We start from the raw sequence: 55527 nt of genomic DNA, 5'->3' as shown, positions 1-55527 counted from the left end.
ACCGTCCGGCCAATCAGCGTAGCACGGGGTCCAGGTTCGCGGGCGGCGACGAACGAACCCCGGCGACGCTGTCCACCGGCGCGCGCGTCCCCGGCCTCGCCTGTCAGGGGACCAAATCCGAAGCCGCGGACGTCCACGAAGCGGTCCACTCAAAGTAGCCATGAGATATGGGGAACCGGTTGAGGACCTTGGACCCTGTTCCGTGGGCTAGGGAGGCGATAGCCTCCAACCACAGGCTGGTCAGCACATAGGCACGGTACGGGACGGAGTCAGGATGTATGGATGGGACGGGAACGGCTGGGGTGTAGGTGCCTGGGTGGCGATGGTACTGATGATGTTGGTGTTCTGGGGAGGGGTGGTCACCGTCGTCGTTCTCCTGCTTCGGCGCACCCCTCCGCATGAAGGACCCGGCCCCGTGCGGCCCCCGCACTACGACGCGGAGCGTATTCTGCACGAACGATTCGCCCGCGGCGAGATCGACGAAACGGAATACACCGCCCGCCGCTCCGCACTCCGGCATCCTGAATGAAACCCGTCCCGCATCGCGGGCAGGTCATTTTCGGGGTCTCTATCACCCTCATCATGACGGCCCTGTCGGTCGGCGTCGTCGGCCTTGGTCGGGGCGACTGCCGGCGGCACCGGATTCCGGTCCCGTCAGACCTCTGCGGCACCTGATCTTCCAGGGCGGGTCGTGAACGTCTCCTGACGAAAATGGGGCACCAGTCCACCCGGGGTGGCCCGAAGCTGGCCTTCCGGCCAGGTAAGAATACCGCGCAGGCCGAGAAGCCGGCTGGAGTACCCGCCGACGGGGGTATCCGGCGCCGCTACGGGCCCCCGCCGAGGACGCGGAGACGTTCCTGGTACTCCTGTGCGCTCAGTTCGCCGCGCGAGTACCGCTCAGCGAGGATCCCGCGGGCACCCCCGGGGGTTTCGGCGGCCCCGATGTCCGTGTCTCGGGGTTCCTGAGCGTTGTTCTGGCCGCTGTTCTCTCCGGCGGCACGGACACTGCGGATGATGACCCAGAGGAGGGCGCTGGCCATCAGCAGGCCGATGGCCCACCACCAGCCCATGCCGAGCCCGCCACCCATCATGATTCGTACGTCCTTTCACGGGCCGGCCCGAACATCTCTGGCGTACCGGCTCTTGCGCAAGATATCATCCGCCGGGGCCCCGGTACAGAGCCGCTCTTGACTGACCACGGGGCCCGTGCAGCCGCATGTGAGGAATTGTCGGAGAACTACCCTTGCGTTATGGCGTCCCGGCTGTGCCGCCGGCCCGATCGGGCAAGGCGCACGCACAGGCTCTGGGCCGGGTCTCAGGCGCCGGTGCACGGTCACCGGCAAGCTGACCCAGGGGTTGCCCGCCGCGGTACTGCTGAAGGCCACCTCCGGGGCCGATCTTCTGGTCGTGGGTACCCGCCGGACGCGGGGCCGCGCCAGGTCAGGAAGCTCCGCGTCCCGGGCCCATGGCTGCTGCGGGACCACCAGTGTCTCTGAGCGCGCTCTGGCAGATGTGTGGATGCCCTGATTATTGCTCTCGTCCCTGGCCTGAACATACCGCCGGGAGTCGTCCTCGGGTCCGGCGGCACGGCCGGGCGCAGCAGTCATATTTCCACGCGGATCCGAACAGGGCGCCGCCCGGGGCCAGAGTTCGTGATACACCCCCTGGGGTATGTTGGCGTAGTCTGGAACCAGACGGCTGCGGAGTAGGGCCGGTTGAAGGAGGCACCCCATGATGGGTGGGTACGGGTCCGGTATAGACGTGTCCTGGCTATTCTGGTTACTCCCGGTCGCGGTCGCTGTTCTAGTGGCGGCTCTCGCGGCCCGGGCATTGTCCGGTGGCACCCGCCGAAGAGGAACGGGATCAGCACCGGGGCAGAACCGTAACGCCGCGGACAGGAGCAACGCACGTCGGATCCTCGATCAGCGCTACGCCGGCGGCGAGCTGGACACGCAGCAATACCGCGACCGGTTGGTGCTGCTTACCGGCCCGGGGATACAGCCGGAAAAACCGGGGATAAATCCACGCGACGGCGGCCCGGGCGATCAGCCAGCGGCGCCGAGCCTTCCGGAGCTGAAACAACGGGCCGTGTCGCTGCTGATAGCAGCCGACGACGCCGTGCGCTCCGGCCAGCAGGAAGCAGGATTCGCGCAGGCCCAGTTCGGGGATGTTTCCGTTGCGCCCTATGCGAAGGCCCTCGCCAATGCCAAGTCAGACCTGAGCGAGTCCTTCAAACTCCAGCAGCAGCTGGACGACGCGATCCCGGCCACCGAGGAGCAACAGTGGGCATCGTATACCGAGATCATCAGCCGCTGCGAGTCGGCCAACCATGCCCTGGCCGAACAGAAAGTCTCCTTCGACTCCCTGCGTGAGCTCGAAAAGAACGCACCACAGGCACTCGAACTGCTCCGGGCCGGACGGGCCGAGGCAGCGGCCAAGGTAGCGGACGCTGAGCATGCCATGACCGGGCTGCGCGCACGGTACTCCGACGCGGCGGTGGCCCCGGTCTCGGACAACATAGCCCAGGCCCGGGAACGGTTGAAATTTCTGGACACCGCCGCGCAGACCGCACAGCAGAAGCTCACGGAGGCTGACCCGGGCGCCGCGGCTATCGCTGTCCGTGCTGCCGAAGAAGGCCTGCACCAGACCAACGTGCTGGTTAACGCCATCGGCAAGGTCTCGCACGACCTGGACTCCGCCCGGACCAATCTCGACCCCGCGGTGCAGGACGCCGCCCAGGACCTCGCCCAGGCCAAGGCCACCATGGCGGCCGGCCAGCACACCGACCTCGCCGGCCCCGTCGCAGGCGCCGAGGCGGTCCTGAACCAGGTGCAACAGCAGCTACAGTCAGGAAGGATCGACCCGATCGCCGCGCTGCAGCGCATGGAAGCGGCGCGCCAAGGCCTGGATCAGGCCCTCTCCGGGGTCCGGAACCAGCAGGATCAGGCGCGGCGCGCCGGGCAGGCTCTCCAGCAGGCCATCATGAATGCACAGGCCCGGATCTCGGTTGCCTCGGACTACATTGCCGCCCGCCGCGGCGGTGTGGGACCCGGGGCCAGGACACGCCTGGCCGAAGCGCAACGCAATCTGGACACCGCGCTCTCCATCCAGCAGAGGAATCCTGGATCTTCCCTGACCTACGCGCAGCAGGCCGGGGTTCTGGCATCCCGGGCGGCAGAGCTCGCGCGGTCCGATGTGCAGGGCTTCGGCGGCCTGGACAACCGCGGCTATGGCGGCGGCATGTTCGGGAGCCGTGGGTGCGGCGGGGGCCTCGGGGGAGCCGTGCTGGGCGGAATTCTGATCGATTCGATCCTGCGCGGCGGACACGGCGGCGATTCCGGTAACGGCGCCGGCTGGGATGGAGACTCCGGGAGCGGCGACAGTCTCTGATCCGTCATGTCCTGGTTCATTTCGGTGCGTCGATGTCACCGGTTCCGCCGGTCGCCCGTGGTGCCCCGGGGCAGGGGTGCCCCACGGGGCCTTCTCTTTCCTGGTAACTGACAGGGCAGCCCGTGGGCGCAGTCGATTGCCCGGCTTGGTGCCGCGCAACAAGCCCTCGCCGGCTCGACGCCGACGCGGACGTCCGGTTGCGTGGGGCATTGAAGGATCTGGATTCCTCCGGGAGGAGGTGGTTGGACCGGGATCCGCTGAAGGGCTCTATTCCAGAGGAGGTCCGGGGTTTCTTTTGAATACCAGCACTAATGCGCGCAGGGCCAGTACAAACGCCGCAAACAGCATGGCGAATCCCAAAAAGCCATAGAACGGGACCGTGGGCGTCAGCATGGGTCCTGTGCTGCTGGTGATCAGCAGGATGGCTCCGAGGGTCGCGGCGCCGGCCAGGAGTGTCGTATTCAGCTGCTTTACAATTTCAGTGAAGAAGCCCCGGTCAGTCTTGTTCGCAACGGTGCGGATGTTCACGGAAAATCGGCCCTGTTCCAGATCCTCGGTGATCCTGTCGATTCGCCGTGGGAGTCGTTGCAGCACAGGCAAGACCATGAGCAGCTGTTTCTCCAGGTTCTCCCTTAGCGAATCTTTCGTGAATTCGGCCGCCAGAATTTCCCGGCTGTCCGCCCGCGCGCTGGCGACCATGTCGAAGTCGGGGCTGATTAGCGACAGGGTGCCCTCCAGGGTCGCCATGGCACGGAAGGTGGCGGCGATCGGTGCTGGGACCGCCACACCGTGACCGGTGATAAGGGTGATCAGGGCTGTGAACATGCTGGTGCTTCCGGCCCCTCCAAAGCCCGTGCGGTACCGCATGATCACGAGCCCGACGTCACGCTCGAATCGGCGTTCGTTGAACGCCTCCGGGCGCTCGATCAGGTCAAGGAGGGCATCGGCGGCAGCGACCGCGTTTTTGGTGTCGACGGCATGCAACAGCATCATCAAGGACCGTTGAGTCGTCTGGTCCAGCCGGCCGATCGAACCGAAGTCCAGCATCCCCAGGCCGCCATGTTCATCGACAACGATGTTTCCCGGGTGCAGATCGGCGTGAAACACTCCGGCCACCATGATCTGATGGAGCACGGCCTTGAATAGTTTCTCAGCAGCGTTCCTGCGCACGTCGCTGCCCAACGAGTTCAGCATCTCTGCTGCTTCCCCGACAGGCGTGCCGGCCAGCCTGCTCATGACCAGCAGCTGGGGTGTCGAATAGTCCGTGCAAGCGGACGGGACGGCAATCTTCCCGCCGTCGTAGGAGGCCATAATCGCGCCAACGATGCGCATATTGTCCAGTTCCACCCGGTAGTCGAGTTCCTCCCCCAACGCGACGGTAAACGCCTCCGCTAAACGATAGACACCCAGTGAATGGCCCCACGGCGTCGCTTTGTTCAGCCAGCGGGCCAGCCGGAGAATGATTTCGATGTCCGATTCGACCTGCGCCCTCGCCCCCGGGCGCTGGATCTTCACCACGACGTCGCCACCGTCGAGCAATCTTGCCAGATGCACCTGGGCGATGGACGCGGAAGCCAGAGGGACTGGGTCAATATGCTCGAAAACCTCGGAAACGGGCCGGGCCAGGCCCGCGGCGATGGCCGGCTCAATATCGTGCCACGGCTCGGGTTCGGCCCGTGTCTGCAACGCGGACAATTCGACGACGAATTCCTCCGGTATCAAATCGGTGCGTGCGGACAGCATCTGCCCGAGTTTGATAAACGTCACGCCGGCCTCGGTGAGCGCCAGAGTGAGGGACCGGGCAACGCGGGTGTGCCCTGCGTGCGGATCGGATCCGCGATGGCCCCGGATGTATGCCCCCAAACCGTGCCTGGCCGCGATGCCAATCACCTGCGTGTACCGTTTGGCCCGGTGGCGCCTGGCCTTCCAGCCCCGCAGCCACACGGATATCCGGGGAAGCGTGCCGGTCGGAACAGCGAGCTCCAGAACGACAAGGGCCGCAACTCCCAGCGCGAATATCCATGCTGCCGCCAAGCCCATGAACAACAGGGCCATTGGCGAGGGAAAGGCCAATACCTGATTCTGCGGAAGTCCGGCATAGTCCAGAACGAAACTGATGTTGGCGCGCAGGCCCAGAATCACCAACAGGCCAATCAGCGCAGAACGGGGCCATCCGATTGGCACACCGAGTACCCTCCGGGCAGCGATAGCGACCAGGAATGCCTCAAGGATGATGAAGATGAAGATGACGGTGTTAATCATGGAAAGTCCCCTTGTCCACCGGCCGAGTCAAATGCGCGGAATGCTCCACAAGGCCGCCCGGTGCCATCGTTGCGACCGCCGTTACACGGGCTGCCGGTCTCCCGTCAAGCACCGGCACGGCAGCGGCGACACCGGCCACAGACGCGAGTAAGGTTCAGGCTCTGACCCCGGTAGCGCCCCGTGCGCGGTGTCGCCATTGACCTCGGTGCTGTGACAGGCACAGGCGGTCACGTGACCCGTTCCGTGGGCATGGCCAGGGTGACCCAGTCGTGCAATCCGCCTCGGTAATACGCCAGAGCGGAGGCCGGATACCCGGTTTCCACCAGCGCCCGGACAGCCGCCGGGGACTGCGGGCACTGCGGGCCGTTGCAGAAGAACACGCTCAGCCTCGAAAGGTCGAGTTGATCCCTGAAATCCAGGATCCGGTCGTGGGGGATGTTGACTGCGCCTGGAATCGTGACCCCGCCCCGGGAATCAGGCACGCGGCCGTCAATCAGGACCGCGCCGCCGCTGATCTGCTCCAGGAGTTCGAGCTCGCCGAGGGTGACCACCCCGGGCGCGCACTGCAGCGGCTGCAGCTCTCCCCAACTCGTGTCCACCACCACCAGATCCGGTTCGCCCCCCACCTCCCGGGGCACGCTGGCCGGATCCTGAGGACGCATTCTCGACATTCGCTTTATTACGGCTGGTTCGACTCCCATGCTCCCACCCTAACGCCGCCGGGCGCGCCGCCGCGGTAGCATTCCACCCCGGCGTCGGCGGTGGAAACCTTTCGAGGCATAAACGATCGTTCGCAAGACACTCCAGGGCATGTCTGAAAAGGCGCGGAAACACAGAGCTCATTTTGTAATATTTGCCGTGTACTCGCCTATGTAACGTTCTACCCGGTTAGAAGCGGTTGGAACATCCACGGGATCATCCAGGAAGGCACCCAGATGACGTTACGGGTCACAAGCTGGAGTCCGAACCCGAGCCGGTTGTGGTCGCCTCGCCGCTTCGCCACCATCTCGCGGTCCAAGTCATCGAGGAAGAAAAACCGCTCCAGCACCGACTGTTCCGGAGCGTCATGCGCATACCGCCCGTACGCCGCCTCTTCGGCAGCCGTTAAATATTCACCAGCCATGCTCTCTCAACGATCGACGCTAGCAATCGTTGCGGTCGGATTGATCCTTAGCGCTACTTTTCCGCGGGGTGGTCCTCGACCCCCTGTCCTGGGAGGACGCTGTCCAGCGCACCCGTGAGGCGCTCGGGGAACAGGACTTCGGCATACTCACGGAAATCGACGTCCGGGCCACCTTTGAGTCAAAGCTTGGAACCGACGCCGCCGACGCCGTCGGTGACTATGTAATCCTTGGCGCCTGCAACCCCGCCTTGGCCAGCCGCGCCCTCCCGGCCGAACCGGAACTCGGTGCGCTGCTTCCCTGCAACGTCGTTGTCCGACGAAGCAAGAACGCACGCGTAACCACCATCGAAGCCATCGACCCCCAGACAATGGTCGAGCTCAGCGTCAGCCCCGCCGTTCGGGAGGTCGCGGACGACGCTGATGCGCGACTTCGCAAAGCCCTGGCCCGGATCGGTGACGCGAAGGAAATCTCCGCCTGATCAGAGCGTAGGCACTTGCAAAGTGCAGAGAAGTCTTGGCATCAAGCTCCGGGAAATCCTTCGACCCTGCGAAGTCGCGGTCGTCGAACGCCACACCCGCCGCGGTCTTATACGGCTCGGCGTCCTTGGAAACGTAGGTCTTGCGGGCGCCCTCTTCGTAGCCGATCACGTCCGCGGTGTGGTTGGTGATGATGTCGAAGTACACCTTAATGCCACGCGAGTGGGCTTCGTCGATGAGGGCCTTCAACTCGTCGTTGGTTCCCAGATGGGGGTCGATCTGGGTGAAGTCGGTGATCCAGTAGCCGTGATAGCCGGCCGAATTGTCCTCGGGCTGCACCGCCTTGTTCTTGAAGCTGGGCGTGAGCCAGATGGACGTGGTGCCGAGGCCCTGGATGTAGTCGATCTTGTCGAGCAGCCCGGCCAGGTCGCCGCCGTTGTAGAAGCCCTTTTTCGTCGGGTTGAAGCCGGACACTATGGGGTCGCTGCCCAGGCCGCCGTAGTCATTGCTTGTGTCACCGTTGCTGAAGCGGTCGGCCATCACAAAGTAGAAATTCTCGTCCGTCACCGGGGCTCGGAGGGAGTGATGGGCCGACGACGACCCCGGGTCTTTCGGGCCCGGCGCCGCGTGCGCCGGGAGGACGGAAATGGAAGCGACCAGGGCTGCGGCGAGCAGTCCCAGCCATGTTGTCAGCGGGTTGTTGAGGCGTTGTCTGCGGGTGCGTGTGTTCACGTCAGGAGACCTTCCTGGTAGCGGCGTTGCTGTACAGGCTGCTGTGGAGTTGCGAGTGGGGCGGCATCAGTTGGCGGTCAGATACGCGGTCGCGAGGGCAGTCGAGGAACGATCGCCAGGTGAACCACGGCACACTGTAAGCGCTTGCACTGAATAAATCCAGTCTTTTTAGATAGGCGGCCAGGGCTACCTTCGCGTACATTCAGAGGCGGGCGACGGCGCTCGGCGCCCATCGGATTGCGGAAGGTGTACCCATGTCAGCCACTGAATTGGATGTTGAGTCCCTTGCTGGGATCGCTGAGCGGCTTCGCTCGGCCGGGTGCGTCTTTGCGGAGGAGGAAGCCCGGCTTCTCCTCGCCGCGGTGTCCGGCCCGGCCGAAATCGCTGCGGCGGTGGACCGGCGCGTTGCCGGGTACCCGCTGGAGCACATCCTGGGCCGGGCCGCGTTCTGCGGACTCCGGATTGAGCTCGATGCTGGGGTTTTTGTTCCGCGCCGCCGCACCGGGCTCTTGGTGAGTGAGGCCGCAGCCCTGCTCTCGGCGGACCCGAAGCGGAAGCACCGGGAGAGTTCGGAGCCCGCCGTTGTTGTGGACCTGTGTTGCGGGTCCGGTGCGGTGGGGGCCGCCATCGCCTTCTGGATTCGGGGGCTGGAACTCCATGCGGCGGACATTGACCATGCCGCGGTGGCCTGCGCCCGCCGGAACATTGGCCGCGTCGGTGGCGAGGTCCACCAGGGCGACCTGTTCGATGCGCTACCGCGCGCCATCAAGGGACGGATCCGTGTTCTGGCTGTCAACGCACCCTATGTCCCCACCGGTGCAATAGATTCCATGCCCCACGAAGCACGTGAGCATGAACCGTTTTGGTCGCTCGACGGCGGCGCTGACGGACTCGAATTCCACCGCCGCATCGCTGCCGAGGCCAACGAATGGCTGCGGCCCGGCGGGAATCTCATCATCGAAACCAGCGAGCGGCAGGCCGCAGGGACGGCGTCGATCCTGGCGAGTGCGGGCTTCGCGGTCCGGACCGTCCGCTCGGAAGAACTGGACGGCACCGTTGTAGTCGGCCGGGCCCGACTTTAGTAGTGGGTGGATGACTGCCGTTAAGTCCGGCGAGAACCGAATCTGCTCGTAGCAGTAGTCCAGGATCATTTTTAAGATGAAAGGGAGCAGTTCAAAAAGCAAGCTCCCTTTTCAATCTCGGGACCCTAGGACTTTGATTTTCCCCTGCGGATCTCGAAGAACTTACCTGAGTCCAGAGCGCCCGGCTTGGCCTTGTTGGCTTTGGACCACCGTGGGACTAGCAGATGTAGGTTGAGACGTACCCCAAGACCGCAGCGTACGATCCGGCAATACCCGCCAGGATGCCTACCTGAGCGCCTGTAAGTAGGAATCCAGCAATCACCACGCTTCCGCCGCCAGTTACCGCGGCCAGCACAAATAGGGCACCCGCGCCCAGGATGCGAGTCCTCCCGATCGATTCAAGATGTGGGGATGTTGAAAATGATCAAGAAAACTTCAAAAATTGCTATGGGATCAGCACTGTGCCTTGGACTCCCTGTGGGAGGTGCAGGCGTAGCCAACGCTGCTCCGGCTTCTGCTGCATCCCCGTGCACCAAGCCTTCAGTCTTGCACGACCTGTGACGCTGGAGTCAAATGACTTTATTCAACTAGTCACGCCTGAAGGGTGGCGAAACCGGCCCTGCTGGTGCCCCCTTCAGGCACGGGTCGCATGCGATCACGCCCTTAGTCAGACGATGGTCCCCGCTCTGCTTGTTGGCATAGAACAGGGACTTTCCGGAAACACCTAGTGGGATCCTGAACGATTCGGATGTGGTCAGGCAGTGCGAGAAGTAGCGTCTTTGTCTGGCTCGCGCGGTGATCCATGGCCGGGTGGTTGCGGCGCCGGCAGCGTTCACCGAGGCCATCGCCGCAGCCAGAACAGCGGCGGTATTGCCGCCGTCGCCCCAAAGACTTCAAACCCGGTTACGGCTGGTCCGTTGCATCGGTCAGCGGCCTGATCAAGGGAAATCAGGGCAATCAGGTTTACCAGATTCCCGCCGACGTTGACCTGTCGAAGTACCCGTCAGTTGACCTGTGGTGCGTTCAGTTCAGCGTGTCATTCGGTGCTGCCGAGCTGGTCACCTGAGACGGCATCTGGCAATAACCTGAGGCGTGGCTGGCCGCCGCGTCCCCCAAGGAGCGCGGCGGCCAGCAACGACCATTTTTAGCACAATTTCAACGTGGCTTCCGTGTCACACGGCGAATCCTGCGTAACGTCCCGGCAACGATCCCCGATCATTCCCGTCGGGGGTCAACGTTCGTGGCTGCGCCGGCAGCAGTGGCGCCGCCTTCACCGGACCAGTCCTGGCCCTGGTTGTCATTGAACGCGGGGTCTGACTCAACGTCCGATGTCCCCAGGTTCACCGTTTCCGGGTGCGTGCTGTGGGCGGGGACGTGATCGCCCACAGCGGCACTGCCAACCGCAGCGGTGCCGGGGGCACCCACCGAGGCGCCGGCGTCGGACGTTTTGGACTTGCTGGTGCCGGACGCGGCGTCGGGGTGGATGGCCGAGCCGATGACTGTGCCCGCCCGGCGCGCGGCCTCACCGAGCTGGTCCGCCACCTCGGGAGCCTTCTCCTTGATGGCCGAAGTGGCGGCACTGACCTTGTCCTGGACCGGCTTACTGTCCCAGATGCTCGCCGCCCTGGCCTTGAGCTTGTCGTACGCTGCCCGGCCGGACCGCGATCCCAGGACGTAACCTGCCGCGATTCCAATACCTAAAAGAAGTTTTGATTTCATAGTGAACTCCTGCTCGTTGAGAAGGTGTCAGTCCCCGATCAGCTTGGCCGGGGGAATGAAAACCGGCCCCAGGATGTTGTCCCAGGGCCGGTTTTCATGCCGGTGACGAAGCTAGCTGCGGACGCTCCGCTTCGTGACCATGCTGTAAACCAGCAGCACGATGATCGAGCCTGCGATCGCGAGCAGCCAGGTCTGCAGCGAGAAGAACTCCTGCAGGCCGGTACCGAAAATCATTCCGCCGAGCCAGCCGCCGAGGAACGCACCGACAACGCCCAGAATGAGGGTGATGATCCAGCCGCCACCCTGCTTGCCCGGAAGGATCGCCTTAGCGATCGCGCCGGCAATAAGGCCAAGAATCAAAAATGCAAAGAAACCCATTTTGTCGTTCCTTCTTCCTACATCAGGGAGGTCCCCGGATCCCGGGTACGCTTCAATCCCTCTGCCCCAATACTAATCATGCTTAGTTTATTTTCGCCACTCCGAATCTCCATGGAAAGCCTGTTCGGGCCCGCTCAGTGGCCTGTCGCGTCCGAATCGTTTCCGGCGCCGGGCCCCTCGTCCAGGATGGCAAGTTCCGCGAGATCCTGCCGATCCAGGGAGAAATCGAAGATGTCCAGGTTTTCCCGCATCCGCTCGGGATCGCCTGATTTTGGAATGACTACAAGTCCTTGCTGAATATGCCAGCGCAGCACCAGTTGGGCGGGCGTTTTATCGTACTTTTCTCCGAGTTGGGCCAGAAGTGGAGCACCCAGGAGTCTGGCTCCGGAGCCGCCCAGCGGACTGTACGATTCGGTGACGATTCCGTGCCGGGCATTGAACTCGCGGTCGGCCACGCGGGTGATCGCCGGGCTCAGCTGGATCTGGTTCACGGCCGGCACCACGCCGGTTTCGGCCAGCAGCCGTTCCAGGTGGGCCGGTTTGAAGTTGGAGACGCCGATGGACCGGACTTTGCCCTCCGCCTGCAGCCGCTCAAACGTCCTCCACGTCGAGACGAAATCATCACGCGCAGGGAGCGGCCAGTGGATCAGCAGCAGGTCCACGTAGTCCAGCCCCATGCGTATCAGCGACCCCTCCAGCCCCGCCACCGCGCGGTCCTGGCCTTGAAACTGGCCGTCCAGCTTGGTGGTGACGAAGATTTTGCCCCGGTCCACCCCGCTGGCGCGGATGCCGTTCCCAACACCTTCCTCATTGCCGTACTTCACTGCCGTATCGATGTGCCGGTATCCGGCTTCCAGGGCATGTACGACGGCGGCAGTCACCTGTTCGTCGTCCAGCGGCCAGGTGCCGAGCCCCAGCTGCGGGATGCCGTGGCCGTTATTGAGCGTGATGAGCGGTGAGAGAGTCATTTCAACAGTCTGCCGTGCTTTCGCCTTCCTAGCCTTCGAACGCCCGTAGAATATTTCCGGCCTGGTGGTCGAGTACTGTTCGCGCTACGTCGGATACCTGATCCGGCTTCTTTTGCTGGTCCAGGAACTTCACAAAGCGCTGGATGGCCTGTGCCGCCTGGGAGGCATCGCCGTCGTCCACTGCCTTCGCCGCCTGCTGAACACTCGCTGCCAGCTGCTTCGCGACCGGGCCCGCTAGATCGCCGGCCTCAACCAGGTCCTCCAATGCCTGCTGTATGGCCTTCACGCTGCCCGGGAGCCAAGCCGCTCGCAGCGGCACATCACCGAAGTGCATGTCCGAGGCCAGATAGAAGTCCGTGTACGAGGGCTGGTTGTACGTGGTGTTCTGCCGGGCCACCTCGGCGAGGTACTGCGGATCGTGCATAAGCGTGTAGAGCTTGTGGTTGGTCACTTCGGTGCTCAGGTACATCCGGAGCGCCGAGCTGTCCGCCGTCCGGACCAGCATTTCCTCCCGACAGTCACCCACCACGTCTGCAACGAGGCTCGGCGTGCCCTTGGTGCCGTTGTTGGTGCGCGTGTCCGTGGCGGTGAGCGGCCGGCCGCGCTTCCAGTCATCGATGGTGGGGGTCTGGTCCCCGGAGCCGTTGATGATCTGGGTTGTCATGTCGGCAGCCCATCTGATGCTCATGTTGGTGCCCGGCGAGGTCGCGGAGAGCTTGTCTCCGTCGGCCGACTGCATGCCAATGGCCCAGTTTTCGATGCCGGGGCGGGCCGGATCAATGTCCGTGACGTGCATGGCATCGCCGTGGCCCAGCCGGGCCTCCTCTCCCGGGGTGGCGCTGCCGGCCGGCATGGTGTCGGACGAGCTGTACAGCAGCGAACCGTCGTCGTCGATGGTGGCCGAGCCGTACACAATTTCCTGCTTGCCGTCACCGTCCACGTCGGAGGCGCTGAGGGAGTGGAAGCCCTGCGTGGTGAGGGTGCCGAACTCGGGGTCCGTGCCGTCCCGGCCGTGCGGGCTGTCCTTGAAGGGGTTGGTCATGGGCGCCCAGCCCGAGTCCACGTTCCACACCGGGGAGAGGTTGGCGCCGTCCCAGGTTGTAGGCGGCAAGTGTGCTGCGCGTGTAATAGCCGCGGGCAAACACGGCGGCGGGCTTCTTGCCATCCAAATATGCGACGCCGGCCAGGAACCTGTCTACGCGGTTGCCGGGTTCGATTCGGGGCCGGAACCGATGAAGCCCTCAAAGGCCCGCAACACGTTCCGGGCACTCCGGGCGGGCGCGTAGACATCCATGAAGTAGCCCGTCACCGCTTCGGCATCTGGCCGGGACAGCGGGTACTGGTACTGCGGGGCGATGCCGAAGGCTTCTTCCAGGGTGGCGGGCCAGTTGCCGGCCCTGACCTCGGGGTGGTCGCGCCAGCCCAGGAACGTGTCCACCATGTGCTGGTAGTAGTCGGCGGCGCTCATCCGTAATCGTCGGAGTTGGAATGGCCGGCGTCGAGGTCCTTCTGCAGCAGCGAGATGAAGGACTCTGCGCCCACGGAGCCGTCCGGATTGTAGGAGATGGTCTTGGTGCCCGGGGCTGTCTTGAACATCATTGGCGAACGTCCGTCGCCGTCGAAAATCGTTCACCAGCATCTGCGTGTAGTGGGCGCCGGACCGGATGTTGACGCCCAGGTCGATCCGGTGGAGCAGCGTGCCGTCGGCCTTGTAGGTGTCCACGTAGGTGTTGCCCGTGTAGTCGACCTGGGAGACGTCCTTGGAGTTGCCGCCCCACGAGGTGGCAGTGGCGCTCCGGTCCAGTTCAACGCCGCGACGACGGCACGCACGTCATATGCCGACGACGCGGTTCCGGCGGCGTCAAGGTAGTTCGTGCTGTCTGTGACTGTTGCGAGCTTCTGGCCGTCGCGGTACAAATTGAAGTCGGTGCCGGTGAGGCCTGTGGCGGACGAGCCGGTTGCTTCGTGGCCGAAGAGGCGCCAGCTCAGGAAGACGCCCTCGGATGTGCCGGCAGCACCCCCCCCGAGGTCCAAGTAATCCAGCTGTATGCCCGCATTGGCGGGCTTCGCGGAAGGCCCGACGGCGGCTGCCGGGGTGGTGAGGCAACCCACGGTCAGGGCAAGGCCCGCAGCTGTGGCCACCGAAAACGGCGCACGGATATCCTGCTCGGATTCATCAGTGAATCCTTTCAATTTTGGATTGGGAAAACGCTTCCCCAGTAACCTAGTGGGGATATGCGCCACAAATCAACCCTTGCGCCCGGCGAAAATCCCGAGTATTTAGAACGTTGTAAATGGCATGGCCGGGGCCGCGCCGTCAGTCCGCGGCCCTTCGCGCCCACTTGATCAGCCGATCACTCAGATCCATAAACGACTGGTCCACCACCTGAAGTTCCGGGTGGCTGTCATGCCAGTCAACGATCTCCCGGGTCCCGTCCGCGAACGGGATGGTAGCGGCAAAGCCAGGCACCAGGGCTTTGATCTTGGCGTTGTCGAACACCACCGAGTGGGCGCGGTCGCCCAGGAGGCTTGGACCCAGATGGGGGCTATGTCCGGCGCCGTGCGCGGCGATGGTTTCCGAAGATATGTGGACCAACTCGGGTTCGGCAACCCCGGCCGCCCGCGCAAACAGGCCGTAGATCTGGTTCCAGGGCAGGTACTCATCCGACGTGATGGTGTAGCTCTCGCCCACCGCCTGCGGCCTGCCGAGCAGTCCCACGAAGGCTTTCGCGAAGTCCCTGGCGTGCGTCACGGTCCAGAGCGAGGTGCCATCGCCGTGCACCATGATGGGCTGACCGGTGCGCATCCGGTGGATGTCTGTCCAGCCGCCCACCAGGCCCACCCTCGTGCGGTCGTACGTATGTGAGGGACGCACCACGGTGACCGGAAAATCATCTGCCCGGTACGCCTCGAACAAGAGGTCCTCGCACGCGATCTTGTCTCGTGAATACTGCCAGAACGGATTTTTCAGCGGAGTGGATTCCAGGATCGGCAGCCGGGTGGGCGGCTTCTGGTAGGCCGACGCGGTGCTGATGAACACGTACTGGCCGGTCCGGCCCCGGAACAGTTCCATGCCGGAGCGCGCCTGATCTGGAGTGAAGGCAATAAAGTCCGCAACGGCGTCGAACTCCCTGCCCTGCAGCACCGCCCGCACAGCGTCCTGGTCGCGGATGTCCGCGTGCAGGACCTCCGCGCCGTCCGGTACCGGCTTGCCTGATTGGCCGCGGTTGAGGATGGTCACCCGGTGTCCCAGTACGACGGCGCGTTCCGCCGCTGCGGCGCTGATTACCCCGGTGCCGCCCAGGAAGAGGATGCTCCGTGGTGCCACGGTGTCGGCCGCGGAATCCAATGGCTTCACCATGCGTAGTCTTCCGGTGCCGGCCGGTGGCCCGGGAAGATGTCGTCGAGCCGCTTGAGCGCGTCGGCGTCGAGCGTGACCTCCAACGCCCGGATGCCGGCGTCAAGCTGTTCCTGCGTGCGCGGCCCCACGATCGGTGCGGTGACAGCAGGCTGGTGAAGCAGCCACGCGAGCGCGATGTCGCCGGGTTCGTGCCCCAGCCCGTCCGCGAGATCCTCGAACTGCTGGATCTGGTCCCGGTGCTGCTTGAGCGTTTCTGCGGCGCGCCCTTCGGTGCGCCGGACGCCCGCGCGTTCCTTCTTCAGGACGCCGCCCAGCAGCCCGCCCTGGAGCGGCGACCACGGGATCAGGCCCAGGCCGTACTGCTGTGCGGCGGGGATGACCTCCAGCTCCACCTCGCGGCGGAACAGGTTGTAGATGGACTGCTCGCTGACCAGCCCGGTGTAGTTCCGGCGGCGGGCGGCTTCCTGTGCCTGGGCGATGTGCCAGCCCGCGAAGTTGCTGCTGCCCGAGTAGAGGATCTTGCCCTGCTGGACGGCCACTTCGATGGCCTGCCAGATCTCGTCCCAGGGCGTGTCCCTGTCAATGTGATGGAACTGGTACACGTCGATGTAGTCCGTCTGGAGGCGCTTCAGGCTGGCGTCCAGGGCGCGCCGGATGTTCAGCGCGGACAGCTTGGACTCGTTGGGGCGGTCAGTCATGGTGCCGTACAGCTTTGTAGCCAGGACGGTCCGTTCGCGCCGCTCGCCGCCCTTCGCGAACCAGCGGCCAATGATTTCCTCGGTCCAGCCCCGGTGCCCGCTGCCGCCATAGACGTTGGCTGTGTCGAAGAAGTTAATGCCGGCGTCCAGGGCGGAATCCATGATGCGGTGCGCGTCAGCCTCGTCGGTGTGCGGGCCGAAGTTCATGGTGCCCAGGCAAAGCCGGGAAACTTTCAGGCCCGAACGGCCCAGGTGCGTGTACTGCATACGGAGGGATCCTTCGCTGGTGGTTGGACGTGGCGGAACGCGGTGACCGAGCCTTCCGGAATCGGTGCCGGCAGGCTCGGTCAGCGTTGGCTACAGCTGTGTGAAAGCGGCGACGGCGGGATCGGAACCGATGCGCGCGCCCCGCTCAAGGGCGGTGATGGAGGCGAGCTCGTCGTTGGTCAAGGTCAGGGAAGCGGCCGCGAAGTTTTCGCGGATACGGGACGGGTTAACCGACTTGGGGATGACGATGGTGCCGGCGGCCAGGTGCCAGGCCAGGACCACCTGCGCCGTGGTGGCGTCGTGTGCCTTCGCAACGGCGGTGACGGCGTTTCCGTTGAGGTCCCCACCCTGGCCCAGCGGGCTGTAGGCCTCCACCGCAATCCCGAGGGCACGGCTTTTGGCGGCTAGTTTGACCTGCTGGTAGCTGGGGTGCAGTTCAATCTGGTTCACGGCGGGTACGACGTCCGCGGACTCGAGCAGGGTGTCCAGGTGGTCGGAGAGGAAGTTCGAGACGCCGATGGCACGGATCGCCTTGGCGGCATACAGGGCCTCCAGTTCCTTCCAAGCCTGGACGTAGAGGCCCTGTGACGGGACCGGCCAGTGGATGAGGTAGAGGTCCACGAAGTCAAGACCCAGCGCCTCGCGGGTGTCCTGGAATGCGTCCCAGGCCCGGCCCTGATCGCCGTTGCGGAGCTTGGTGGTCACGAAGATTTCCTCGCGCGGAATACCCGAGGCTGCGATGGCAGCGCCCACACCTGCTTCGTTGCGGTATCCGGCCGCGGTGTCGATGTGGCGGTAGCCGGCTGCCAGGGCATCCTCAACGATCCGCTGGGTGTCTTCCGGCGGAACCTGGAAAACGCCGAAGCCGAGCTGGGGGATAGTGACGCCGTTGTTCAGCGAGATTTCTGACATGGGTACTCCTCGTACTGCTGAAGGATGGTTCCTGGCTCGGGATGTCCGGCAGGAAACCGCTTCCGGGAACTGCTCCGGTACGAGCCTATGCACTTTCGCGCCGATAGTCAGTCCTTGACCGTGTCCCTGTTTTTCCTAGGACCGGCAGTCCTACCTTCGTTGTAGGAAGTGCCTGGCAGGGCCGTGCCGAATGGCTGAACAGTGATGGCCGCGCCCAAAGGACGCGGCCATCACTGTTCATACCTTGGAAGGGTCAGCCTTCGTGCCGGAAACCGAGCTTGATCCGCACCTGCCAGTCGGCAACCTTGCCGTCTTCGAGGTGGCCCCGGATTTCCTTGACCTCGAACCAGTCAAGGTTGCGCAGGGTCTTTGCGGCCTCGGTGATCCCGTTCCGGACGGCCGCGTCCACGCCTTCTTCGGAGGTGCCGACAATTTCAGTAATGCTGTACGTGTGGTTGGACAACTTCGCTCCTCGTGATCGCCTTCGATTCCCGGTTGCGGGCCGTCCTTGAACACTAGTGGCACTTCTCAGGCGTGGCCAGACCCAATACTACGGAGTGGACGCTGGTCAGGGAGCTTCGAGGACCAGGGTCTTGAGGTCATCCAGGGTCTGCTGCATGTGCAGGTCCATGGCTTCCCGCGACCGGCTCGGATCGCGCGATTCCAGCGCCTCGGCAATGTTCTGGTGGTGCCCGATGGCGTGCTCCTGGATGGTAGGCACGGCCGATGTTTCGGCCCGACGCTTTTCCAGAACCCGGTGCAGCGGCGCGAAAAGGACCGCCACAAAAACGTTCTCCGAGGCGCGCAGGATCAGGTCGTGGAATGCCAGATCAGCCTCCACGAAGGCGGCAATGTCGTTGACCTCATGGGCGGCCCGCATCGCCGCCACATGGCCGAACAGCGTCTGGATGTCGGCGTCGCTGATCCGTGCCGCCGCGAGTTCGCACGCCCCGGTTTCGAGCATTCGGCGCAGTTCAATGAGCTGCACGGAGGCGGCGGCTTCGTTCTGTCCCTCTGACGCGGCGCGCAGGACAGCTTCCAGCGAAGCCCAACGGTTCAACGGGTTAACGAACGTGCCGCGGCCGCGTTCCACGCTGAGGATCCGCTGCGCTTCCAGGGTTTTCATGGCCTCGCGCACCGTCATCCGGCTCACCTCGTGCCTGGCGCTGAGTTCCAGCTCGCCGGGCACGCTGGATCCGGGTGGAAAGTCCCCGGCAATGATCCGGTCCAGGAGTTCGTCGGCAACAACGCCCACCAGTGATTTCCGTGCCATATGTCCCCCTTGCGGCGTCGCCAGATATGTCTGACAAGTCTACTTGCGCGTTTCTATGTCCTGTGCCACACTATTTGAAATGTTAGATGTCAGACATCTTACAGTTACCTCGATACTTAGATTTCCACACAACGGAGTGCACTGTGACGCTTGAAGCAGACATCCTGGCCGCCTTCCCGGCCGAAGTCCGGATTCCCGCCCGCCTGGTTGCCGACGCCGTCGCCGCGTCCAGCGCGGAGACCCCCCGGATGCTCGTAGTGCTCGACGACGACCCCACCGGAACGCAGTCCGTTGCGGATCTGCCCGTGCTTACCCGCTGGGAAGTGGAGGACTTCATCTGGGCCTTTGGCCAGGCGAAGCCCGCCGTGTACGTGCTGACCAACACCCGCAGCCTGGACCCCGCAGAAGCCGCAGCCCGCAACGAGGAAGTGGTCCGCAACGCACTGGCCGCCGCCGGTTCCGCAGATGCCAGTGCCGGTTCCAGCCTGCGGCTGGGGTTCGTGAGCCGCAGCGACTCCACCCTCCGTGGCCACTACCCGCTGGAGCCCGACGTCATTGCGGCCACTGTTGCTGACGTCAGCGGAGAAGCCACCGACGGCGTTGTGCTGGTTCCGGCATTCCCCGATGCCGGCCGCGTGACCATCGGCGGCGTGCACTACATGCGCGGCACCGGGGACGACGCCGGCAAGCTCACCCCCGTGGCCGAGACCGAATTCGCCAAGGACGCCAGCTTCGGCTTCGCCAACTCGGACATGACCAAATACGTGGAAGAGAAGTCACAGGGCCGCTTCGCCGCCGAATCCGTGATTGTCCTGGACCTGAACATCATCCGCGCCTCTGCCGATCCGCAGATCACCGCCGAGGCCATCGCCGACGCCATCGAGCCTGCCACCAACTCCACGCCGATCGTCGCTGACATTGTCACCGAAAACGATCTCCGCGCCCTGTCCCTGGGCCTGGAAGAAGCCGAACGCCGCGGCAAGAAGCTCCTCTACCGCGTGGGACCGCCGTTTGTCCGTGCCCGGATCGGCCAGGAAATCCGCACCGCGCTCACCGGCGCTGAAGCCTACGCCGGCAACAACCCGTCCGAGGCCGGCGGCCTGATCGTGGTGGGCTCCCACGTGGGCGTCACCACCCGCCAGCTCAAGGCCCTCACCGAACAGCACGGCGCAGCGCGCATTGTGGAGATTGACGTCGAGAAGCTGCTCAACGACGCCGGGGCGGCACACCTCGACCAGACCGTTGACACCGTCGTGGAGGCGCTCCACGGGGGAGACGTCATCGTCCACACCAGCCGCCTGTTGATCAAGACCGACGACGCCGCAGCGAGCCTGCGGATCGCGCGCACGGTGTCCGCCGCCGTCGTCGCCGTGGTGAACCGGACCCTCAAAACCTTCCCGCCGCGGTTCGTCATCGCCAAGGGCGGCATCACGTCCTCCGACGTCGCCGCCCACGGCCTGGAAATCCGCCACGCCATTGTCCGCGGTCCCATGCTGCCGGGCATCGTCTCGCTCTGGGAGCCGGTGGACGGCCCCGCCAAGGGCATCCCGTACATCGTGTTCGCCGGCAACGTGGGCGACGACCAGTCCCTCGCCGACGTCACCCGCAAGCTCAGCAGCACCTTCTAATCCCGCCAGTATTCAAGGAAGAACACCATGACCAGCAACTACACCATCACCGTCCTGGGCCTCGGCGCCATGGGCCTGCCCATGGCCACCCGGCTGGCCAGCGAGCTCACCGTTCACGGCTTCGACATCGCCGAGCCGCGCCTGAAGCTCGCCGAAGAAGCCGGCATCCGCACCTTCGCCTCCGCCAGGGAAGCCTCCAAGGGCGCCGATGCACTGCTCCTCGCGGTCCGCAACGGCGAGCAGCTCAACGACGTCCTCTTCGGCGAGAACGGCGTGGCCTCCGTACTCGAGCCGGGTGCCGTCGTCATCCTCGGCAGCACGGTGGGCACCGAAGCCATCCCCGCCACCGTGGCACGCCTCGCCGAATACGGCGTTGAGCTCGTGGACGCGCCGCTGTCCGGCGGCCCCAAGCGCGCCGGTGAAGGCGACCTGCTGATCGTCGTCGGCGCTTCCCCCGAGGCCCAGGAGAAGGCCCGCCCTGCCCTCGAACTGCTAGCTTCCACGCTCACCGTGGTGGGCGACAAGCCCGGCGACGGCCAGGCCCTCAAGACCGTCAACCAGCTCCTCTGCGGCATCCATATCGCGGCCGCCGCCGAGGCCATGGCCCTCGCCGACGCGCTCGGCCTGGACCAGGCCAAGACCCTCGCAGCCCTCGAAGCCGGCGCGGCAGGTTCGTTTATGCTTTCCAACCGCGGCCCGCGCATCCTCGAGGCCTACACCGAGGAAGGCGCAGAGGTCCTGTCCCGCCTGGACATCTTCGTCAAGGACATGGGCATCGTGGGCAAGGCCACCCGCGCCGCCGGCCTGGCAGCCCCCGTTGCCGCCGCCGCCGAGCAGCTGTACCTCCTGGGCCAGGCCCAGGGCCTCGCCGCCGCCGACGATTCCGCAGTCATCAAGGTTGTCGCGCCCACCAAGCGCACCGCCTAGGCACCACCACTTCACCTCCGCTAAAGCGCCCCCAAAAAACGTACGACGACGGCGGTCACCCCTCCGCCGTCGTCGTATCTTCCAGCGTTCACAAAGCACAAGAAACAGCGCCCGCCAGCCCGTCTTCTGGAAGACTGGCTTGTCGAAGGAGACACCGCAATGAACCCCCTGACTAACTCGCTGATGGTGCGGGCGGCCGACGCCCCCGCCATCAAACCCGCGGTGGAGCTGGGTACTCCGCTGCTCCTCACCATCGCGGCGATCGGCATCGCCGTCCTGCTGGTGATGATCATCCGATTGAAGATCCAGGCCTTTGTGGCCCTGCTGACCGTAAGCATCGCAGTGGCCGTGGCCTCGCAGATCCCGCTGAAGGACGTCTTCACCGTCGTCGCCACCGGTGTGGGCGGAACCATGGGCAAGGTGGCCCTGCTGATCGCGCTCGGCGCCGTCCTGGGCCGGATGATCGAGGTTTCCGGCGGCGTCCAGTCGCTGGCCGCGCACTTCACCGGGAAGCTTGGCGCCAAGCGCGTAGCGGTGGCGCTCACCGCCGTCGGCTTCCTGGTGGCCATCCCCGTGTTCTTCGAGGTGGGCATCATTGTGCTCGTCCCGATCGTCTACGCCTTTGCGAAGATCGCCAACGTGCACCCGGTCAAGTTCGGCCTGCCGATGGCCGGCATTATGCTCTCCATCCACGTCGCCGTGCCGCCGCACCCGGGCATCGTGGCAGGCGCCGGAGTGTTCGGCGCCGACATCGGGCTCATCACGCTGATCTCGCTGCTCATCTGCGTCCCGCTCGGATTCCTGTCCTATTGGGTTGCCAGCATCATGAACCGCAAGGAGTACGAGCTCCTCCCCGGCGTCAAGGCCCAGGTGGACGAATTCGGTTCCGACTCCCTGGTCAAGGTCGGCCACCAAGGCCCGGGCGCCGTAGGCATCGCCCCGCCGCGTCCGGCCCTGATCATCTTCCTCATCGCCGCGCCGATCGTGCAGATCCTCATCGGCACCCTGGGCACACTCACCATCCCCAAGGACAACTCCTGGTACGGCCTGGCTGCCTTCATCGGCAACCCATTCTTCGCCCTCCTGGTGGCCGTTGCCCTGTCCTTCTTCCTGCTGGCGGTCCGCCGCAACTGGTCCCTGAAGGAAACCGGCGAGATCTTCGAAGGCGCCCTGCCTCCCATCGCGTCCATCCTGATGGTTGTCGCGGCCGGCGGCGTGTTCGGTGAGGTCCTGCGGACCTCCGGCATCGGTGCTGCACTGTCCCAGACGCTGGACCACCTGGGCCTGCCGGTCATTGTGCTCGGCTTCGTGATCTCCCTGGCCCTGCGTGCAGCCCAGGGTTCGGCAACCGTCGCCATCGTCACCACCACCGGCCTGCTGACCTCCGCCGTGATGGAAGGCGGCTACTCGCCGGCCCAGATCGCCGTCATCGTCATCGCCATCGGCTTCGGCTCGCTGGGCCTGTCCCACGTGACCGACGCCGGCTTCTGGACCGTGGTGCGCTACTACGGCCTCACCGTCTCGGACGGCCTCAAGACCTGGACCGTCCTCACCACCGTCCTCGGCGTGGCCGGCTTCATCCTGACCTACGTGGCCTGGATCCTCGTGGGAGGCCTGAGCGTCTGATGCGCACCCGACTCGACCACCTGGTCACCGCCGCCCTCCAGCAGGGCTCGGCCGTTCCCGCCTTCACCTGCTACGACTTCACCACAGCGCTGGCTGTTGTGGGCGCTGCCGAGGACGCGGGCCGCGGGGTCATCCTGCTGGTGGCCCCCAAAACGGCTGGCACGTCCAACGGCCTCCGGCTGATCGCCGCGCTCCGCGGGCTGGCAGACGCCGCATCCGTTCCGGTGGTGGTCCAGCTGGACCACGCGACGGACCTCAAAGTGATGGCCGACGCCGTCGCCGCGGGGGCGGATTCGGTCCTCGCGGACGGCTCGTCCCTTCCGTATGAGGACAACATTGCGCTGGTCCGTGAGGCACGCTCTGTGCTGGGAGCCGGCGTCGTGCTTGAAGCGGAACTCGGCGGCCTGGCCGGCGACGAGGACCGCGCCTTCGGTGCCGACGAAGCCGGTGTGGCAGTGGCCGGCCTGACGGACTCTGCCCAGGTGGAGGACTTTGTGGCCCGGGCCGGCGCGGAACTCCTGGCTGTTGCGGTGGGCAACGTCCACGGCAAGTACAAGGGCGAGCCGCAGCTGCGCTGGGACGTCCTGCAGGACATTGCCGTGCGGACCCACATCCCGCTGGTGCTCCACGGCGCGTCCGGCATTCCGGTGGGGGAGCTGGTCAAGGCCGCCGCGATGAACGTGGGCAAAGTGAACTTCAATACCGAGCTCCGCACCGGCGTGCTGTCCGCGCTCCAGGAACAGCTGCCGGCGCACCGGGCCGACGGCGAGAACCTCCAGGGCTTGCTGGGCCGCTGGAACACCTCGGCCAGGGAATTCGCCACGTCGGCGTTGGGCATGCTCACCCGCTGACGCTCGTCTGAGTTGTGGGGAGGCTAGGATCAGCACATGATCCTGGCCTCCCTGCTTTTTGCCTTCCTCGCCGCGGCGCTCCATGTGTACATCTTCACCATGGAATCCTTCACCTGGACCACGCCGGCCACGTGGAAGCGCTTCGGCCTCGCCTCCCAGGCCGACGCCGAGACCACCAAACCCCTCGCCTACAACCAGGGCTTCTACAACCTGTTCCTGGCCATCGGCGCGATCATCGGGGTGGGCTGCGTGGCGCTTGGCCCCGACGCTTCCGCGCAGCACGTGGTGGGCTGGACGCTGATCTTCAGCTGCTGCGGCTCCATGCTGCTCGCCGCGGCGGTGCTGGCACTCAGCGGGAAAAAGTACCTCCGCGCCGCGGTTCTGCAGGGCACGACGCCGTTGCTCGCCGTCGTGCTGGGGTTGCTGGCCGTTGCTGGCTGACTGACGCTCCTGAGGCGACCACTGCTGAGGCGACGTTGTGCCCGTTTCTGGCCGGAAGCGCATCGCGGGCGGACAATTGAGTCAACAACAGCATCGGCGCTTGTAGGGACTGCACGTGAGTGGTGTGAAGGGGCCAGCCCCGCACAGTGACCAGGCGGTCCGGCGCGACCTCGTGATCGACCTTGTCCGGTTCGTCTGCCTGGCCCTGGTGGTGGTGGGCCACTGCATGATGGTCAGCCCCGTCCTGCAAGGGGACGGCACCGTGACCTCCAAAAATACGCTGGGCGATCAGCCGTGGTTCGAGCCCGTGATCTGGATCTTCATGGTGATGCCGCTGTTCTTCGTGACCGGCGGCACCACCGGCCTCCAGTCCTGGCAGCGGCTGAGAGCCCGCGGCGGTACGGGCGTCGAGTTTGCCCAGGCCCGGCTGCTGCGGCTGGTCCGCCCGGCGGCGGCACTCCTGGCGGTGATGTTCCTGGGCTTTTCGGCGGCGCTCCTGCTCGGGGTGGACCCCCAGGTGGTTCAGTTGATGGCCACCGGGGCCGGCATGCCCCTGTGGTTCCTGGCCGCCTACCTGGCCGCCCAGCTCAACATCCCGCTCCTGGCCCGGTTCCATGAGCGCGCGCCCTGGCTGACCGTTGCGGTCCTGGCGGCCCTCGTGGTGGCCATCGACTGCTTCCGCGGAGCCCTGCCCATCCTCGCCTACGCAAATCTTGTTTTCCTGTGGTGCGCCGTGCAGCAGCTTGGTTTCCTGGTGGCCGACGGGCACGTCGCCAGGCTCACGCGCTCCGGCCTGGTGGGGCTCATCCTGGCAGCCAACCTGGTGCTCGGGCTGGTCACTGGCCTGGGTCTCTACTCCGGAAACATGCTGGTCAACCTCAACCCGCCCAACCTCTGCCTGCTGCTCCTGGGCGTGTCCCAGGCTGCCGCGCTCCAGCTCTTCCGGCCGGCGCTCGGCTGGGTTTCCGGCGTGCGCTGGATCCGCGTGGTGGTCATGGTTGCCGGCCGCCGCTCCATGACCGTGTACCTGTGGCACCTGCCGTTGCTCGCGGCTATGTCCGGGCTCCTGCTCCTCACCGACTTCCCCAAGCCCGGGGCAGGCACCGCCGAATGGTGGTGGGCGCGGCCGCTCGTCCTCCTGGGGGTTGTCGCCCTGCTGCTCCCGGTACTGGCCGCGTTCGGCCACCTTGAGGAACGTCCGACGGCGTCCGTCCACACCCGCGGCCGGCCCGCCGCCGCGGTGGTGACGGCCGCCGTCGTCGTCTTCATTCCGGTGGCGGACGCTGCCCTCAACGGCCTGACGCTGGGCCTGCTCGGAGGCGGTGCAGCATGCTTTGTGTTGGCCGTCCTGCTGCTGGGCCGGATGCCCGAACGTGTCCCCGGCGATGTCGGTGCCGAACGGGTGGACCACGCCGGCAGCCAGAGTGACGGGCCATTGCCAGCGGGGCCAAGTAGTGCCAATGTCGAACCATGACTGAGAACATGATTTCCACAGAGGACAAGTTCAGCCCCGACGTCTCGCTGTCCAGGGATGACGTGCACCACCGCTACGAGCTGCGGGTGGGCGGAAAGATCGCCGTCCAGTCCTTCTTCCGGGACCTGCCCGGACACGTGGATTTCCTCCACACCGACACCGCTGAGGATTTCAAGGGCCAGGGACTGGGCAAGGTCTTGGCTCACTTCGCGCTCGACGACGTGGTGGCTTCGGGTAAGCGCATCATCCCGCATTGCCCGTTCATTTCCAGCTACCTCCGCGCCCATGAGGGGGGCTACGAACAGCACATCGACTGGCCGGACAACTAGCGCAAACGGTCATTTAAGCCCCTCGAACCAGCGCGAACGGTCATTTAAGCCCCTCGAACCAGCGCGAACGGTCATTTAAGCCCCCGGAAACTCCCTCCGGAGGGCCTCAAGTGTCCGTTCGCGCGGAGTATTTTGCACCCGATTCGCGATCGGGGCCAGTCAATGAAGCGCCCGCGACCTGAAGAACGCCCGTATCCGGCGGCTTAAGATAAATAAGTCACTAAAGTTTGACGAAAAGGTTCACCTAAGTAAGGCTTACCTTGCTAAAGACAACCCCAACGTCGAACTAAGGATGACCACTGTGCCGCTGCTGCCCCGTGTTGATGAGATGTACGTGGATGAAAATCGGGAGGGCGAAACCCTGCAGGGGCAGGATTTCGGCTCCCGCGTGGAGCTGGCCCTCGCTGCCACCAACCATCTGTTCAACACCAGGAACTCCACCCGGTACGTGGCGCAGGTGCTGCAGGGAGTCAACGCCGTGGCCACCAAAATCGACCGCACCACCCGGCCTTTTACCGGCGTCGGGCCCGCCGAAATGAAGGCGCGTATCGGCGCCGTTGACCTGGACCAGCCGCTCCCGGACACCGCCGCGGCCCTGGAAGAGCTGGAGACCGTGTACCTCCGGGACGCCATCTACTTCCACGATGCGAAGTACGCGGCCCACCTGAACTGCCCGGTGGTGATCCCGGCGCTGGTGGGGGAGGCCATCCTGTCCGCGGTGAACTCCTCGATGGACACCTGGGACCAGAGCGCCGGGGCCACCATGATCGAACGCCGGCTCATCGACTGGACCGCCGAACGGCTGCAGCTGGGGGCGGCAGCCGACGGCGTGTTCACCTCCGGCGGCAGCCAGTCCAACCTGCAGGCGCTGCTGATCGCGCGCAACCACGCCGTCGCCGGGCTGCGGCAGGAGCCGGCCAACGCCGGACTCCGGCTGCCCGCGCTGCTGGAAAAGCTCCGGATTTTCACCTCAGCAGCCAGCCACTTCAGCATCCAGAAGTCCGCGTCCATGCTGGGCATGGGCTTCGACGCCGTCATCTCCGTCCCATGCGCCGCGGACCACAAGATGGACCCGGCCGCGCTCGCCGAGGCCATGGCGGAAGTGCACGACGCCGGGCTGGTGCCGATGGCGGTTGTGGCCACCGCCGGGACCACCGACTTCGGTGCGGTGGACCCGCTCGCCGACCTCGCGGCCCTGGCCCGCGCCTACGGTGCCTGGTTCCACATTGACGCGGCTTACGGCGGCGGGCTGATGGTTTCGAACCGCTACCGCCACCTGCTGGACGGGACCCGCCTGGCCGACTCCGTCACCGTGGACTTCCACAAAACGTTCTTCCAGCCCGTTAGCTCCAGCGCCCTGCTGGTCCGCGACCGCGCCATGCTCCAGCACGTCACCTACTACGCGGACTACCTGAACCCGGAAAGCGCCGCCCTGGCCGAGATCCCCAACCAGGTGGACAAAAGCATCCAGACCACCCGGCGCTTTGACGCGCTCAAGCTGTGGCTGACCCTGCGCATCATGGGCGCGGATGCGATCGGCGCCCTGTTTGATGAAGCAATCGATCTCGCAGCCCGGGTGGGATCAGTGCTGGCCGCCGACGACGACTTTGAGCTCGCCGCCGCTCCGCAGCTCAGCACGCTGGTCTTCCGGTACCGGCCCCGGGTTTCCGGTGCTTTGTCCGGCGCTGCTGCCCTTACCGGCGCCGGTTTTGCCGATGTCGGCCTCACCGACGCTCACGGCCGGCTTTCCGAGGATGCGGCCGACACCCTCAACCCGGCCATCCGTGCGGCCGTTTTCGCGTCCGGGCAGGCCGTCGTAGCTGGCACCAAGGTGGCCGGCCGGCACTACCTGAAGTTCACCCTCCTCAACGCCGAAGCAACCCTGGAGGACATCAGCGAGATCATCGAGCTGCTGCGCAGCACCGGCGTGCAGCTGCTGTCCGGCGCCAACACCAACAACAGCACCAGCGAGGTGTCCCCATGAGCACCTCCACCGAACCGCGCATTTTCGACTTCGCCGGCATCGGCGTCGGGCCCTTCAATCTTGGCCTCGCCGCCCTCAGCGAGCCGGTGGACGGGCTGGATGGCGTCTTCCTGGAGCAACGGGAATCCTTCGACTGGCACCCGGGCATGATGCTGGAGCCGGCCCACCTGCAGGTGCCGTTCATGGCGGACCTGGTGTCGCTGGCCGACCCCACGTCGCCGTATTCGTTCCTGAATTTCCTCAAGCAGACCGGGCGCCTCTACCGCTTCTATATCCGCGAAAACTTCTATCCGCTGCGCGCCGAGTACAACCAGTACTGCCAGTGGGTGGCCGGCCAGCTGCGGTCCGTCCGTTTTAGCACGGCTGTGCTGGATCTAACGTACGACGCCGGCGTATACCGCCTTTCAATGGAAGGTCCGGACGGGCCTGAGGTGCTGCTGGCGCGGCGGCTGGTGCTGGGCACGGGCACCTCGCCGTACGTGCCGGCGTCCTGTGACGGAATAGTCGACGCGGCCGCTGATGGCGGCGGGGGACTTGTCCTCCACAACGCCGATTACCTGTCGCGGAAGAGTGAGCTGCAGGCCAAGCGGAGCATCACCATCGTGGGCAGCGGCCAGAGCGCCGCGGAAATCTATTACGAGCTCCTGCAGGACAACGACACCTATGGCTACCAGCTGAACTGGGTCACCCGGTCCGGGCGGTTCTTCCCGCTGGAGTACACCAAGCTCACCCTGGAGATGACCTCGCCGGAGTACGTGGACTACTTCCACGGGCTGCCGCAGGGCCAGCGCGACGGCCTCATCAAGAGCCAGAAGAACCTGTACAAAGGCATCAACTCCGAGCTGATCGACGCCATCTACGACCTCCTGTACGCCAAGAGCCTCTCCGGCATGGTGGACACCCAGCTCCTCACCCATTCGTCGCTCACCGGCGCCGCCTGGGATCAGGCCACCGGTTCCCACACCCTGCAGCTCCGGCACGAGGAGCAGGGCTCGGACTATGTGCTGGACAGCGAAGCCGTGGTCCTGGCCACCGGCTACACCTACCGGGAGCCGGACTTCCTGGCCGGAATCCAGGACCGGATTGCCAGGGACTCCGCCGGCCGGTTCGCCGTGGCACGCAACTACAGCACCGGCGTCGAACCCGGCGAAATTTTCGTCCAGAACGCCGAGCTGCACACGCACGGCTTTGTCACCCCGGACCTCGGCATGGCCGCCTACCGCAACTCGTGCATCCTGCGCGAGATCACCGGCCGCGAGGTCTACCCGGTGGAGCGCAGCATCGCGTTCCAGCAGTTCGGCGCGCCGAATGGCCTGCCCGAACCTGCCGAAGCGCTCTCAACAGGAAAAGCATGGGTGTCCGCATGAGCTTCTCGTTCCGCTGTGTTGACGCCGCTACCGATGCACCACTCCTCCACAGCTGGGTCACACAGCCGTACGCGTCGTTCTGGGGGATGCTGTCCGCCACAGTTGACGGGGTTGTGGAGGAATACTCGAGAATCCAGGCAACGGGGCATCACCACGCCTTGCTGGGGATCAACGACGACGGCGTCCCCGCCTTCCTGATGGAGGAATACCTGCCGGCCGCCTCGCCGCTGGCCGCGATCTATGCCGTGCAGGAGGGCGACATTGGCATGCACCTGCTGGTGGCGCCGCCGTCGGGAGACCCCCAACCGGGGTACACCGCCGCGGTGATGGATGCCGTGCTGGAGCGGTTGTTCGAAAAACCGGGAGTGGAACGCGTGGTGGTTGAACCAGACGCCAAGAACTCCAAGATCCATGTGCTCAACGAGCGGCTGGGCTTCCAGCCGGCGGAGGTTGTCACCCTGCCGGACAAGGAAGCGCTGCTCAGCTTCTGCACACGCCAGGACCACCTCGCCGCCCGCGCAGCGCTGGGCCACCCCCGAGTCCCTTCCCATGACCTTTCCGTCCCGATCCATCAGGGAGAATCACTGTGACCATCATCGAGCTGGACCCCGCCGTCGTCGAAATATCGGACAGCACCGCCAACACTGTTCCCCACCTCGCACCCGAACGCTGGGCGGCGGCCAACCGCCACCTGGTCCGCAAGGCGCTCGCGGAATTCCTGCACGAACGCATCCTGGAGCCGCAGCGCCTGGGCTCCGGCAGCGGTGCCACGGGTCCGGAGGAGCCCGCGGTGTACGTGGTCCGCAGCGACGACGGCCTCACGGCGTACTCGTTCACGGCCCGCGTGCTTGAGCTGGAGCACTGGTCGGTGGACGCCGCTTCGATCCACTGCACACGCAGCGGCGAGGACGCCGCCCCGGACGCCCTGCGTTTCATCACCGAGTTCAGGGACACCCTGGGCATCCGCGAGGAGATGCTCCCGGTCTACCTTGAAGAGATCAGCAGCACCCTGGCCGGCCACTCCTACAAGCAGTGGCTGGGACAGCCGTCCGCCGAGGAACTCGCGGCAGGAGTCACCGGCGGCACGGACCCCGCCGCCGACTTCCAGGCCATCGAACGCAGCATGACGGAGGGCCACCCGTGTTTCGTGGCCAACAACGGCAGGCTGGGGTTTGGCATCAGTGACTACCGGGCGTTCGCGCCGGAGACCGGAGCCTCCGTCCGCCTGGAATGGATCGGGGTGCACCGCAGCAAGGCTGTCTTCACCGCCAGCGCCGGACTGGACTACCGCGCCCACCTGGAGGCCGAGCTCGGCGCCGCCGCGCTGCAGTCCTTTGACAGCGACTTCGCGGCGCAGGGCGCGGACCCCGCCCAGTACTTCCTGATGCCGGTGCATCCGTGGCAGTGGGAGAACAAGCTCACCGTCACGTTCGCTGCCGAAATCGCCCAGCAGCACATCATCCATCTGGGGACCGGTGCCAACAGTTACCAGGCCCAGCAGTCCATCCGCACGTTCTTCAACACGGCCGCGCCCGCCAAGAGCTACGTCAAGACGGCGATGTCCGTCCTGAACATGGGCTTTATGCGGGGACTCTCGCCGCAGTACATGAAGGCAACCCCCGCCATCAACGACTGGCTGCAGGACCTGATCCGATCAGACGAAGCCCTGCAGAAACGCGGCCTGGCCATGATCAGCGAGATCGCGGCCATCGGCTACCACAACGGCTACTACGAGGCCGCGTCCGCCAAGGGCTCGCCGTACCAGAAGATGCTGTCCGCGCTGTGGAGGGAAAGTCCGCTCCCGCTGCTGGAGGACGGCCAGCAGCTTGCCACCATGGCGTCCCTGCTGCACGTCGATTCGACCGGCAAACCGATGGTGTCTGCCCTGATTGAGCGCTCCGGACTGGAGCCTGCCGAATGGCTGCGCCGCTACTTCGAGGCCTACCTCGTCCCGTTGGTCCACTGCCTCTACCGGTACGAACTCGCCTTTATGCCGCATGGCGAGAACGTGATCCTGGTGCTGGATAACGGTGTGCCCGTCCGTGCGGTGATGAAGGACATCGCCGAGGAAATCGTGGTGATGGGGCGCCGGCTGGACCTGCCCGAGGAGGTATCGAGGATCCAGGTTGATATCCCTGACGGCGAAAAGGTGCTGGCCATCTTTACGGATGTGTTCGACTGCATCTTCCGCTTCCTCGGTGCCCTGCTGGTGGAGGACGGGAAACTCAGCGAGGAGGAGTTCTGGTGCACGGCCGCGCGGGTCATCCAGGAGTACCAGGCTGAACACCCGGAGCTCGCGGACCAGTTCGCCCGCCACGACCTGTTCGCCCCTGACTTTGAACTGTCGTGCCTTAACCGGCTGCAGCTGCGGAACAACCAGCAGATGCTTGACCTCACCGACCCGTCAGGCGGGTTGCAGATGGCCGGCCGGCTCGCCAACCCGCTCGCCAGGTTCGCGTAGCGTCGGATTCTGCTCCATCATTCGCAGGCTTCGGCCAGGTGGGCCGGTGATTCCGGGCCCGGTCCCGGGGCTTGCAGGAATGATGGAGCAGAATCCGGCGGCGGGGCGGGCGGAGGCTTAAGTGTCCGTTCGCGCTCGGTGCTGGACCGCGGCCCACCCCGGGGTCAGCTGAGCTCGTCCACCTTGCGCTGCAGCACCGCGCGCTCGGCGGCGTTTCCGCACAGCGCCATGGCCTGCAGGAGTGCGGACCGTGCGTCGTCACACCTGCCGAGCCGGGTGAGCATCTCGCCACGGACCGCGGGAAGCAGGTGCGAGCCCGCCAGTTCTCCCCGTGCGGCCATGGCCTCCACCAGCTCCAGTCCGTCCGCCGGGCCGGAGGCCATCGCGACGGCGACCGCACGGTTGAGTTCGACGACGGGGGAAGGGGCCAGCCGGCCGAGGGCTTCGTAGAGGATGACGATCCGCTGCCAGTCCGTCTCGGCAACCGAATGAGCCACGGCGTGGCACTCAGCGATGGAAGCCTGGAGACCGTACGCACCCAACCCGCGTCCGGATCCCGTGGCCCGGGCCAGCGCCGCACGTCCGCGCAGGATCGCGGCCTGGTCCCACCGCCGTCGGTCCTGGTCTTCCAGAAGCACCGGGCGGCCCGACGCATCGAGCCGGGCCGGGAACCGCGCGGCGGTGAGTTCCATCAGCGCAATCAGCCCGAACACCTCGGGCTCCGGCGAGATGCGCACCAGTACACGGGCCAGTCGGCGGGCTTCGCCGGCCAGGTCCGTGCGGATCCATTCCGCGCCGCCCGAGGCAAACGAGCCCTCCGTGAAGATCAGGTAGATGACGTTGAGCACCGAGCTAAGACGTTCAGCCCGCTCGTGCGGCTCAGGCACCGCGAAAGGCACCTGCGCGGCGGCCAGCGTCTTCTTGGCACGGGTGATGCGTGCCTGGATCGTCGCCACCGGGACCAGGAAAGCCTTGGCAATCTCGTCGCTGCCCAGGCCGCCCACTACGCGTAGCGTCAACGCGATCCGGGCTTCCTTGGCCAGCACCGGATGGCAGGAGATGAACATCAGGGCGAGCACGTCGTCGTCGATCGCATCGGAGTCGAACAAGGTGTCCGCTCCTGGCTCCTCCGCCGCGAGGTCGCTGGCCAGCAGGGCGTACTTTTCGTCCCGTGCCGCCCGCCGGCGGAACGTATCAATCGCACGACGGCGGCCTGTGGTGAGGAGCCAGCCGGCGGGTTCGGCGGGTATCCCGTTGACGGACCAGGAGACGAGTGCTTCGGCGAGTGCCTCCTGGGCGAGATCCTCGGCCAGCGGGAAGTCGCCTGTATAGCGGGCCAGGGCGCCGACGATGCGGGCAGACTCCATCCGCCACACCGCCTCGACGGCGCCCCGCGCCTCAGCACCGCTCATAAACGGTCAGATGTGTCGGTCAGAGCTGCCCGGTCACAGCTGCCCGGTCTGCTCGCGCCAGGCGCGTTCCTTCTGGATCCATTCGTTGTCCTGCGGGAACTCGTCGATGGTGGGCACGCGGCGGATTTCGGTCTTGCGGCCGGCCGTGAGCGGCGCCCGCTTCGCCCACTCGATGGCTTCCTGCTTCGAGGCCACATCGAGGATGTAGAAGCCGCCGAACAGTTCCTTGGTTTCTCCGTAGGGGCCGTCTGTGACCACCGGTGTTTCGCCGGTGAAGTCGACCACAACGCCCTCCTTCGGATCCTCCAGGCCCTCGGCCGCCAGCAGGACGCCGGCGCGGATCAGTTCGTCATTGAACTTGCCCATGGCGTTCATCGCCTCGTCGAAGTCGACGTCCGTGAACTTCGCGAGGGACTCGTCGGTTTCCCGCATGATCAGCATGTACTTGGCCATCTCAATCTTCTCCTTGGTTGTGGAAGGTCGCCCTTCGACCTTCTCATCCATAGGTCGAATGGCGCGAGGCCGGATCGACACAAACCAAAGACCTTTTTTCCAAGTTCCTGAGCGGGCCCGCTGACTCTCGACCGGGGTGCTGTGGGGGTTTACGGTGGTTTCGTCCGATGGACCCCACTCGACCCATCTGACTCCACCTGAAAAGGAGAAGCCATGGCCGGCGAACCAGCGTTCTTTGAAATCGGAGTCGAAGATCCCGAACGGGGCAGGGCGTTCTACGGCGCGCTCTTCGGCTGGGACTTCAGCCCTGGACCGTCCGATGAGGGCGGGTCCATAATCGGCACCCCCGGCACCCCCGGCATCCCCGGCGGGCTGCACGGCGGCGACAAGGGCGCGGTGCCCTACCTGTTCTTCCGGGTGGACGACATGGATGCCGCCCTGGCCCGGGTGCGTGAACTTGGCGGCTCGGCGGACAGCGCGGAACTGGGTGACGAGGACCCGGCGGAGTACGGAAGATTCAAGCTCTGCAAGGACGATCAGGGCTCAACCTTCGGCCTGCACCAGCCGCCGGCGCCGTAACACGGCTAGTCTGGGCGCATGGAGACACCCACCACCGCGCTCGTAACAGGGGCAACCGCAGGGCTGGGAGCGGAGTTCGCCCGCCAGCTCGCGCAGGAAGGCCACCACATGGTGCTCGTGGCCCGCGACGCCGCCCGGCTCCAGCAGATCGCTGACGAACTCGAGCGTGATTACAGCGTTTCCACTGAGGTGCTGCCCGCCGACCTGACGGACGACGCCAGTGTGGCCGCCGTCGTCGGGCGCCTCACGGACGCGGCGCGGCCGGTTGAGGTCCTGGTGAACAATGCGGGGATCGGGCTGCTGCACTCGTTCGAAAAAAATTCCCTGGAGGACGAGAAAAGACACCTTCGCCTGCACGTGCAGACCCCCATGGAGCTCTGCCATGCTGCGCTGCAGGGGATGCTGGAGCGGCGCTCCGGCAGGATCATCAACGTGGCCAGCGTGTCGGCTTTCGCCAACCGCGGCAGCTACTCGGCTGCGAAAGCCTGGCAGGTCATCTTCAGCCGCTGGGCCAACCTGGCCTACGGACCGAGAGGCGTGCACGTCACGGCACTGTGCCCGGGATTCACGCACACCGAATTCCATGACCGCATGGGCATGGAAAAGTCGGTCGCCCCGCACTGGATGTGGCTGCGGGCGGACTGGGTGGTCCGGGACGGCCTGGCTGACAACGCCCGCGGCAAGGGCGTTTCGATCCCCACCAAACGCTACAAACTGGTGGCCGCCATCTCGCGTGTGCTGCCGGCGCGGTTTACGTCCGGACCGCCGCGGCGTCCGAAGCAGTAGCCCTCCGCGGTGCGCGGATGGCGACCACCACGGCGATGCCGATCACGGCGCCCACAAAGGTCTCCACCGCGCGTTCGGTGACCAGGAGACCCGGGTCCACGGGCGCGGCAAGCTGCGTCATGAGCAGGATCACCGGCGTGAAGAAGACCATGGCCCAGCCGTAGTGCCGCGCCATGAAGAGTTCGGTGGGGAACTGGAATGCGACCACCAGCAGCGCCAGCACGGCGGCAGTGTGGCCGGGGAAATACTGCAGCGGGGACAACGGCCCAGGAAAGAGTACGACGGCGACCAACGCCAAACCGACGAACGTCCCCACGATGCGGTGGATCCCGCGGTGGACGCGGCTGGGCAGGTCGGCCCCCGCGAGCGGGACGGCGGCCGCGGCCATGGCCCAGTGCGGGTGGCCGCTGCCGCTCAGGACGCCGCAGGTTCCGGCGGCACCGACGGCCAGGACATAGCGGGCGGCGTGGACCAGCGCGGCCTGCCGGAGTTCACTGCTGGGACGCGGAACATCACGCACGGCGCCCGCCTCCCAGGCCCGGACCCGCAGCCAGCCTGCGAAGCCCACCACGATCGAGAACGCGGCCGAGGCCGCACCGATCAGCACGGCCGTCAGGAACGGCACGCTCGTCGGGACCGAGGCGCAGGCCCCGAGTGCCAGGATGCCGAAGAACGGTCCATTCGGCCTGAGCCGCACTTTGTCGGAGAAAAGGGAACCGGCACCGGCCAGCACGGCCTCCACGAGCACCAGCCACCAGGAGTGGAGGTGGTTGACGGACAGGAACACGCCCACCGTGATGCCGCTGATCAGGACCACTGCCGCCTGCGCCTGGTGCTTGAGTCGAAGCTGGTGGGATTCCGAGCGTCCGTACATGCCGGTCAGGGCACCGAACACTGCGTACATCGTCAGCTCGGGACGGCCGATGGCCAGGAGTACCAGGGAGGGCACTGCCACGCTGAGGGCAACCCGAACGGCCGAGAGCCGGTCGTTGTTCGCCGGGCCCAGGGCGTGCAGCGTGCGGGCATGGGCCATGACTCTGCGCACAGCCAACACCACCTATTCTTCAAGCCCTTGTTCGAAAATTAGCAGAAGCCCGGAATGCTGGCCATTAGCTGGGTCACAGGGCGTCGCGTTGGTATGGCCGGAAGGGCGGCGCCGGGCACGGCTAAGGCCCGCCCTGCGTGCTTCCCCCAAGGAAAGCGCGCGGGACGGGCCTTTGAGCGCGGGCTACAAGACGGCCCGGTCAGGCCGGTTTGTTGTTGCGGTGCTTAGACTGTGGTGCCTAGACTCCGGCCGGAACCTTAATGGCCGCGGCATCGGTGACGTCCTGGGATTCGAACGGCATGTCGGCCAGGTCGATCAGCGGGTTCTCATCCTGGGTGGCCACGAGTTCCTTGGCCTCTGCCTGGGTGTCCACGCTGGGCATGGAGCCGGGCAGCGGACGCTTGGCTGATTCCTTCAGGAAGTAGATGGCCACAACCCCGAAGGCTGAGGTCGCCATGAGGTAGTAGGCCGGCATCATGTCATCGCCGGTCGCCGTGATCAGCGCGGCCACGATGAACGGCGTGGTGCCGCCGAAGATGGCAACTGCGAAGTTGTAGGCGATACCCATGGCGCTGTACCTGTTGGCTGTCGGGAACTGTGCGGGCAATGCCGAGGCGAGGTTCGCAACATAGAACGTGACTGGGAACGCGATCAGCGAGAGGCCTGCCAGCGTGGACCAGACGTCACCGACGCCGATCAGCAGGAACGCCGGCGTAGCCAGCACCACGGTGCTGATGGCGCCGATCCAGAGGACCGGCCGGCGGCCGATGCGATCGGACAGCTTGCCCGTCAGCGGGATGCACAAGGCCATGATGACCAGCACGGGGATGGTCAGCAGTGTGCCGTGGACGGGATCGTAGCCCTTGGACTCCGTGAGGTATGTCGGCATGTAGGACGTCAAGGCGTACCCGGCGGTGTTGGCAGCGGCCACAAGGATCATGGCCACGATGAGCGAGCGCCAATAGGCCTTAACGATTCCGACCGGACTCTTGGCGGCGTCCACGTCAGCTGCTGCGGCGGCCTGCCCGATGGATTCCTGGGCATCCAGGGTGGCCTGAAACTGAGGGGATTCCTCGATCTTGTTCCGGAAGTAGATGGCGATGAGGCCCAGCGGGCCTGCAATGAGGAAGGGTATGCGCCAGCCCCATTCCTCCATGGCTGTCTGGCCAAGGGTCAGCTGCAGGACAGAAACCAGCGCCGCACCCAGGGCAAAGCCGAGGTAGCTGCCCATGTCCAGGAAGCTTGCAAAGAATCCACGGCGCTTATCCGGGGCGTATTCGCTCACGAACGTGGTGGCGCCTGCGTATTCACCGCCGGTGGAGAAGCCCTGTACAAGCTTCAGGATTACCAGCAGCGCAGCGGCCCAGATGCCGATCTGGGCGTACCCGGGCAACAGCCCGACGGCGAACGTACTGGCAGCCATAATCATCAGTGTTGCGGCGAGGACCTTTTGCCGCCCGATCTTGTCGCCGAGCCAGCCGAACACAACACCGCCGAGTGGACGGGCAATGAAGGTGGCAGCGAACGTTCCAAGCAGGAACAGCGTCTGGACGGACTTGTCGGCCTCGGGAAGGAAGACAGGTCCCATGGTGGTGATCAGGTAGCCGAATACGCCGACGTCGAACCACTCCATGGTGTTACCCACGATGGTTCCGCCGAGCGCTTTTTTCAGCATGGGCTGGTTTACAACATTCACGTCGGACTCTTTGAGCCGGCGACGCGCAAGGATCTTCGGTTTACGCGCACTTGGCAGTGCGCTATTTGGTACTGCATCGTTGGGTCGGCTGGCGTTGTTCACGCCTGCTGAAGAGTCGGTCGTGCTTCGGTCTGTGGGCATTTGGGCGACTCCTATGGAGGTCATTTGCTTGCGACTTGTAGCTGCCCCGCTCTGGGCAGGCTTTCAATTTTACGCGGATTCCATGGCAAATGAGAGTTTTATACCGTAAAGTGCCTTCCTTAGAGAGGGTTTCCACCGGTTTTCAGGGATTTCTTTTGGCTGCTCTCGCCCCGTCATCATTGGGATTCGGGCGGTTGGGGCCCATCGTTACGGAATCTTTTTGTTCACGACCCCTTTTTTGCGCCATTTTTCCCCTGAAACCCGGGGAAAAGTGACGGCCGCCACGGCCGTTCGGGCACCAGTTCCCGGCCGCCACTCGGCCCCATGTACAGGCCGGAAACCGGGGGTTCACAACCGAGCCTGAAACTGCCTATTGTTGATTCATGGGAACACTGATTTTTGAGTAGGCGGACGCCTGCGGCCTGGTACCACCGGCCCCGTCCATGCTGATCTCGTCAGACACACTGATTCTCCTCAGAAAGGTTCCACCAAATGACTGAAAACACTCCCAGCCAGCCCGAATCCGCGCAGGACGATGCCGAAGCCAAGGGCATCCGGGCCGGGCTGACCGAAGCGCAGCGGGCCATGCTGGCCAGCAAATCCAGGGGCGGCGACGCCGGGCTGCAGAGCGTCGGCAAGAACCACAAGCCCACCCATGTCAGCGGCAAGCAGGGCCCGGCAGAGAAGAAGGTCCGCTGGTAAATCCAGCGCCCGGACAGCACGCCAGACCTACCATTGGTAAACACTTCATTTCATTGCGGAAGGAAGAAAAAATGGCTGAAAAACATGCTGGAGCAAGGATCGAACCGGAGGTCGCGGACCATCTCGCGGCAGCCATGGACACCCCGTCCATGCCGGACCCGGCCACCCTTGCGGTGACTGCGGCGATGGCCGGCGAACACCACTGGCCGGACGGCAACGGCAAGCACCGGCACCCCAAGGAGCAGGGTTCAGACCATGGCCGGGCGGGCCATGAGGCTGCAGTCACGGCCGTGCACCGTACCGGCCGCCCGCAGATGCCGCACTCGTCCTAGGAACACCCTCGCTGACGACGCGCATCTGACCTGGCGACACGCAAAAGGCCTGGCGACACCCGAATTCGGGTGTCGCCAGACCTTTTGCGTGTCCCAGGAAAATTTGCGCGTCGCCAACGCAGCGTCGCTAACCCTCCGGCACCACTTCGTCGGCGTTCTTGTCCAGCCGCCAGCCCCGCCACACCGGATGCCTGAGCTTGCCGCTGCCCGTCCATTCCCCGAAAGTCACCTCACCGACCAGCCGTGGCGTCACCCAGTGGGCGTCCGAGGCATCCACGCGGGGAACGTCGTCGAACGGTGACGTCTTGCGCGCCAGATCGTCCACTTTCTGGCGGAGTTCGTGCAGTTCGCGCATGCTGAACCCGCTGCCCACCCGGCCCACATACCGCAGCTTGTTGCCGTCGGGGATGCCCAACAGCAGCGAACCTACCGAACCCTGCCGCCCGCCTTTGCCCGGCCGCCAACCGCCCACCACCACTTCCTGGGTCTGCTCCAGCTTGATCTTGATCCACGTCCGGGTCCGCTGCCCGCTGACGTAGCGGCTGTCGGTCCGCTTGGCCATCACGCCCTCGAGCCCCAACTCCTGCGCACTCTCCAGGATGTGCTCGATCCTCTCGTCCAGGACGGCGGACAGCTCCACGGGACACTCCGACGGGTGATGGAACTCCTCCAGCCGCAGCCGCCGCTTCGCGAAAGGCAGCCGGCGAAGGTCCTCGCTGCCGTCGGACAGCAGGTCAAAAAGCATCAGCCGGACAGGGATTGCTGCGCGGGCCTTGGCGACGTCGGCCGGCCGGGACAGTTTCATGCGTCCCTGGAGCAGCCCGAAATCGGGTCTGCCGGAAGGCCCGACGGCGATAATCTCACCGTCGGCGACGAACGGGCCCGCCGGCCAGCAGGCCCGGTCCTTCAGCTCGGGGTAGGTTGCGGTGACGTCTATGCCATTGCGGCTGAAGACACGGACCTTCTCTTCGTCGGCGACCAACAGGGCACGCACGCCGTCCCACTTCAGCTCGAACTGCCAGTCGCTGCCGTGAAGGTCGGCGGCGGTACCGGACGTTGCCATCATGGGACTGAAATCTTCAGCACGCAGTGGGGAAGGCGCGGCCGCGGCCGGGGAAACGTCCGCGGCAGGCTCAGTCCCGGAAGCGTCCGCCGCCGAATTATCCGCCGCGTCCTCCGCCGGTTCATCCTCCGCCGGAGCCCGCCGCGGATGGAAAGTCTGGTGGTCCTTGTCCATCAGGTGGATGAGCCATTGCCCTTCGGCGTCCCTGCCCTGCCCCCTACCGGTGTGGATGAGGGCGAACTTCTTGGTGCCGCCCAGGCCGCCGCCCTCGGTGCCGGTCAGCGTGGCGATGACCTCCCGGCCGTTGATCCATTTCTCCAGTTCATACGTGCCGTGGTCCCAGATGCTGACTTCCCCGGCGCCGTACTGGCCTTTGGGAATGGTGCCCTCAAACGTGGCGTAGTCCAAGGGGTGGTCCTCGGTCTGGACGGCCAGGTGGTTCTTTTCGCCGGATTCCGGGACGCCCTTCGGCAGGGCCCACGACACCAGCACCCCCTCGTGCTCCAGCCGGAAATCGAAGTGCAGCCTGCTCGCGTGGTGCTCCTGGATCACAAAGGTGTCGCCATTTCCGGAGGCGCCGGAGAACGGTTCCGGCGTCGCGTCCGGGTCCCGCATCGACCGGTACCGCTCCAGGCGGACGTGGGCGCCGCCGTCGTCCGTCTCCCCGTCCAGGGAATCCGGGTGACCGGCACCGCGGGCGACGGCGGCGAACGGGTCCTTGCCCGCCTTGACCCGGCGCAGCACGGCTTTGTAGTCGAGGTGCTCGAGCTTGGGAGACCCGATCTCCTGCCAGGTCCGCGGGGCGGCCACCGTGGGCGTGAGGCGGCCGCGCAGGGAGTACGGCACGATGGTGGTTTTGGCGGCGCTGTTCTGGCTCCAGTCCACCAGGACCTTGCCTGTGCGCAGCGTCTTTTTCATGTCGCTGACGGCGAGATCCGGGTGGTCGGCTTCCAGCGCGCGGGCCAGCTCGTGCGCAAAGTCTGAGATCTGATCGGAGGTCTGCGTTCCGTCAAGGCCCGCGTAGAGGTGGATGCCCTTGCTGCCGCTGGTCACCGGCACCGGTTCCAGGCCTACGTCCTGCAGGATGGCCCGTGCCAGCCTGGCAACCTCGGCGCATTCCTCCAAGCCTGCGCCGTCGCCGGGATCGAGGTCCAGGACCAGGCGGTCTGGATTGAGCTGCTTGCCGTGGGAGTCCACCTGCCACTGGGGGACATGGATTTCCAGCGAATTGATCTGTCCGAACCAGGTGAGCGTGGCGGGATCGTTCACCATCGGGTAATAGATGGTCCGGTCCTTGTGCGTGATGGCGGCGCGGGGGAGCCAGCCCGGCGCTGAATCCTCCAGGTTCTTCTGGAAAAACACCTCGCCGGGATGCCCGGCGGTGCCCACCCCGTTGACCCACCGCTTGCGGGTGGCGGGCCGGTTGGCCGCGGCGGGAATCAGCACGTGGGCCACGGCGGCGTAATAGGCCAGGACATCGGCCTTGGTGGTCCCGGTTTCCGGGTAGATGAGTTTGTCCAGGTTGGTGAGGGTCAGTTCCCGCCCCGCGACCCTGACGCGCTCTTTAGGGCCGGCCATGGGTCTTCACCTCCGGCCCCGCGTGATGTTCACTTGAGGGATGAGAGCCATCTGGAAAGGTGCCATCGCGTTTGGCCTCGTCAACGTGCCCGTGAAGGTCTACAGCGCCACCGAGGACCACGACATCAGCCTCCACCAGGTCCACAATGCCGACGGCGGCCGGATCCGGTATCAGCGCCGCTGCGAGGTGTGCAGCAAAATCATCGACTATTCGGACATCGACAAGGCGTTTGAGGACGAGGGCCGGACGGTGGTCCTGTCCAAGGATGAGCTCAAATCCATCCCGGCAGAGAACAGCCACGAGATCGAGGTGGTCCAGTTTGTTCCGTCGGAGCAGCTGGAACCGATGATGTTCGAGAAGAGCTATTACCTGGAACCGGATTCCAAGTCGCCCAAGGCCTATGTCCTGCTGCGCCGGGCGCTCGAGGATACGGATCGTGTGGCCATCGTCCAGTTCGCCCTGCGCGAGAAGACACGGCTGGGGGCGCTGCGCATCAAGGACGAGGTGCTGGTGCTGCAGTCCCTGCTGTGGCCCGACGAGGTCCGGGACGCCAGCTTCCCTGCGCTGGACACGTCCATCCGGATTTCCGCCCAGGAACGCGAAATGTCCGCCGCCCTCGTGGAGTCCATGGCCGCGGATTTCGAACCCGAGCACTTCACCGATGACTACCAGGTGCAGCTCCGGAAGCTCATCGACGCCAAGCTGGAGAAGGGCGATTCGCTCGATACCGACGAAACGTTCGGCGCCGAAGCGGGTGAGGGCGGCAACGGCGAGGTCATCGACCTGATGGAGGCGCTGAAGCGCAGCCTGGAGCGGAAGCGCGGCGGCGGGAAGCCTGCCGCCTCTGAGGATGCGGACGCGGACGACGCCGGCACAGGAGAAAGTGCCGACAGTCCCGGCGGGAAGGCTCCCGCCAAAGCCGGTGCCAAGACTGCTGGGACGAGGACAACGAGCGCCAGGACGGCTGCGGCGAAGTCCTCCGAAACCAAAACCGCCGCCGCGAAGCCTGCGGCGAAGGCCACTACCACGCGGGCGCGAAAGGGTGCTTGAGGCGGTCCGCGAAAAAGCGGACCGGGAATGCGTAGACCGCAAGCGTGCTGTGTTGGTGGGGATGGCCGCCGCCTAGGAGTTCCGCAGGGCGGAGATAAGCTCGCTCTTCTTTTTGGCTGAGTAGCCGGTGAGGCCTATTTCCTTGGCTTTGGCCTTGAGTTGCGGGACGGTCCAGTCGTCGTAGTCGCCGGATTTCCCGCCCTTGCGGCCCACCGCGGAGCGGCCTTTCTTGGCGGCCGCGTTCGAGATACGGGCGGCTTTCTGCTTGGACGCGCCGTCCTCGCGCAGTTCCTCGTAGAGTTCAGGATCTTTCAGGCTCGGGTTCTTTTTGCCGGGCATGTCGTCCTCCTTCACCGGGACCGGGAAATCCTGGACGCCGAAGCGCCGTAATGGCTGGTCAGGCTTCCACGCTAATTCCGGGGTTGGGGAAACACAAGGAAACCCTAAGTTTGCTTGCTTCCGCGCCGAGTCCTAGCCCCAGACGCTTTACAGCGCGCCCCGCTGCGGCCACAATGGGTCGCATTGCAGCCCTGTGCAACAGCGTGCTGTCACTCGAAGCCTGTCAAGGAAAAAGCCTGTCAAAGGAGAGGGGCGCCAGCATGAATGACAAAGTGGACGTAGACGAGGCAGACCGGGCTCTGAAGCAAAAGCACCGGGCCATGTGGGCCTCGGGGGACTACCCGGCACTGGCTAGTGAGCTGGTGCAGGATCTCGGGGCCATTCTGGTTGATGCCTGCGGAATCAAGCCGAAACAGCACGTTTTGGACGTGGCTGCCGGCGCCGGCAACGCGGCCATCCCTGCGGCCATGATGGGTGCCCATGTGGTGGCCAGCGACCTCACCCCGGAGTTGTTCGACGCCGGGCGCCGGCAGGCTGCCGATCGCGGCGTCGGGCTTGAATGGGTGGAAGGTGACGCTGAGGCGCTGCCGTTCGAGGACGATTCATTTGACGTGGTCACGTCCTGCCTGGGCGTGATGTTCGCTCCGCACCATCAGGCCGGCGCGGACGAAATTGTGCGGGTGTGCAAACCCGGCGGCACCATCGGCCTGCTCAGCTGGACGCCCGAAGGCTTCATTGGAAGGATGTTTGCCACCATGAAGCCGTTCGCGCCGCCGCCCCCGCCCGGAGCCCAGCCGCCCCCGCTGTGGGGCAGCGAAGACCACGTGCGGGAACTCTTCGGCGACAGGATCACCGATATCCAGGCGAAAAAGCGCACGCTGGCCATCCGCAGTTTCCACCAGCCGGAGGACTTCCTGCGGTACTTCAAGTCCCACTACGGTCCCACCATTTCGGTCTACAAGTTCATCGGCGACGACCAGGACAAGGCACAGGCCCTGGACAAAGCCCTGACCGAACTGGCTGATTCGTTTGGGGAGGCCCACGGTGATGCCGTATGGCAAATGGAATGGGAATATCTGCTGTTGACCGCCAAGGAGGCCCGGTAGTGCCCGTGAACCTCGTGGCCACATCCACCATCACCATTGATGCTCCGGCGGAGCGCGTCTGGAAGGTAATCACCGATCCGGCCGCCGTGAAGGAATTTATGTTCGGCGCGGACCTGGAAACCGACTGGACGGAAGGTAGCCCCATCGCGTGGCGCGGCGAGTGGGAAGGCAAGCCCTACGAAGATAAGGGCAAGATCCTCGAGGTAGATCCCGGCCGCAAGCTGGTCCACACGCACTTCAGTCCGCTGGGCGGCGAAGAGGACAAGCCGGAAAATTACCACACGCTCACCTGGACCCTCGAGGACCAGGACGGTGCAACAACGCTCACGCTCTCACAGGACAACAACGCCAACGAAGACGCGGCGGAGCACTCCAAGAGCATGTGGGACATGCTCGTGGCGGACGTCAAGAAGATCGCCGAACGCGGGTAAGTAGCCCAACTGGGTAGCAGTAACTGTCGTTAAGCGCGTCCGTAACGACACTTGCTGCTACCTAGTTGGGCCAGACGCTTAAGAACCAGCGGCCGCCGTCGTACCTTCCCCAAAGAGGGGACAGGCGCAACGGCGGCCGCCGGCGTGAAGCCGCTACTCGGCGTCGTGATCCGTTTCCAGGATCTGAACCAGACGCGCCAGGGCGTCATCCGCGCCGGTACCTTCGGCGCGGAGCACCACAACGTCGCCGTGGGCGGCACCCAGGCTCATGAGGGACAGGATGCTCGCGGCGTCCATTGCCTCATCGACCGGCTCGCCTTGGCGGGCGATGGTGATGTCCAGGTCGAACTCGCCGGCGGCCTCCGCAAAGATGGCGGCGGGGCGGGCGTGCAGGCCTACTCGGCTGGCGACGGTTGCGGTGCGTTCTGACATTCTTGCTCCTTTTTCTTTCGGCGCCTGTTGGTTCAGCGCCGTGAATCTGTGGTGTGTACGGCCGGGTCAGACGGTTGCGGGAACGGACTCCACGGTAGCAGCGGGTTCGCGGACGGCCCAGCGCTTGAGACCGATCACTGCCAGGGCGGTGACGATGGTTCCAGCCGCGATCGCGACAACGAACATCAGGAAGTTGTCGATGGCGAAGAACACGAAGATTCCTCCGTGAGGGGCCTTGGATCCTACGGCTGCCGCCATGGAGATGGCGCCGGTGACTGCTCCACCCAGCATGCTGGCGGGGATAACGCGGAGCGGGTCGGCGGCGGCGAACGGGATGGCGCCTTCGGAGATGAAGGAAGCTCCCAGGAGCCACGCAGCCTTTCCGTTTTCACGCTCGGCGAGGCTGAAGCGCTTTTTGTCCAGGACGGTTGATGCCAGCGCCATGGCCAGCGGCGGCACCATGCCTGAAGCCATGACGGCGGCCATGATCTGCCACGGAGCCTGGTTGTCCAGCGTTGCGGCACCAAGGCCGGCGACGGCGAAGGCGTAGGCGACCTTGTTGACCGGGCCGCCGAGGTCGAAGCACATCATGAGACCCAGGATGATGCCCAGGGCGATGGCGCTGGCGCCGGTAAGGCCGGACAGCCACGTGTTCAGTCCCGCTGTGAGGGCGACGATCGGGCCACCCAGGATTAGGAACATCAGGCCCGACGCAACCAAGGAGGCGAGCAGCGGGATGATTACCACCGGCATCAGGCCGCGGAGCCAGCGCGGTACGGCCCAGGTTCCAATCACATGGGCGACGTAGCCGGCGAGCAAGCCGCCGACGATGCCGCCGAGGAAGCCTGCACCCATGAATCCAGCTACGGCGCCGGCGACGAAGCCTGGGGCGATCCCGGGCCTGTCAGCGATTGCGTAGGCGATGTAGCCCGCAAGGGCGGGCACCAGGAAGCCCATGGACAGGGCGCCGATCTTGAAGAGCACGGCACCGAGGTAGGCGCCCAGCGGGCCCCACGCGTTGTCAGGGTATTCGGTGGGCAGGTTGAAGATGCTGTTGTCCACCACGATTGCATCGGCGAAATCAGTGATCAGATAGCCACCCATCAGGAAGCCCAGGGCGATCAGCAGGCCGCCACCGGCGACGAACGGGATCATGTAGCTGACGCCCGTGAGCAGGGCCTTCTTCAGCTTCTGGCCGATGTGCTCGCCCTTTTCCATGGCCGCATTATCAGCCTGTTCCTCGGCACCGAAGTGCGGAACCCGGCGTGCGTTCGGGTTGTCAGCCGCGGCGAGAGCCTCTTGGACCATCTTGTCCGGCTCGTCGATGCCGCGTTTGACCGGCGCGTTGATGACGGGCTTGCCGGCGAAGCGTTCCTTGCCCCGGACATCCACGTCCACCGCGAAAATCACGGCGTCGGCGGCGGCGATGACGGAGGGGTCCAGTGGCTTGGCGCCTGAGGAACCCTGGGTCTCCACCTGCAGGTCCACGCCGACTTCCTTGGCCGCGGCGACGAGTGAGTCCGCTGCCATGTAGGTGTGGGCGATGCCGGTGGGGCACGCGGTCACAGCCACCAGGCGCTTCGGCCGGGCCGCAGATCCGGCAGCGGAAGCAGCGGCGCCCGCGCCGGCGGCTGCCTCAGCAGGAGCGGCATCGGACGCAGGAGCGGCAGCGTGCGACGCCGGCTTGTCCGCCAGGGCGCCGTCCACCAGTTCCACGATTTCCTCGCGGGAAGACGCTGCACGCAACGCGGCAGTGAAGTCCTTTTTGATCAGGGACCGGGCCAGCTTGGACAGCAGCTTCAGGTGCTCCTGGTCCGCGCCGTCGGGGGCGGCGATGAAGAAGATCAGGTCCGCGGGGCCGTCCTTGGCGCCGAAGTCAACCTTGGGGTTGAGCCGGGCCATGGCCAGCGTGGGTTCGATGACCGCAGCAGAGCGGCAGTGCGGGATGGCGATGCCGCCGGGGATGCCGGTGGCGGTCTTCTGTTCGCGGGCGAAGGCGTCGGCGAAGAGTCCTTCAACTTCGGACGCGCGGCCGGTGGCAGCTACTTTGCTGGCCAGGTGCCGGATCACGTCCTCGGGCGAGGTGCCCAGGTTCTGGTCGAGCTCGACCAGTTCGGTGGTGATGAGCTGAGTCACTGTCAATCCTTTCGAAGGGCCGTGATGGTTACGGCATCCGGGGTGGTTTGGTGGACTGCCGGGACAGTGGAACCCGGCAGGGAGGCGGCGGCGGCACCGTGTGCCACTGCCTGACGGAGGCAATCGGCCGGGGCGGCGCCCTGGCCGTGTGCGAGCAGATAGCCAGCCAGCGATGAATCGCCCGCGCCGACAGTACTGACCGCGGCGACCGGCGGATGCGTGGCCAGCCACGCGCCGTCGGCCGTTACTAGGACAGCTCCCTTGGATCCGAGAGTTGCCAGCACAGCACCCACACCGGAACGCACGACGGCGGCGGCGGCCGCTGCAGCAGATTCCGGATCCGCTTCAAGTTCGTCTGCGGTAAACGCCGTGGCGAAGCCGGCTGCAGCAGCCAGTTCCGCCAGTTCCTCGGCGTTGGGTTTGAGGAGGTCCGGTTTCCCGGACACACCGTCCTGTGACGTGCCATGCTGTGCCGTGCCGTCCGGCGAGATGCCGGAGACGGCGGCGACGAGCGGGCCGCCGGAGGAGTCGACGGCGATCAGCGGGGCGCCGCCGTTGGCTGCCGCCCGCAATCGCCGCGTGACGGTGGCGTAGAAGTCGGCCGGGAAGCCGGGAGGCAGGGAACCGGCCAGGACCACCCAGCTGGCGCCGCGGGCGCGTTCCAGCAGCAGGCCGATCAGGGCTTCCTGCTGGTCCTCGCTCAGCCGCGGGCCGGGCTCGTTGATCTTGGTGGTCACGCCACCCGGCTCGGTCAGCGCCACGTTGGTTCGCAGCGGCTCGTCGATGGGAAGGGCCGCGAACGGCACGCCATCGTGGAGCAGCCCGGCGAGGACGGGATCACTCGCGGCGCCCGGGAGCACCGCGATGGTCTCCAGGCCGGAGGCAACCAGGGCGCGGGAGACGTTGACGCCCTTGCCGCCGGATTCCTGGCTGACCGAGACGGCGCGCTGGACTTCGCCGCGTTCCAGGGGTCCGGGCAGGGCCACCGTGCGGTCCAGGCTGGGGTTGGCCGTGAAGGTGACGATCACGCGATCACCACGTCGACGCCGGCCTCGGTCAGGGCTGCCGCCAGTTCGGGGCTGGGCTCGCTGTCTGTAATCAAGGTGTCCAGATCTTTCAGGGAGGCGAACTGGACTAGGGTTTCTGCGTCCAGCTTGGAGGAATCGGCCAGCACCACGATGCGGCGTGCCGAATGGACGAAGGCTGCCTTGACGGCGGCTTCTTCAGGATCGGGCGTGCTGAGGCCAAAGGTGGGGTGGATGCCATTGGTGCCGATGAAGGCGATGTCCGGGCGCATCCGCTGCGCGGCCTCCACTGTTGACTGTCCCACGGCGGCCTGGGTGAGGCCGCGCACGCGGCCGCCCAGGATCTGGAGGGCGATTCCGGGAGCGCTGGACAGTTTGGCTGCGATGGGAACGGCGTGGGTGATGACCACCAGTTCGGCTCCAGTTTCGCCGGCGGAAGGTTCGACGGCGGCGCGGCGGGAGAGGAGGTCGGCCAACGCTTCGGTGGTGGAACCGGCGTCGAGCAGGATGCTGCCGGACGAGGCCTGGGGGATCAGGGCCAGTGCAGTCTGCGCGATGCGCATCTTCTGGTCCGGGCGCTGGATGGTCCGTTCGTTGATGCTTTCCTCGGTGGTGCTGAAGCGGTCGGCCGCAACTGCTCCGCCGTGGACCCGCCGCACGGTGCCGGTGGTTTCGAGCGTGGCGAGGTCGCGGCGGACGGTTTCGGTGGTGATGCGGAAGCGCTCCGCCAGCATGGTCACGCTGACCCGGCCCGTGCCCGCGACTAGCTCGGCAATCTTCTGCTGGCGCTCCTCGGCGAACACGTACCCTCCATTGCGTAAAGTGCTGAATCCCAGCGGCTGTGACGTCCAGTGATTGGCATCACATGATGTTGAATTACTTGACTTTATCTTCGCTTATGTTGGTTTGTCAATGGAAACCCACAAGAAACAAAGTCCGCAGGCCGGGTCTTCGCGCGGAACGGAAAAGCCGGGCCGGGCCTGTGTGGTCCGGCCCGGCGTCCGGGTGGTTGTGGAGCCTAGATACCGCCGTCGCGGCTTTCGTTGCGGGTGATGCGCTCGCCGGTGTTGGGATCAACCACCGAACGGGTTTCGCTGACCCGGCGGCTGCGGCCCGGTGAGGCCAGGATGAGGGAGGCGATCAGCCCGATCACGCCAACAGCCATCAGGATGTAGCCAACCATGACCTGGTCTATGAAGGGGATGAGTCCCGGGGCGACGGCCCAGGCCAGGATGGCGCCGAGTGCAATAAGGAAGATGGAGGAACCGATTCTCATGACTTGCTCCTTGTTGTCCGCTGATCTTGGAGGGGCGGTACTACGCGCGGCAGCATCCTGTGCGCCGCACTTGCTAAGCATGCTTTCCAGCGTCAGGCTACCTTACGTGTCCGGTGTTGGGCGGAACGCTGGCCTCAAATCCCGAGTCGTGCCCGGCTCCCCAGTCGATGTGGTGACGGTAGACCCAGTCCGGACGGTGGACCGCAGCCCGTCCGCGCCTATCAGCAGGTGGCCTTCGGCGGACGTGCCGTCGTCGAATCCTGCGGTCACGCCGTCGGGGGTTTCGGTCACGGAGCTGAGCCCCTTTCCGTACAGGATGCGGATGCCCCGCCGCGTCGCTTCCGTGCGGAGCAGTCCGTATAGCTCGGAGCGCGTCAGTGTGCGGGCGGTGGTCCCGTCCGGCAGGGCGCCGCCGTACTTGAAGTCGATCAGGTGGCGTCCCGTCGAGCCCAGGTACATGGACATCCGCGGCGTGCTGAACCCCAGCCCTGCCGCGGCGTGCTTCAGCCCAAGGGTGTCCAGGGCGTCGAAGCCGTTGACGGCGACGGTAAGGAAGCCTCCGACGCCGTCCGACGGGCCGCCGTACGCTTCGAAGACAACGGGCGTGTGCCCCGCCTTTTGCAGTGACAGGGCCGTCGCCAGCCCTGCGACGCCGGACCCGATGATGAGGCAGTTCAACATGGCTGTTCTCCTTCTGATTTATTTCGTTCTCCGAACTGCGGGGACTCTCGGCCACCGAGGGCAAGGCGATCGACATTCTGATGCGCTTCGGCCCCCTGACGGCGGGGGAGTTCGGCGAGCGGCCGGGCTTGGCCCCCGCATCCGTGACCGGCCTGATGCGGCGGCTTGAGGCCAAGGGTGTGGCCCGGCGCGTCCGGCATCAGGAGGACAGGCGCAAGGTGCTGATCGAACTGGTGGGTGACCAGGCCTCTGCCGCGGCGCCCTATTTCCTGGATTCATGGGCGGGCTGGCGGCCCTGCTGGAGGGCTACAGCGACGAGCAGTTGCGGACCATCGCCGACTTCTCATCCAAGGCTGCTGCGGTCCAGAAGGATGCGGCCGGGCACCTCGGGTCCGGGGCAGAATAGAGAGCCAAGCACGGCGGGCGGCTTTTCCGGCACATTCGCGGCAGGAGTCGATGCGAGCCGCTGGCCCGCTGGACTGGCTACGCTGATCCGATGGAAACAGTTACGTGGTCCAAGCCGGAAAGCGAACGGGACGGCACGCCGCTGCTGGTCATGATGCATGGCTACGGCACCGATGAGTCGCGGATGGTGCGGCTGTTCGAATACCTGCCGGCCGAGTTCACTTGTGTTGCCCTGCGCGCACCCATGGTGATCGGCGACCACTACGGCTGGTTCCTGCTGGACTACTTCCTGGCCAACGATTTCGCGGATGTCATCGCGGCCACCAACACCGTCCAGGCGTGGATTAACTCCGTCAGGGGCCAGCACAGCAGCGTGAGTCTGTTGGGTTACTCGCAGGGGATGGCCATGGCCAGCACGCTGCTCCGGCTCCATCCCGCGGATTACAAGGCCACGGTTGGGCTTTCCGGTTTTGTGCTGGAAAACGAGCTGTTGTCCCTGACCGAATCCTTCACGGCCCCGCCGCCCTTTTTCTGGGGGCGGGACAAGGCGGACCTGGTGATCAATGAGGACGCCACGGCCTACACCGGACAATGGCTGAACGAAAACACCCGGTTGACCGCCAGGACGTATCCGGGCATGGGCCACGCCATGAGCAAGTCGGAGATGGTGGACGTTAGCGCGTTCCTGCGCCACTACGTGCCCGGCTGAACTGCGTCATCGGTCCAAGCGCGTGATCGGTTGAACCCTGTGCCCGCCCGGGCGTGTGCCCCGTATCGCAATATGAGAAAAAACAGTTGCGCGCGAAATTTGTAAGCGCTTACACTCGTCGGTGGCCGGCTCTTTGCGGGCCATTGGAAACCGTCGGAAAGGGCAGCCGGACAGGTGCCATGTGCCAGGCCTCTATCCAGGCCTCCTGCCCGCCTTGCGCCGCGATGCCTGCTCCGCCAAGTTGTCAGGCCGTGCCAAGGCGCTCATGATGGAAGAAGACGTTAAACAGCAGCCCATCGGCCCGCCGTGGTTTTACCGTGGCCCTTAGCCGCCTCTGCTGACCCCGGCGGCATCGTGGCCGCCCCTCTCCGCTCCTTGCTTGGACCCCTCCTTGCTGCCCGCCGCTTTTCTGCCAGCCCTTCCACGTTCCGCCTGTATGCACAGCCCCGCTTACATAGCCCCACTACTTTCCGCCCAGTGACATCCCGCCCGTGACATCCCGCCTGTTGCCCGCCGTCTGAAAGGACACCGCGCATGACTGACGTTCTGAAAACCCAAAGCACCAGCTGGACCACTGCCTCCGCCATCCTGTTCGACCTCGACGGCGTGCTGACCCCCACAGCCACTGTCCACGAACAGGCGTGGAAGGAACTCTTCGAGGGCTTCCTGGCGTCCCGTCCGGATGTGCCCGGCTACCGCGAGGACGATTACTTCGATCACATCGACGGCAAGCCCAGGTTCGACGGCGTCCGGGACTTCCTGGCGTCCCGCGGCATCGTGCTGCCCGAAGGCGAGCCCAGTGACGGCACCACCGGTCAAGATTCCGCCGAGATCCCCGGGCAGGACACCACCGTCCAGGGACTGGGCAACCGGAAGAACAAGGTTTTCAACGACATCGTCAGCGCCGGCGTCGAGCCGTTTGAAGGCTCGGTGCGCTTCCTGGAAGCCGCCGTGGACCGCGGACTCAAGGTCTCCGTCGTCTCCTCATCCCGGAACGCCCCGGCTGTGCTTAAAGCCGCCGGCCTGAACGGGTACTTCGAAATAGTGGTTGACGGTGTGGTGGCTGCGGCCCAGGGCCTGCCCGGCAAACCGAGCCCCGCCACGTACCAGTACGCCGCGGAACTGCTGGGCCTGCCCAGCGAAGAATGCGTGGTGGTTGAGGACGCCGTCTCGGGTGTCCAGGCCGGACACGCGGGGCAGTTCCACTCGGTGATCGGCGTGGACCGCGGCGCCGGCCGGCAGACCCTGCTCGACGCCGGAGCCACAAGCGTGGTCAACGACCTCGACGAACTGCTCTAACAGCCATCGCCGCCTGACGCTCCCCCGGCCTCAGGCACGAAGCACTTCCCCGCAACGCACAACGCCAAAGGACCCCAACACCATGGCTCTTATCACCGCGGACCGTGAACGGTTCCCCAACACCTCCTGGCAGCTTGTGGAAACACAGCACCAGCCGGGCAGCGCGGGCACCCTTGAGACGCTCTTTGCCCTGGGCAACGGCCATCTGGGTATCCGCGGTGCGCACTGGGCGGCCTCGGACGCAGACCTTCCGGGCAGCTTCATCAACGGCCTCCATGAGATCTGGGACATCAAGCATGCGGAGAACGCGTTCGGCTTCGCCCGGACCGGACAGCGGATCATCTACATCCCTGACGCGAACAACTTCACGGTGATCATCGACGGCGAGAGCCTGACCCTCGCCGAATCAGCCGTGCTGGACTACCGCCGCTCCGTCGACTTCGCCACCGGCATCTACGAATGCCGGATCACGTGGCTGTGCCGGTCCGGCGCCACGGTGACCACCACAGAACGCCGCGCCGTGGGCTTCGCCTCACGCGGCAGCCTGGGCATCTCGCTCGAAGTCGCCGCGGACCGCGAGGTTTCCGCCGACGTGACGTCCTCCGTCATCAACCGCCAGGACCAGCCTGTGGAGGACCACTCGGCGCATGACCCGCGCCGGGCAGGCCGGCACGCAGGCCGGGTTCTCCTGCCGGTAAGGACCGACGGCGGCGACGGCTCGCTCCGTCTCTCCTGGGAAGCGGCGGAATCCGGGCAGCGCGTGGGAATCGCCGTGGACCACTGGACTTCCGCCGGCCACCAGCCCTTTGAGACCGTTGCAGGCGAAGACGACAGCAGCGTCCGGTACGTCCTTGCCGTCCGCGCCGACGAGCCTTTCCGGCTCGAAAAGAGCGTCAGCTATGCCGCCGGCCGCGGCGTCCAGGACTCGGACCGGGACGCGGCGGAGGCCGCCGAAGCCGGGCTCCGGTCTGTGGAGGACATCTTCACCGAGAGCCGCGAGCATTACCGCGCGTACTGGGACACCTCGGACATCGTGGTGGGTGGCCAGCCCGAGCTCCAGCAGGCCATCCGGTGGAACCTGTTCCAGCTGGCCCAGGCCACCGCGCGGGCGGACATCGCCGGCATCCCCGCAAAGGGGGTCACCGGATCGGGTTACGAGGGGCACTACTTCTGGGACCAGGAGGTCTACCTCCTGCCCTACCTCACCTACACGAACCCCGACGGCGCCCGTCAGGTCCTGGAGTTCCGGCACGACATGCTGCCAGCCGCCAAAATCCGGGCCAAGGAGCTCAGCGTGGAGGGCGCACTGTTCCCGTGGCGCACCATCAACGGCCTGGAAGCCAGCGCCTATTACGCCGCCGGCACGGCGCAGTTCCACATCGCAGCGGCCATCGCCTTCGCCACCAACCGCTACCTGTGGGCCAGCGGCGACGAAACCTTCCGCGAGGGTATGGGTGCCGAACTCCTGATCGAAACCGCCCGCATGTGGGCCGCCTTGGGCTTCTTCGGCAAGGACGGGGCCTTCCACATCCACGGCGTTACCGGCCCTGATGAGTACACGGCGGTTGTCAACGACAACCTCTACACCAACGTGATGGCCCGCTTTAACCTGCGCGCTGCTGCGGCGCTGGACCACCCGGAGATCGACGACGCCGAACGCGAGCTGTGGGAGCAGGCCGCGGCCCGCATCCACCTGCCCTTCGACGAAGACCTGCAGGTCTACTCGCAGGACAACGACTTCATGACCCTGGAGCCGTGGGACTGGACCACCCCCCGGTCCAAGTACCCGCTGCTGCTGAACTTCCACCCGCTGGTGATCTACCGGCACCAGGTGCTGAAGCAGGCAGACACAGTGCTGGCCATGTTCCTGCAGTGGCAGGACTTCTCCGCCGAGGAGAAGCGCCGCGCGTTCGATTTTTACGATCCCATCACCACCGGCGATTCCACCCTGTCCGCCTGCGTGCAGGGGATCATGGCTGCCGAGGTGGGGCACCCTGAGGCCGCCCTGGAGCACTTCACGAACGCCGTTTTCATCGACCTGGACGACACCCACGGCAACACGATCGACGGCGTGCATATCGCCTCCGCCGGGGGTGTCTGGAGCTCGCTGGTCTCCGGCTTCGCCGGGCTCCGGGACCAGGGCCACCTGCCGTTCTTCGATCCGCGGCTCCCGGCCGGGTGGGAGGCATTGTCCTTCCACCTGAAGATCCAGGGCCGGTTGCTGCTGGTGGAGCTCGACGCCGGTGCACTGACACTGAGCGTCCGCAGCGGCGGACCGCTCGACGTGGATGTCCGCGGCCAGGTGCTCAGCATCGGCGCGGAACCGGTCCGGATTGCCCTGGAGCCTGTTGAGGTTCCGGAGCGCACTGTCTTCCCCAGCGGACCCCCGACGGCGAGCCTCCCCATTGTGGGGTTCCGCGCCTGACGTGATTGCGCGCCTGACGTGATTGCGCGCCTCAGGTGACGGGGTGCGTCAGTCTCCTGCCGCCGTCGTGCGTTCCACTTCAACCTGCCTGTCCAGCGGGTGGGCCAGTTCGTCGGCGGGCATCCGGGCGGCGATCATGGCGATCACCGCCAGGGCGGGGCAGACGACGCCGGCGGCCAGGAAAATTGCCCAGATGGGGAAGACCTCGGCTGCCGGTCCGGCCAGTGCCATGGAGATGGGCATCAGCGCGAGGGACACAAAGAAGTCCAGGCTGGAGACCCGTCCCAGCAGGTGGCTGGGCACGCGTCGCTGCAGCAGCGTGCCCCAGATGACCATGCCCACGCTGCCGGTGGCGCCCCAGACGAACATTGCGGCGGCCACGGTCCAGAAGCTGTCCAGAAAGCCGACGGCGGCGAGCGGCAGGCTGCCCGCACCCCAGGACACCATCATCACCGTGAGATAGCGGCGCGGCAGTTTCAGGGATGCGGTGACCAGCGAGCCGACGGCCCCGCCCACGCCCATCACGGCCAGCAGGAAGCCGAACATTCTCGAGTCGCCGCCGAGCTGGTCGCGGACCACAAACGGCATCAGCACTTCGATGGGACCGATCAGGAAGAGCACGGAAACGCAGGCCCACAGCAAGGTCCACAGCAGCCACGGTGTGCGGATGGTGTAGTTGATGCCCTCGCGGAGGT

At 65.5% G+C, this 55527-nt stretch carries 55 protein-coding genes and 4 pseudogenes (1 of these 59 cut by a window edge); 28 read left to right on the top strand and 31 right to left on the bottom strand.

What is annotated here, in order from left to right; all coding sequences use genetic code 11:
• The first annotated feature begins 322 nt into the window (after positions 1-322).
• Positions 323-529 (top strand): SHOCT domain-containing protein, encoded by a 207-nt coding sequence (locus tag NG697_RS15030; protein ID WP_252602501.1) that lies wholly within the window; start codon positions 323-325, stop codon positions 527-529.
• Positions 530-824: 295 nt separating this feature from the next.
• Here NG697_RS15030 and NG697_RS15025 read toward each other — a convergent pair whose 3' ends face one another.
• Positions 825-1091: an SHOCT domain-containing protein gene (locus NG697_RS15025; protein ID WP_252602453.1), complete on the bottom strand. Its 267-nt coding sequence runs from the start codon at positions 1089-1091 to the stop codon at positions 825-827.
• Between the two features lie 715 nt (positions 1092-1806).
• On the opposite strand from NG697_RS15025, the gene NG697_RS15020 reads away from it, so the two are divergent.
• Positions 1807-3390 (top strand): SHOCT domain-containing protein, encoded by a 1584-nt coding sequence (locus tag NG697_RS15020; RefSeq protein WP_252614573.1) that lies wholly within the window; start codon positions 1807-1809, stop codon positions 3388-3390.
• A 267-nt stretch (positions 3391-3657) separates the two neighbouring features.
• On the opposite strand, the gene NG697_RS15015 is transcribed toward NG697_RS15020, so the two are convergent.
• The 3 genes from NG697_RS15015 to NG697_RS15005 all read right to left on the bottom strand — a co-directional run bounded on the left by NG697_RS15015 (position 3658) and on the right by NG697_RS15005 (position 6775).
• On the bottom strand, positions 3658-5652 hold the full coding sequence (locus NG697_RS15015) for an ABC1 kinase family protein (protein ID WP_252614572.1): 1995 nt from the start codon (positions 5650-5652) through the stop codon (positions 3658-3660).
• Between the two features lie 227 nt (positions 5653-5879).
• On the bottom strand, positions 5880-6314 hold the full coding sequence (locus NG697_RS15010) for a rhodanese-like domain-containing protein (RefSeq protein ID WP_252610780.1): 435 nt from the start codon (positions 6312-6314) through the stop codon (positions 5880-5882).
• A 218-nt stretch (positions 6315-6532) separates the two neighbouring features.
• Positions 6533-6775 carry a DUF4158 domain-containing protein gene (locus NG697_RS15005; RefSeq protein WP_252610778.1) on the bottom strand — a complete coding sequence of 81 codons (243 nt, stop codon included), beginning with the start codon at positions 6773-6775 and terminating at the stop codon, positions 6533-6535.
• Positions 6776-6843: 68 nt separating this feature from the next.
• On the opposite strand from NG697_RS15005, the gene NG697_RS15000 reads away from it, so the two are divergent.
• Positions 6844-7254, top strand: coding sequence for a DUF302 domain-containing protein (locus tag NG697_RS15000; RefSeq protein ID WP_252614571.1), 411 nt, complete (start codon positions 6844-6846; stop codon positions 7252-7254).
• Positions 7255-7273: 19 nt separating this feature from the next.
• Here NG697_RS15000 and NG697_RS14995 read toward each other — a convergent pair.
• A pseudogene (locus NG697_RS14995) lies at positions 7274-7945 on the bottom strand (alpha-amylase family glycosyl hydrolase); the annotation flags it as partial.
• Between the two features lie 293 nt (positions 7946-8238).
• Here NG697_RS14995 and NG697_RS14990 point away from each other — a divergent pair.
• Together NG697_RS14990 and NG697_RS14985 are read left to right on the top strand one after the other, a co-directional pair.
• A complete protein-coding gene (locus tag NG697_RS14990; RefSeq protein WP_252610774.1) occupies positions 8239-9066 on the top strand; it encodes a putative protein N(5)-glutamine methyltransferase in 828 nt (275 codons plus the stop codon).
• A gap of 802 nt (positions 9067-9868) precedes the next feature.
• A complete protein-coding gene (locus NG697_RS14985) occupies positions 9869-10132 on the top strand; it encodes a DM13 domain-containing protein (RefSeq protein WP_252600668.1) in 264 nt (87 codons plus the stop codon).
• Between the two features lie 149 nt (positions 10133-10281).
• Here NG697_RS14985 and NG697_RS14980 read toward each other — a convergent pair whose 3' ends face one another.
• The 13 genes and pseudogenes from NG697_RS14980 to NG697_RS14940 form a co-directional block, all read right to left on the bottom strand.
• Entirely contained in the window at positions 10282-10785 is a 504-nt protein-coding gene (locus NG697_RS14980) for a hypothetical protein (RefSeq protein WP_252600667.1), read from the bottom strand.
• A 111-nt stretch (positions 10786-10896) separates the two neighbouring features.
• Complete coding sequence (locus tag NG697_RS14975) at positions 10897-11163, bottom strand: GlsB/YeaQ/YmgE family stress response membrane protein (protein WP_252600666.1); 267 nt, start codon at positions 11161-11163, stop codon at positions 10897-10899.
• 134 nt (positions 11164-11297) lie between these two features.
• On the bottom strand, positions 11298-12131 hold the full coding sequence (locus NG697_RS14970; protein ID WP_252614570.1) for an aldo/keto reductase: 834 nt from the start codon (positions 12129-12131) through the stop codon (positions 11298-11300).
• Positions 12132-12159: 28 nt separating this feature from the next.
• Positions 12160-13242, bottom strand: coding sequence for a rhamnogalacturonan lyase family protein (locus NG697_RS21385; RefSeq protein WP_374209934.1), 1083 nt, complete (start codon positions 13240-13242; stop codon positions 12160-12162).
• An 84-nt stretch (positions 13243-13326) separates the two neighbouring features.
• A complete protein-coding gene (locus NG697_RS21380; RefSeq protein ID WP_374209937.1) occupies positions 13327-13599 on the bottom strand; it encodes a hypothetical protein in 273 nt (90 codons plus the stop codon).
• Positions 13596-13730 carry a hypothetical protein gene (locus NG697_RS21375; protein ID WP_374209936.1) on the bottom strand — a complete coding sequence of 45 codons (135 nt, stop codon included), beginning with the start codon at positions 13728-13730 and terminating at the stop codon, positions 13596-13598. Before NG697_RS21375 ends, NG697_RS21380 begins: the two co-directional genes overlap by 4 nt.
• A gap of 79 nt (positions 13731-13809) precedes the next feature.
• Positions 13810-13854, bottom strand: a pseudogene (locus NG697_RS21370) (hypothetical protein); the annotation flags it as partial.
• A 149-nt stretch (positions 13855-14003) separates the two neighbouring features.
• Positions 14004-14243, bottom strand: a pseudogene (locus NG697_RS21365) (rhamnogalacturonan endolyase family protein); the annotation flags it as partial.
• A 205-nt stretch (positions 14244-14448) separates the two neighbouring features.
• Positions 14449-15492: an SDR family oxidoreductase gene (locus NG697_RS14960; RefSeq protein ID WP_252610769.1), complete on the bottom strand. Its 1044-nt coding sequence runs from the start codon at positions 15490-15492 to the stop codon at positions 14449-14451.
• Positions 15486-16457, bottom strand: a complete 972-nt coding sequence (locus NG697_RS14955; RefSeq protein ID WP_252610767.1) for an aldo/keto reductase — start codon at positions 16455-16457, stop codon at positions 15486-15488. The genes NG697_RS14960 and NG697_RS14955 overlap by 7 nt, the downstream gene beginning before the upstream one ends.
• 90 nt (positions 16458-16547) lie before the next feature.
• Positions 16548-17369 (bottom strand): aldo/keto reductase, encoded by an 822-nt coding sequence (locus NG697_RS14950; protein ID WP_252600662.1) that lies wholly within the window; start codon positions 17367-17369, stop codon positions 16548-16550.
• Positions 17370-17622: 253 nt separating this feature from the next.
• Positions 17623-17832, bottom strand: coding sequence for a dodecin (locus NG697_RS14945; RefSeq protein WP_252600661.1), 210 nt, complete (start codon positions 17830-17832; stop codon positions 17623-17625).
• A gap of 105 nt (positions 17833-17937) precedes the next feature.
• Positions 17938-18642 carry a FadR/GntR family transcriptional regulator gene (locus NG697_RS14940; RefSeq protein ID WP_252610765.1) on the bottom strand — a complete coding sequence of 235 codons (705 nt, stop codon included), beginning with the start codon at positions 18640-18642 and terminating at the stop codon, positions 17938-17940.
• Positions 18643-18785: 143 nt separating this feature from the next.
• Here NG697_RS14940 and NG697_RS14935 point away from each other — a divergent pair, with 143 nt between their 5' ends.
• From NG697_RS14935 to NG697_RS14885, 11 genes are all read left to right on the top strand, one after another.
• The gene (locus tag NG697_RS14935; RefSeq protein ID WP_252614569.1) at positions 18786-20270 is read left to right on the top strand and encodes a four-carbon acid sugar kinase family protein; all 1485 of its coding nucleotides are present in this window, start codon (positions 18786-18788) and stop codon (positions 20268-20270) included.
• Positions 20271-20297: 27 nt separating this feature from the next.
• Positions 20298-21197, top strand: a complete 900-nt coding sequence (locus NG697_RS14930) for an NAD(P)-dependent oxidoreductase (protein ID WP_248763110.1) — start codon at positions 20298-20300, stop codon at positions 21195-21197.
• Positions 21198-21356: 159 nt separating this feature from the next.
• Positions 21357-22823, top strand: a complete 1467-nt coding sequence (locus NG697_RS14925) for a GntP family transporter (RefSeq protein ID WP_252614568.1) — start codon at positions 21357-21359, stop codon at positions 22821-22823.
• Positions 22823-23674 (top strand): class II fructose-bisphosphate aldolase, encoded by an 852-nt coding sequence (locus tag NG697_RS14920; protein WP_252614567.1) that lies wholly within the window; start codon positions 22823-22825, stop codon positions 23672-23674. The genes NG697_RS14925 and NG697_RS14920 overlap by 1 nt, the downstream gene beginning before the upstream one ends.
• 36 nt (positions 23675-23710) lie before the next feature.
• Positions 23711-24115, top strand: a complete 405-nt coding sequence (locus tag NG697_RS14915) for a DUF1304 domain-containing protein (protein ID WP_252614566.1) — start codon at positions 23711-23713, stop codon at positions 24113-24115.
• A gap of 115 nt (positions 24116-24230) precedes the next feature.
• The gene (locus NG697_RS14910) at positions 24231-25589 is read left to right on the top strand and encodes an acyltransferase family protein (RefSeq protein WP_252614565.1); all 1359 of its coding nucleotides are present in this window, start codon (positions 24231-24233) and stop codon (positions 25587-25589) included.
• On the top strand, positions 25586-25918 hold the full coding sequence (locus NG697_RS14905; protein WP_252600653.1) for a GNAT family N-acetyltransferase: 333 nt from the start codon (positions 25586-25588) through the stop codon (positions 25916-25918). Before NG697_RS14910 ends, NG697_RS14905 begins: the two co-directional genes overlap by 4 nt.
• 328 nt (positions 25919-26246) lie before the next feature.
• On the top strand, positions 26247-27902 hold the full coding sequence (locus tag NG697_RS14900) for a pyridoxal phosphate-dependent decarboxylase family protein (RefSeq protein WP_252614576.1): 1656 nt from the start codon (positions 26247-26249) through the stop codon (positions 27900-27902).
• Positions 27899-29269 (top strand): lysine N(6)-hydroxylase/L-ornithine N(5)-oxygenase family protein, encoded by a 1371-nt coding sequence (locus tag NG697_RS14895; protein WP_252614564.1) that lies wholly within the window; start codon positions 27899-27901, stop codon positions 29267-29269. Before NG697_RS14900 ends, NG697_RS14895 begins: the two co-directional genes overlap by 4 nt.
• Positions 29266-29859, top strand: a complete 594-nt coding sequence (locus tag NG697_RS14890) for a GNAT family N-acetyltransferase (protein WP_252600651.1) — start codon at positions 29266-29268, stop codon at positions 29857-29859. Before NG697_RS14895 ends, NG697_RS14890 begins: the two co-directional genes overlap by 4 nt.
• Positions 29856-31730 (top strand): IucA/IucC family protein, encoded by a 1875-nt coding sequence (locus NG697_RS14885; RefSeq protein ID WP_374209933.1) that lies wholly within the window; start codon positions 29856-29858, stop codon positions 31728-31730. Before NG697_RS14890 ends, NG697_RS14885 begins: the two co-directional genes overlap by 4 nt.
• Before the next feature lie 164 nt (positions 31731-31894).
• Here the strand turns inward: NG697_RS14885 and NG697_RS14880 are convergent, their stop codons facing one another.
• Together NG697_RS14880 and NG697_RS14875 are read right to left on the bottom strand one after the other, a co-directional pair.
• Entirely contained in the window at positions 31895-33142 is a 1248-nt protein-coding gene (locus tag NG697_RS14880) for an RNA polymerase sigma factor (RefSeq protein WP_252614563.1), read from the bottom strand.
• A 33-nt stretch (positions 33143-33175) separates the two neighbouring features.
• Complete coding sequence (locus tag NG697_RS14875) at positions 33176-33595, bottom strand: YciI family protein (RefSeq protein ID WP_056347932.1); 420 nt, start codon at positions 33593-33595, stop codon at positions 33176-33178.
• A 213-nt stretch (positions 33596-33808) separates the two neighbouring features.
• Between NG697_RS14875 and NG697_RS14870 the strand changes: the two genes are divergently transcribed.
• Both NG697_RS14870 and NG697_RS14865 read left to right on the top strand, forming a co-directional pair.
• Positions 33809-34174, top strand: coding sequence for a VOC family protein (locus tag NG697_RS14870; RefSeq protein ID WP_252614562.1), 366 nt, complete (start codon positions 33809-33811; stop codon positions 34172-34174).
• Between the two features lie 18 nt (positions 34175-34192).
• A complete protein-coding gene (locus NG697_RS14865; protein ID WP_252614561.1) occupies positions 34193-34960 on the top strand; it encodes an SDR family NAD(P)-dependent oxidoreductase in 768 nt (255 codons plus the stop codon).
• Here NG697_RS14865 and NG697_RS14860 read toward each other — a convergent pair.
• Both NG697_RS14860 and NG697_RS14855 read right to left on the bottom strand, forming a co-directional pair.
• Positions 34926-35993, bottom strand: a complete 1068-nt coding sequence (locus tag NG697_RS14860; RefSeq protein WP_252610786.1) for an FUSC family protein — start codon at positions 35991-35993, stop codon at positions 34926-34928. The two genes, NG697_RS14865 and NG697_RS14860, sit on opposite strands and share 35 nt — an antisense overlap.
• Before the next feature lie 250 nt (positions 35994-36243).
• Entirely contained in the window at positions 36244-37842 is a 1599-nt protein-coding gene (locus tag NG697_RS14855; protein ID WP_252600644.1) for an MFS transporter, read from the bottom strand.
• A gap of 492 nt (positions 37843-38334) precedes the next feature.
• Here NG697_RS14855 and NG697_RS14850 point away from each other — a divergent pair, with 492 nt between their 5' ends.
• Together NG697_RS14850 and NG697_RS14845 are read left to right on the top strand one after the other, a co-directional pair.
• Positions 38335-38544, top strand: a complete 210-nt coding sequence (locus NG697_RS14850; protein WP_252600642.1) for a hypothetical protein — start codon at positions 38335-38337, stop codon at positions 38542-38544.
• 71 nt (positions 38545-38615) lie between these two features.
• The gene (locus NG697_RS14845) at positions 38616-38876 is read left to right on the top strand and encodes a hypothetical protein (protein ID WP_252600640.1); all 261 of its coding nucleotides are present in this window, start codon (positions 38616-38618) and stop codon (positions 38874-38876) included.
• Between the two features lie 127 nt (positions 38877-39003).
• On the opposite strand, the gene NG697_RS14840 is transcribed toward NG697_RS14845, so the two are convergent.
• Positions 39004-41517 (bottom strand): ATP-dependent DNA ligase, encoded by a 2514-nt coding sequence (locus NG697_RS14840; protein WP_252614559.1) that lies wholly within the window; start codon positions 41515-41517, stop codon positions 39004-39006.
• 40 nt (positions 41518-41557) lie between these two features.
• Between NG697_RS14840 and ku the strand changes: the two genes are divergently transcribed.
• The gene (gene ku, locus NG697_RS14835; protein ID WP_252614558.1) at positions 41558-42568 is read left to right on the top strand and encodes a non-homologous end joining protein Ku; all 1011 of its coding nucleotides are present in this window, start codon (positions 41558-41560) and stop codon (positions 42566-42568) included.
• Between the two features lie 72 nt (positions 42569-42640).
• Here the strand turns inward: ku and NG697_RS14830 are convergent, their stop codons facing one another.
• Positions 42641-42907, bottom strand: a complete 267-nt coding sequence (locus NG697_RS14830; protein ID WP_056348983.1) for a DUF7218 family protein — start codon at positions 42905-42907, stop codon at positions 42641-42643.
• Positions 42908-43167: 260 nt separating this feature from the next.
• On the opposite strand from NG697_RS14830, the gene NG697_RS14825 reads away from it, so the two are divergent.
• Positions 43168-44013 (top strand): class I SAM-dependent methyltransferase, encoded by an 846-nt coding sequence (locus NG697_RS14825; protein WP_252614557.1) that lies wholly within the window; start codon positions 43168-43170, stop codon positions 44011-44013.
• Positions 44013-44444 carry an SRPBCC domain-containing protein gene (locus NG697_RS14820; protein ID WP_252600630.1) on the top strand — a complete coding sequence of 144 codons (432 nt, stop codon included), beginning with the start codon at positions 44013-44015 and terminating at the stop codon, positions 44442-44444. Before NG697_RS14825 ends, NG697_RS14820 begins: the two co-directional genes overlap by 1 nt.
• Positions 44445-44597: 153 nt before the next feature.
• Here NG697_RS14820 and NG697_RS14815 read toward each other — a convergent pair whose 3' ends face one another.
• The 6 genes from NG697_RS14815 to NG697_RS14790 form a co-directional block, all read right to left on the bottom strand.
• Positions 44598-44876: an HPr family phosphocarrier protein gene (locus NG697_RS14815; RefSeq protein WP_056348975.1), complete on the bottom strand. Its 279-nt coding sequence runs from the start codon at positions 44874-44876 to the stop codon at positions 44598-44600.
• Between the two features lie 66 nt (positions 44877-44942).
• Positions 44943-47012 carry a PTS fructose transporter subunit IIABC gene (locus tag NG697_RS14810; RefSeq protein WP_252600628.1) on the bottom strand — a complete coding sequence of 690 codons (2070 nt, stop codon included), beginning with the start codon at positions 47010-47012 and terminating at the stop codon, positions 44943-44945.
• A gap of 2 nt (positions 47013-47014) precedes the next feature.
• Positions 47015-48040, bottom strand: a complete 1026-nt coding sequence (locus NG697_RS14805) for a 1-phosphofructokinase family hexose kinase (RefSeq protein WP_252600626.1) — start codon at positions 48038-48040, stop codon at positions 47015-47017.
• Positions 48037-48840 (bottom strand): DeoR/GlpR family DNA-binding transcription regulator, encoded by an 804-nt coding sequence (locus NG697_RS14800; RefSeq protein ID WP_252600625.1) that lies wholly within the window; start codon positions 48838-48840, stop codon positions 48037-48039. Before NG697_RS14800 ends, NG697_RS14805 begins: the two co-directional genes overlap by 4 nt.
• A 215-nt stretch (positions 48841-49055) precedes the next feature.
• On the bottom strand, positions 49056-49313 hold the full coding sequence (locus NG697_RS14795) for a DUF6458 family protein (RefSeq protein WP_056348963.1): 258 nt from the start codon (positions 49311-49313) through the stop codon (positions 49056-49058).
• A gap of 102 nt (positions 49314-49415) precedes the next feature.
• Positions 49416-49994 (bottom strand): FAD-dependent oxidoreductase, encoded by a 579-nt coding sequence (locus NG697_RS14790; protein ID WP_252600623.1) that lies wholly within the window; start codon positions 49992-49994, stop codon positions 49416-49418.
• Between the two features lie 20 nt (positions 49995-50014).
• Here NG697_RS14790 and NG697_RS21360 point away from each other — a divergent pair.
• From NG697_RS21360 to NG697_RS14775, 5 genes and pseudogenes are all read left to right on the top strand, one after another.
• Positions 50015-50203: pseudogene (locus NG697_RS21360) on the top strand (MarR family transcriptional regulator); the annotation flags it as partial.
• Between the two features lie 68 nt (positions 50204-50271).
• Positions 50272-50400 (top strand): hypothetical protein, encoded by a 129-nt coding sequence (locus NG697_RS21065; RefSeq protein WP_256471108.1) that lies wholly within the window; start codon positions 50272-50274, stop codon positions 50398-50400.
• 90 nt (positions 50401-50490) lie between these two features.
• On the top strand, positions 50491-51108 hold the full coding sequence (locus NG697_RS14785) for an alpha/beta hydrolase (RefSeq protein ID WP_252600621.1): 618 nt from the start codon (positions 50491-50493) through the stop codon (positions 51106-51108).
• A 534-nt stretch (positions 51109-51642) separates the two neighbouring features.
• A complete protein-coding gene (locus NG697_RS14780; protein WP_252614556.1) occupies positions 51643-52407 on the top strand; it encodes an HAD family hydrolase in 765 nt (254 codons plus the stop codon).
• Between the two features lie 82 nt (positions 52408-52489).
• A complete protein-coding gene (locus NG697_RS14775; RefSeq protein WP_252614555.1) occupies positions 52490-54832 on the top strand; it encodes a glycoside hydrolase family 65 protein in 2343 nt (780 codons plus the stop codon).
• 48 nt (positions 54833-54880) lie between these two features.
• Here NG697_RS14775 and NG697_RS14770 read toward each other — a convergent pair whose 3' ends face one another.
• A protein-coding gene (locus NG697_RS14770; protein WP_252614554.1) for an MFS transporter crosses the window boundary here: on the bottom strand, positions 54881-55527 show its final stretch. The gene runs 697 nt beyond the window's last position; 647 of the gene's 1344 nt are visible here — the last part of the coding sequence; its start codon lies off the right edge, out of view; the stop codon is at positions 54881-54883.

The sequence above is a fragment of the Pseudarthrobacter raffinosi genome (assembly GCF_023913835.1).
Classification (GTDB): Bacteria; Actinomycetota; Actinomycetes; order Actinomycetales; family Micrococcaceae; genus Arthrobacter; species Arthrobacter raffinosi.
This window is presented reverse-complemented; position numbering and strand designations above follow the sequence as displayed.

What these genes read in the sequence shown, in the direction of transcription:
- NG697_RS14840 (WP_252614559.1), bottom strand. Translation starts at nt 41,517, where the DNA reads ATGGCCGGCCCTAAAGAGCGCGTCAGGGTCGCGGGGCGGGAACTGACC.
- NG697_RS14870 (WP_252614562.1), top strand. Translation starts at nt 33,809, where the DNA reads ATGGCCGGCGAACCAGCGTTCTTTGAAATCGGAGTCGAAGATCCCGAA.
- NG697_RS14850 (WP_252600642.1), top strand. Translation starts at nt 38,335, where the DNA reads ATGACTGAAAACACTCCCAGCCAGCCCGAATCCGCGCAGGACGATGCC.
- NG697_RS14865 (WP_252614561.1), top strand. Translation starts at nt 34,193, where the DNA reads ATGGAGACACCCACCACCGCGCTCGTAACAGGGGCAACCGCAGGGCTG.
- NG697_RS14775 (WP_252614555.1), top strand. Translation starts at nt 52,490, where the DNA reads ATGGCTCTTATCACCGCGGACCGTGAACGGTTCCCCAACACCTCCTGG.
- NG697_RS14985 (WP_252600668.1), top strand. Translation starts at nt 9,869, where the DNA reads ATGGCCGGGTGGTTGCGGCGCCGGCAGCGTTCACCGAGGCCATCGCCG.
- NG697_RS14845 (WP_252600640.1), top strand. Translation starts at nt 38,616, where the DNA reads ATGGCTGAAAAACATGCTGGAGCAAGGATCGAACCGGAGGTCGCGGAC.
- NG697_RS14875 (WP_056347932.1), bottom strand. Translation starts at nt 33,595, where the DNA reads ATGGCCAAGTACATGCTGATCATGCGGGAAACCGACGAGTCCCTCGCG.
- NG697_RS14990 (WP_252610774.1), top strand. Translation starts at nt 8,239, where the DNA reads ATGTCAGCCACTGAATTGGATGTTGAGTCCCTTGCTGGGATCGCTGAG.
- NG697_RS15005 (WP_252610778.1), bottom strand. Translation starts at nt 6,775, where the DNA reads ATGGCTGGTGAATATTTAACGGCTGCCGAAGAGGCGGCGTACGGGCGG.
- NG697_RS14825 (WP_252614557.1), top strand. Translation starts at nt 43,168, where the DNA reads ATGAATGACAAAGTGGACGTAGACGAGGCAGACCGGGCTCTGAAGCAA.
- NG697_RS15010 (WP_252610780.1), bottom strand. Translation starts at nt 6,314, where the DNA reads ATGCGTCCTCAGGATCCGGCCAGCGTGCCCCGGGAGGTGGGGGGCGAA.
- NG697_RS14920 (WP_252614567.1), top strand. Translation starts at nt 22,823, where the DNA reads ATGCGCACCCGACTCGACCACCTGGTCACCGCCGCCCTCCAGCAGGGC.
- NG697_RS14915 (WP_252614566.1), top strand. Translation starts at nt 23,711, where the DNA reads ATGATCCTGGCCTCCCTGCTTTTTGCCTTCCTCGCCGCGGCGCTCCAT.
- ku (WP_252614558.1), top strand. Translation starts at nt 41,558, where the DNA reads ATGAGAGCCATCTGGAAAGGTGCCATCGCGTTTGGCCTCGTCAACGTG.
- NG697_RS14925 (WP_252614568.1), top strand. Translation starts at nt 21,357, where the DNA reads ATGAACCCCCTGACTAACTCGCTGATGGTGCGGGCGGCCGACGCCCCC.
- NG697_RS14830 (WP_056348983.1), bottom strand. Translation starts at nt 42,907, where the DNA reads ATGCCCGGCAAAAAGAACCCGAGCCTGAAAGATCCTGAACTCTACGAG.
- NG697_RS14890 (WP_252600651.1), top strand. Translation starts at nt 29,266, where the DNA reads ATGAGCTTCTCGTTCCGCTGTGTTGACGCCGCTACCGATGCACCACTC.
- NG697_RS14780 (WP_252614556.1), top strand. Translation starts at nt 51,643, where the DNA reads ATGACTGACGTTCTGAAAACCCAAAGCACCAGCTGGACCACTGCCTCC.
- NG697_RS14815 (WP_056348975.1), bottom strand. Translation starts at nt 44,876, where the DNA reads ATGTCAGAACGCACCGCAACCGTCGCCAGCCGAGTAGGCCTGCACGCC.
- NG697_RS15025 (WP_252602453.1), bottom strand. Translation starts at nt 1,091, where the DNA reads ATGATGGGTGGCGGGCTCGGCATGGGCTGGTGGTGGGCCATCGGCCTG.
- NG697_RS21375 (WP_374209936.1), bottom strand. Translation starts at nt 13,730, where the DNA reads ATGATGTTCAAGACAGCCCCGGGCACCAAGACCATCTCCTACAATCCG.
- NG697_RS14860 (WP_252610786.1), bottom strand. Translation starts at nt 35,993, where the DNA reads ATGGCCCATGCCCGCACGCTGCACGCCCTGGGCCCGGCGAACAACGAC.
- NG697_RS14795 (WP_056348963.1), bottom strand. Translation starts at nt 49,313, where the DNA reads ATGAGAATCGGTTCCTCCATCTTCCTTATTGCACTCGGCGCCATCCTG.
- NG697_RS14895 (WP_252614564.1), top strand. Translation starts at nt 27,899, where the DNA reads ATGAGCACCTCCACCGAACCGCGCATTTTCGACTTCGCCGGCATCGGC.
- NG697_RS14950 (WP_252600662.1), bottom strand. Translation starts at nt 17,369, where the DNA reads ATGTCAGAAATCTCGCTGAACAACGGCGTCACTATCCCCCAGCTCGGC.
- NG697_RS14905 (WP_252600653.1), top strand. Translation starts at nt 25,586, where the DNA reads ATGACTGAGAACATGATTTCCACAGAGGACAAGTTCAGCCCCGACGTC.
- NG697_RS14855 (WP_252600644.1), bottom strand. Translation starts at nt 37,842, where the DNA reads ATGCCCACAGACCGAAGCACGACCGACTCTTCAGCAGGCGTGAACAAC.
- NG697_RS14955 (WP_252610767.1), bottom strand. Translation starts at nt 16,457, where the DNA reads ATGCAGTACACGCACCTGGGCCGTTCGGGCCTGAAAGTTTCCCGGCTT.
- NG697_RS14975 (WP_252600666.1), bottom strand. Translation starts at nt 11,163, where the DNA reads ATGGGTTTCTTTGCATTTTTGATTCTTGGCCTTATTGCCGGCGCGATC.
- NG697_RS14785 (WP_252600621.1), top strand. Translation starts at nt 50,491, where the DNA reads ATGGAAACAGTTACGTGGTCCAAGCCGGAAAGCGAACGGGACGGCACG.
- NG697_RS14980 (WP_252600667.1), bottom strand. Translation starts at nt 10,785, where the DNA reads ATGAAATCAAAACTTCTTTTAGGTATTGGAATCGCGGCAGGTTACGTC.
- NG697_RS14900 (WP_252614576.1), top strand. Translation starts at nt 26,247, where the DNA reads ATGTACGTGGATGAAAATCGGGAGGGCGAAACCCTGCAGGGGCAGGAT.
- NG697_RS21065 (WP_256471108.1), top strand. Translation starts at nt 50,272, where the DNA reads ATGGGCGGGCTGGCGGCCCTGCTGGAGGGCTACAGCGACGAGCAGTTG.
- NG697_RS14880 (WP_252614563.1), bottom strand. Translation starts at nt 33,142, where the DNA reads ATGAGCGGTGCTGAGGCGCGGGGCGCCGTCGAGGCGGTGTGGCGGATG.
- NG697_RS14930 (WP_248763110.1), top strand. Translation starts at nt 20,298, where the DNA reads ATGACCAGCAACTACACCATCACCGTCCTGGGCCTCGGCGCCATGGGC.
- NG697_RS14790 (WP_252600623.1), bottom strand. Translation starts at nt 49,994, where the DNA reads ATGTTGAACTGCCTCATCATCGGGTCCGGCGTCGCAGGGCTGGCGACG.
- NG697_RS15030 (WP_252602501.1), top strand. Translation starts at nt 323, where the DNA reads ATGGTACTGATGATGTTGGTGTTCTGGGGAGGGGTGGTCACCGTCGTC.
- NG697_RS14940 (WP_252610765.1), bottom strand. Translation starts at nt 18,642, where the DNA reads ATGGCACGGAAATCACTGGTGGGCGTTGTTGCCGACGAACTCCTGGAC.
- NG697_RS14960 (WP_252610769.1), bottom strand. Translation starts at nt 15,492, where the DNA reads ATGGTGAAGCCATTGGATTCCGCGGCCGACACCGTGGCACCACGGAGC.
- NG697_RS15015 (WP_252614572.1), bottom strand. Translation starts at nt 5,652, where the DNA reads ATGATTAACACCGTCATCTTCATCTTCATCATCCTTGAGGCATTCCTG.
- NG697_RS21380 (WP_374209937.1), bottom strand. Translation starts at nt 13,599, where the DNA reads ATGAGCGCCGCCGACTACTACCAGCACATGGTGGACACGTTCCTGGGC.
- NG697_RS14970 (WP_252614570.1), bottom strand. Translation starts at nt 12,131, where the DNA reads ATGACTCTCTCACCGCTCATCACGCTCAATAACGGCCACGGCATCCCG.